This window comes from Planobispora rosea, assembly GCF_014648175.1.
In the GTDB taxonomy this organism is placed as follows: Bacteria; Actinomycetota; Actinomycetes; order Streptosporangiales; family Streptosporangiaceae; genus Planobispora; species Planobispora rosea.
The window spans coordinates 114,800-170,406 of the sequence record NZ_BMQP01000002.1 but is presented as its reverse complement, the minus strand read 5'-3'; the positions used below and the strand labels follow the sequence as shown (position 1 = coordinate 170,406).

Here is a 55,607-nt window from a genome sequence, read left to right as displayed (position 1 = left end):
GTTCTCCGCCAAGCCGTTCGACGCGGCCCTGTACAGCACCCTCTCACTCGCCATGGCGTTCAGCGGGCCGTGGTTCACCCCCGAGCAGCTGCGGCTGGCCAACAAGACCTCCCTGTGGGCGTTCGGCCTGGACTGGATCGTCGACTACGTGGCCACCTCGCGGGCCGAGGTGGAGGACGCCGCCCGGCGGTGCCGGGAGACGGCCGCGGGCGCCCCGCCCGTCCCCGGCGACGACCTCACCCGCATGCTCGCCGACATCCGCGACGAGCTGGCCTCCTCGCCCGCCTTCGCCGAGCTGGGACCGGTCTGGCGTGACGAGCTGGAGCGCATGCTGGACGGGATGCTCGCCGAGTGGGACTGGAAGAGCGAGAAGGTCGCCCCGTCCTTCGAGGAGTACCTCGGCAACGCCGACAACCTCGGGTTCTCCTTCGCCTTCGCCGCCCACTGGATCCACGTCACGGCCGGCGGCCCGGTCGCGGACGTCGGGCCGATGCGCGAGGCGAGCTGGGCCGTGCAGCGGGTCATCCGCCTCCTCAACGACCTGGGCACCTACGAGCGCGACCTCGCCTGGGGAGACCTCAACGCCCTGCTGCTCCTGGACCGGGCCGAGGTGGAGCGGCGGATCGCCGGGCTCGCGGCCCGGAGCCGGGAACTGCTCGCCCCGCTCCGGGAGGCCCACCCGGAGCTGGCCGGGTACATGGAGCGGCAGATGGACTTCTGCGCCGGGTTCTACCAGGCCGGCGACTACTGGGGGTCCCTGTGACGGCGGCCCCCGTGACGGCGACCCCGCCGGAGATCGACGTGGCGGCGGAGGCGGGTGAGCTGGTCGCCGGGATGCCGGCCCGGCCCTGGGGGCAGGTGTCCGCCTCGCCGTACGAGACCGGCCGGGTGGTGAGCCTGGCCCCCTGGCTGGCCGGGCACGCCGCGCGGGTGGACTTCCTGATCGCCACCCAGCGGGCGGACGGGGGCTGGGGCCCGCCCGGCGGCTACGCCCTGGTCCCCACGCTCAGCGCGGTCGAGGCGCTCCTGGCGGAGCTGCGGCGCGAGGCTCCCTGCGCCGCCCCCGGGCTGCTGGCCAAGGTGGCCGCCCGCGGGCTGGAGGCGGTGCGGGACCGCCCGCTCCCCGCCGCGTCGTTGCCGGACACGCCGGCGATCGAACTCATCGTGCCGTCCCTGCTCGCCCTGATCGGCGGCCATCTCGACGCGGGACCGCCGGACACGGGCGGCGAGCGCTCCGGTACGGCGAGGCCCGAGCCGCCCGCGGGCCTGAGCGATGCCAAGCTGACCGCGGTCCGGGCCTGGCTGGCGTCGGGCGCGGACGTCCCGCAGAAGCTGGTGCACGCGCTGGAGATCGCGGGACCGGAGGCGGTGGCCTCCTCCACGGTCGTTCCCACGCCGATGCCCGGCGGGATGGCGGCCGTCGGGGCCTCGCCCGCGGCGAGCGCCGCCTGGCTGGCCGCGAAGGGCGGACCGGTGACCGGCGGACCGGCGGCCGGCGGGCCCGGGGCCGGGAAGGCCGCGCCGTACGGCGGCGGCCGGCCCGCGGCGGAGGAGACGGCCGTGCGCCGGTACCTGGAGGCGGTCGTGGCCTCCACCGGGGGGCCGGTGCCGTGCGCGCTCCCGATCACCGTGTTCGAGCGCGGCTGGGTGCTGAGCTGGCTGCGGCGCGCGGGTGTTCCGGTGGACGTGCCGCCGGAGCTGGCGGCGAGCCTGCGGGACGGGCTCGGCCCTGACGGGATCGCCACCGGGCCGGGGCTGCCGGCCGACGCCGACACCACCTCCGTCGCGCTGTACGCGCTGGCCCTGCTCGGCGAGCCGCGGGAACCGGAGGGGCTGTGGCCCTTCGAGCTGGAGACCCACTTCTGCACCTGGCGCGGGGAGGAGGGCATGTCCCTGACCACCAACGCGCACGTGCTCGACGCCTTCGGCGCCTACGTGCGCGGGTGCGGCGGGCAGCCCCGCCACGCGGCCGTCGTGGCCCGGCTGGCGGCCTGGATCCGCGACCGCCAGGAGGCCGGCGGGGGCTGGCGGGACCGCTGGCACATCTCGCCGTACTACGCCACCGCCTGCTGCGCGATCGCGCTGCACGAGTTCGGCGGTGAGGAGTGCGCGGGCGCGGTGGACCGCGCCGTGGACTGGGTGCTCGGCGGCCAGCGGGCGGACGGGTCGTGGGGCCGCTGGGAGGGCACCGCGGAGGAGACCGCCTACGCGTTGCAGACCCTGCTGCTGACCGGCGCCGCGCGCCGGGGGCGGGGGCGGGGACGGCAGGCCGTGGAGCGCGGGTACCGGCGCCTGCTGGAGATCCGCGACCGTGACGCGCCGCCGCTCTGGGTCGACAAGGACCTGTACCTGCCGACGGTGATCGTCAGGGCGGCCGTACTCGGTGCCCTTCACCTGGCACAGGCCGAACTCCGATCCTTACCCGAGCCTGACTCGCGTTGAAAATCGGCCGTAGAATCACAAAAGGGACAGCTGGTCGTATTTAGTCGTTCTCGCCTTGAGTGTGTTTAGTGACATTGCTAGGGTTCGGCTGGTGTGACATGGGTTGCCCCTAGTCCTACGCTGCTGTGATCGTTCAGCGCATATGTAAGACATATGGGCTGACGCCGTAGAATATGACGTTTATTTATTTCTGCTTCCTTCGGGGTGGATGCCATGCGCTTGCGCAACGCGCGCTTGCGGACCAAGGTCACGGCACTGCTGGTGTCACTCACCGCACTCTGGATCTTCACGGCGTGGGTGACTGTCGGTGACGGCCTGAACATGCTCGGCGTGGCCACGCTCAACTCCGGCGTGGCGGAGCCGAGCGAGAAGCTCATCGTCGAGCTGCAGGCCGAGCGGCGGCTCACCGCGATCACGCTGGGCACCCCGGGCACGGAGCGCCAGCGCCGCGAGGCGCTGGCCGCCCAGCGTGCGCGCACCGACGCGGCGGGCACGCGCTTCCGCGAGCTCACCGGCGGGAACGGCGTGGCGTTCTTCGGGAGTGAGACGCTGGAACGCCGCATCGCCGAGATCCGCCGGCTGCTGGACGGCCTGGGCGCCGTGCGCAAGGCCGCCGACGAGGGCCGGACGGGCAGGACCGAGGCGATCGCGGCGTTCACCGGCGTCCTCGACGCCGTCTTCCACGCCTACGACGCGCTGGCCACCCTGGACGACGAGGAACTCGCCAAGGACACCCGCACGCTCATCGAGATGAACCGTGCCCGGGACATGCTGGCCCAGGAGGACGCCATGGTGATCGGCGCCCTGACGGCGGGCCGGTTCACCGAGGGCGAGCGCGTGCGGTTCATCCAGCTCAACGGGACACGGCGCTTCCTGCTCGCCCAGTCGGCCGCCGAGCTGCCCGCGGCCGACCAGGACGCCTACCGCCGGCTGACCGCCGACGAGCACGCCACCCGGCTGCGCGCCATGGAAGATCTGCTGATCAGGGACCCGAACGCGGTACCGGCCGGGCTGGTCGACGCCAGGCGGTGGAGCGAGGACGCGCAGCCCACGCAGGCCAAGCTGGCGGAGGTCGTGCTCACCGCCGGCAGCGGGGTGGTGGAGCGGGCCGGCCCGGTGGCCGCCGGTGTGATCGTACGGCTGGTGCTGGCCGGCGGCCTGGGCCTCATCGCGGTCGTCGCCTCGGTCGTGCTGTCCATCACCACCGCCCGCGCCCTGGTCCAGCAGCTGGAGAAGCTGCGCAACGCCGCCTGGGAACTGGCCAACAAGCGGCTGCCGGGTGTGGTGGAGCGCATCGGCCACGGTGAGAATGTGGACATCGCCGCCGAGGCGCCGCCCCTGGAGTTCGGCGACGACCAGATCGGCCAGGTCGGCAAGGCGTTCAACGTCGTCCAGCAGACCGCGATCGGAGTCGCGGCCGAGCAGGCCCAGCTCCGCCGGGACATCGCCGACATCCTGCGCAACCTCGCCCGCCGTACCCAGGGCCTGGTCCATCGCCAGCTGAGCGTGCTGGACGCCATGGAGCGGCGTGAGCAGGACCCGAACGAACTGCGGGACCTGTTCCGGCTCGACCACCTGGCGACCCGGATGCGGCGCTACGCCGAGAACCTCCTGGTCCTGTCCGGAGCGGCCCCGGGCCGCGCCTGGCGGGAGTCGGTGCCGATGCTCGACGTGGTGCGCGGAGCGCTGGCCGAGGTCGAGGACTACACGCGGGTGGACGTGCTGCCCATGGGGAACGTGGCGCTGGACGGCCGGGCCGTCGGTGACGTCATCCACCTGGTGGCCGAGCTGGTGGAGAACGCCGCCTCCTTCTCCCCGCCCTACACGACCGTGAAGGTCGGCGGGCACACCGTGGCGCACGGCTACGCGATCGAGATCGAGGACCGGGGCCTGGGCATGACCCCGGAGGACATCGCCGCGACCAACGAGCGCATCGCCAACCCGCCCGAGCTGAAACTGTCGGGCAACGCCCGCCTGGGCCTGTACGTGGTCAGCCGGCTGGCCGAGCGGCACGAGATCCGGGTGACGTTCAAGGCCTCGCCGTACGGCGGCACCACCGTCGTGGTGCTGATCCCGCAGGACCTGATCAGCGACCGTGCCGCGGCGCCGCAGGAGGCCGCCGTGCCGGCGGGGGTGAGCGCCATGGCCGGGACGGCCGTCCCGGCGGGCGCGGGCGCCTTCGAGAGCGCCTCCCCGATCCGTGCGGGTACGGCGGGCCCCGGCGGCTGGGACCCGCCGGCGCAGCCGGAGCCCCCGGGGACGGAGGTCGCGCCCGGTGGCGCAGCCCCGGCGACGGCCCCGCCCGCTCCGGCCTACCGGGAGACTCCCGTCCCCGTCTCCGGGGGATCGACGGATCCCGCGGGTCCAGGGCCGGATCCCGCCGGCCGGCCGGACCCCGCTCCCCGGCCCGCCGCCACCTCGACCATGCCGCCGCCCGACACCAGCCACACGCCGGGCGGACTGCCGCGCCGCGTCCCCCAGACCCACCTGGCCGCGCCGCTGCGCGAGGACGAGCCGCAGGCGGCGCGGCGGTCGCCGGAGCCGCCCGCCGGGGACGACGACCGCTCCCCGGAGGAGATCCGCGCCGCCTTCGCCTCCTACCAGGCGGGAACGCGCCGCGGCCGGTCCGAGGCCGCCCAGCTGCTCGGCGAGGGCGGTGAGGGCGGCGAGGGCGGCGGCTCCCCGGGGGGCGACCGGCCGCCCGCGTGACCCAGACGATCCGATTCGCGCACGCAGGCTCCGCCCCCCGGAGGGCCGGAGCCGAACGACGGCCGTAAGAAAGAGGACAACGAGTGGTGCAGGGAACAGGATCCGTCACCGATCTGGCCTGGTTGCTGGACGACCTGGTCACACGGGTGGCGGAGGCTCAGCACGGGATCGTTTTCTCCACCGACGGACTGCTCATGGCGTCCTCGGCGGGCCTGGAGCCGGCTGACGCGGAGCACCTGGCCGCCGTGGGATCGGCGATCCAGAGCCTGGGACGGGGGGTCAGCGACCGGGTCCGGGGCGGGGCGGTGCGCCAGACCATCATCGAGATGCGCTCGGCCTACCTGCTGGTGTCCACCGCCGGACAGGGCGCCTGCCTGGCGGTGCTCTGCACGAACGAGGCCGACGTCGGCCTCGTCGCCTACGAGATGGCCATGCTCGTCACCCGGGTCGGCCAGTACCTCACCTCACCCGCGCGGACGCCGGGCGCCTCCGACGGCGGTGATGCTCCGCGATGAACCCCCGCCAGGAGCATCCCGACACCCAGTGGATCGGCGAGGAGGCCGGGCCGATCGTCCGGCCGTACGTCCTCACCCGGGGCAGGACCGAGCCGGCGCGCGGCCGGTTCGACCTCATCACGATGGCGGTGACCGTCCGCCCCGTCCCGCCCGGCGAGATCGGGCTCGGCCCGGAGTGCCTGGCGATCGTGGGCCTGTGCCGGCAGCCGCAGTCCGTGGCGGAGATCGCGGCGCACGTCAACCTGCCCGCGGGCACCGTCCGCGTCCTGCTCAGCGACCTGCTCGACCAGGGGTACATCACCCTGCAAGAACCACATTCGGAGACGGATATGCACGACGAGAGGATGTACAGGGCGGTGCTCGATGGACTCCGTGCGCTCTGACCGCGACGCCGGGCGGGCGGTCCTGCCCAAGGCGATCAAGATCCTGGTCGCGGGCGGCTTCGGGGCGGGCAAGACCACTCTGGTCGGGGCCGTCTCCGAGATCGAGCCGCTGCGCACCGAGGAGACCCTGACCGACCGCAGCGTCGGGGTGGACGACCTGGCCGGCGTGGAGGGCAAGGCCACCACGACCGTCGCCATGGACTTCGGCCGCATCACCATCGGCGACGCCTACCGGCTCTACCTGTTCGGCACCCCGGGGCAGGAGCGGTTCTGGTTCCTCTGGGACGAGCTGGCCCTCGGCGCGCTGGGCGCGGTCGTGCTGGCCGACACGCGCAGGCTGGCCGACTGCTTCCCCGCGCTGGACTACTTCGAGCGGCGGGAGACGCCCTTCATCGTCGCGGTGAACTGCTTCGACGGCGCCCGCCGCTACGACCTGGAAGAGGTGCGCCTCGGACTGACCCTCCCCCCCGAGGTGCCGGTCGTGCTCTGCGACGCGCGCCGGCGGGGGTCCGGCAAGGAGGTCCTGATCACGCTGGTGGAGCACGCCATGAAGGTACGGCTCGGCCACTCGCTCTCCGCCGGTCCGGAGCGGCTGGAAACTATCCCGTAGTTACTTTTATCAATCCGAGTAGCGATAAACCCCACCACCGGGCGGGCGCGGCCCGTGTCGCCCGCGCTCGCCGTGTCACGATGACGGCGATCATGGAGGTTCTACACGGGGAGCTACTCATGTGCGACGATCCGGTTGTATCCCCCGCCATGGCGCGGGCGCTCGACGACTACCGGGCTCTGCTGGCCACCCACGGCGTCACCTGGGGCGAGGATCCGATCTTCTATGTGAAGTCGATGGTCACCGACGCCTACCTGATGGGCCCGCGCGACTTCTGGGGCACCTGCTACCGCAAGGTCGCCGAGCGCCACCCGGGCGCCGGTGCCGAGGAACTGGAGGACCATCTCCTCGAACTGGACATGGCCGAGGTGGTGCGCGACGTCCTCGCCGGAGACCTGACCGACAACCTCGCCGCGCTCCGCCTCACCGGGGGCGGGGCCACGCTGGAGGCGCGGGCGCAGGCCGTTCTCGGCGGCCGGGTCGTGCGCACGACGCTGCTGGTCGACTCCGCCCGGGACGAACCGGCGACCGTACTGGTGGACGGGGAGGCCCACGAGGTCGGCCCGCACGGCGCACTGCTGATCCCGATCACCGGCGGGAGCCGGGTCGCCGCGGACGGCGCGGAGATCGACCTGGCGCCGCTGGCCCGCCCGGCCGCCGCCGCCCGCCTGCGGGTGCGCGCCGGGATGCCGTGCCGGTGGAGCGTGTCCGGCGCGCACGGCCAGGGCTGGTACCCCGAGGGCGCCCCGCACCGGCGCGACGCCCTGGTGCGGCCCTACTTCCACGGTGACGACCTCGTGCTCGACGTCCCGGCCGAGCCGCTGGCCGTCCGCGTCTGGCGCGGGATGGAGTACGGCTCCGCCCAGGTGACCGTCACCCCCGCCGCGGGGGAGGAGACGCTGGTGGAGCTCGTCCCCCCGCGCCTGTACGACGCCGCGGCCCGGGGCTGGTACGGCGGGGACATGCACGTCCACCTCAACTGGGCCGGGGACATGGTCGGCACCCCCGCGCTCGCCGCCGCCATGCAGCACGGTGAGGACCTGCACGTGCTCAACCTGGTCGCCGGGAACGTCTCCTCCGAGCGGGTCTACGACGCCGAGGCGCTGGAGCACTGGGCCGGCAAGGACCTGCCCTGGTCCGACGCCACGCACCTGGCCCGGATCGGCGTCGAGTACCGCAACGACCTGCTCGGCCACTTCTACGCCTTCGCGCCCGAAGCCCCGCCCTCCCGCTTCCACACCGGCTTCCTCGGCACCGCCGACTGGCCGCCCAACAGCGAGGCCTGCGAGGAACTGCGGGCCCTGGGCGCGGTCACCGGCTACAGCCACCCCTTCCACGTGCCCTTCTCCGAGCAGGACGGCCCGCGGGCGGCGCTGCTGTGGCGGCGCAACTGCTCGGCCCGGGAGATCGTCGCCGACGCGGCACTCGGTCTGATCGACAGCCTCGACGTGCTCAACCACTCCTCGATCGAGGCGACCGCGCTCGTCTACCGGCGGCTGATCGGGGCCGGCAACCGGCTCGCGGTCACCGCCGGGACCGACAGCATGGTCTCCTTCGCCCGCCGGGGCAACCAGTCCAGCCCGCCCGGCTGGGAGCGGGTCTACGCCCGGGTGGACGGGCCGCTGAGCGCGGCCGCGTTCGCCGAGGCGATCCGGCGGGGCCGTACCTTCGCCACCACCGGTCCCTGGCTGGAGCTGTCGGTGAGCGGCAGCGGGCCGGGGGACACCCTGCACCTGTCACCCGGGGACCGGGTCACGATCACCGCCCGCTCGGTCGGCCCGGAGGTGGAGCGGCTGGAGATCCGCACCGCCGCCGGGGTGCACGCCGAGGGGAAGGGCGGCCACCTGACCGTCGAGCTGGCCGCGGACCGGCCGGACTACGTGGTCGCGATCGCCTCCGGCGGGCCGCACGAGCGCAGCTTCCACGCCGGCGGCGCCTACGCCTGCACCAGCCCGGTCTACCTCGACGTGGCCGGCCGCCACGTGGCCCGTCCCGAGGACGTGCGCTGGTGCCTGGAGTGGCTGGACGCGCTGGAGGCGATGGTCCGCGGGGAGGGCAGGTTCGAGAGCCCGGGACAGCTCGACGACCATCTGGCGCTGTACGAGCGGGCCCGCGGGGTCTACCGGAGCCGCCTGATCTGACCCGCCCCGCGGGGGGACGGCACCTCCCGCGGAACCGGCGGGCCCGCTCGGTAGCCTTTCCGGGTGAAATACCGAACGGGGATCGCCGCCCTGGCGCTGGCGTCGGCGGGGCTGGTCGCGGGCTGCGGCCCGGAGTCGGCCGTGTCCGACTACGGGAAGGTCGTCGCCGGGGGGATCAACCGGACCAGCGAGGTCCGCGTCACCCCCGGCCAGCGTTTCTCCCTCGCGGTGGAGGAGAACGCCTCGGTCGGCGACAGCTGGCGGATGGGCGCGCTGCCGGACCCGAAGGTGGCCTCCTTCATCAGCGCGGAGTACGAGAGCGAGTCGTCCGATCCCGAGGTCACCGGCGGGGGCGGGGTGCGCTACTTCGTCTTCAACGCCAAGCAGCGCGGCACGGCCGTGGTCACCGTCACCAACTGCTGGCGCTGCGGCGCCGACCGGGTCCCCGCCGACCAGCAGAGCAGGAACAGCTCGGGCGACGCGACCTTCCGGATCACGGTGGAGTAGGCCGGGACTGCCCGACGACCCGGGAATCGGGGATGCTGGTGGGCATGAACCGACTGGCTGAGACCGACCTGTCCGTCAAACTGCCGAAGAAGCAGGCGAACGAGCGGCTCGACGCCGCCCTCCAGCGGCTGCTCCGGCTGCGCCTGATGCTCGGCGGGCAGATCGGTGACAAACGCATCGGCCCCCCGCTGTGCGTGGTCTTCGAGGGCTGGGACGCCTCCGGCAAGGGCGGCGCGATCAAACGGCTGGTCCGCCCGCTCGACCCCCGGCATGTCCGCGTCGCCCAGTTCGCGGCGCCCACCTACGACGAGAAGCGCCACCACTTCCTGTGGCGCTTCTGGCCGGTGCTGCCCGGCTGGGGCGGCATGGCCGTGCTCGACCGCTCCTGGTACGGGCGGGTGCTGGTGGAACGGGTGGAGGGCTTCGCCACCGAGGAGCAGTGGTCCCGTGCCTACGACGAGATCGTCGAGTTCGAGCGGACCCTCGTCGCCGAGGGAATGATCATGGTCAAGTTCTGGATGCACGTCTCGGAGGAGGAGCAGCTGCGCCGCTTCGAGGACCGCGCAGCCGACCCGCTGCGGGTCTGGAAGCTCACCGACGAGGACTGGCGCAACCGGGACAAGCGCCCGCAGTACGAGCTCGCCGTGGAGGACATGCTGGAGCGCACCGACCACGCGGCCGCCCCCTGGCACGTGATCGCCGGGGACGACAAGCGGTACGCCCGGGTCGCGGTGGTGGAGACGGTGTGCGCGGCGGTGGAGGCGGAGCTGACGGCCCGGGGCCACGACCTGTCCGACCCCGCCCCCGGCGTGACCTACGAGGACTGAGCCCGGCGGGGCCTGTCCTTTCGATGCCCGCCGCCGTGACTCCGCCGCGGGCCGCGCGGCTCGCGGAGACGCGGCGGGGGTTTGCGCGGACGGTGAGGGGGCAGCGTCCCGGGCATGGGAGTCCCGGGCATGGAAAAGGACGGCGGCGAGCGGCCGGCCGGGCTCTGGCGGGCGCGGGCGCACGGGGCGTTCAACGTGGCGTCGGGAGTCTGGCCGCTGATGCACCTGCCCAGCTTCGAGAAGGTCTTCGGGCCCAAGGAGGACGACTGGCTCGTCCGTACGGTGGCCGGCCTGCTGCTCGGGGTGGGCTGGACCCAGCTGCGGGCCGGGTCCACCCCCGAGGGGATGCGCAACGCCCGGCGGATCGGGGTCGCCACCGCGGCGACCCTGCTCGCCATCGACCTGGTCTACGTGCCGCGCGGGCGGATCCGGGCCACCTACCTGCTCGACGCGGCGGCCGAGATCGCGTGGCTCGCCGTCTGGCTCCGCCGCCCCGGTGTTCCTGGTGTCTCCGGTGGTCAGGCCCGTTCCACGGAACCCTCGTAGAGGGAGTCCAGGACGTCCCGGTGGCGCTCCTCCACCTCGCGGCGGCGGACCTTCATGCTGGGGGTCAGCTCGCCGCTCTCCACGGTGAAGTCGCCCGGCAGGATCGCGAAATCCTTCACGGTCTCGTAGCCGGCCAGGCCGGCGTTGACGGCGTCGACCGCCCGCCGCACCTCCTCACGCATCCTCGGGTGCGAGCACAGCTCGGCCGGGTCGGACGGCAGGCCCTCGGCCCGCGCCCAGGGGGCGACCACGTCGGCGTCCAGCGTCACCAGCGCCGTGCAGTAGTTGCGCCGGTCGCCGTGCACGACGACGTGCGACAGGAACGGGCAGGCGGCCTTGATCCGGCCCTCCAGGTGCTGCGGCGCCACGTACTTGCCGCCGGAGGTCTTGATCAGCTCCTTCTTCCGGTCGGTGATGCGCAGCCGCCCGGCCTCGTCGAGCTCGCCGATGTCACCGGTGTGCAGCCAGCCGTCCCGGAGCGCCTCGGCGGTCTCGTCGGGCAGGCCGTGGTAGCCGCGCATGATCCCGTGCCCGCCGATCAGGATCTCCCCGTCCTCGGCGATCCGCACGGTGACGCCGGGCAGCGGCGGGCCGACCGTGCCGAACCTCACGTCCTGCGGCCGGTTGACGAAGCTGCCGGCCGACGACTCGGTCAGGCCGTACCCCTCCAGGATCGTCAGCCCGGCCGCGTCGAAGAACTCGGCCATGTCCGGCGAGAGCGGCGCCGAGCCGGAGATGAAGTAGCGCACCCGCCCGCCGAACCTGGCGCGGAGCTTGGCGAAGACCAGCCGGTCGGCGATCGCGTGGCGGGCCCGCAGACCGGGGGAGAGGGGGCGGCCCTCCTGCCGGGCACGCACGGCCTCGATGCCGACGGCCCGCGCCCAGCGGAACAGCCGCAGCTTGATCCCGCCCTCGCGCCGCACGGTCGCCGTCACGGTGTTGTGGATCTTCTCGAAGATCCGGGGCGCGGCGGCCATGACGGTGGGCCGGACCTCGCCGAGGTTGGCGGCGATGCGGTCCAGGCGGCCGTCGATCACGGTCGGGGTGCCCACCGCGATCACCGCCACCTCCAGCAGCTTGCCGAACGAGTGGGACATCGGCAGCCAGAGGAAGTGCAGGTCGTCAGGGGTGAGCAGGCCGATCTCCGCGACGGCGCGGGCGGTGCCCAGCCAGTTGCCGTGGGTCAGCTCCACGCCCTTGGGCCGGCCGGTCGTCCCCGAGGTGTAGATCAGGGTGGCGAGGTCGTCCTCGGTGACGGCGTCCACCATCCGGTCGTAGGCGGCCTCGTCCGTGGTCTCCCCGTCCCTGCGGCCGGCGACGTTCCCGTCCACCCGGGCGACCTGGTCGAGGGTGAGCACCCAGCCCTCCTCGTCCGCCTCGCCGTCGACGACGATCACGTGCTTGACGGCGGGGATCTCGCTCCTGACGGAGCGGAGCTTGGCCACCTGCGCGTCGTTCTCCGCGACGACCAGCACACTGCCGGAGTCGGAGAGGATGAACGCGCACTCCGCGGCGGTGTTGGAGGGGTAGATCGTGGTGGTCGCCGCGCCGGTGGACAGGATCGCGAGATCTGCGAGGATCCACTCGACCCGGGTCCCGCAGAGCACCGCCACCCGGGTGCCGGGCTCGGCGCCGAGCGCGTGCAGGCCCAGCGCCAGCGCGCGGACCCGCTCGCCGACCTCCGCCCAGGTGAGCGAGTCCCACCGGTCCTCGGACGGATGGCGGAACGCCTCCGTGTACGGTGTCGCTCGGATTCGGCTCCGCAACAGCGCGGGCAGGGAACCGGCGGATTCGACGCTCATGACGCACCTCGGTTGGAGTGGCACTCTAGAGCGTTACTCTAACAATCGGGGGTGGAACTGTGGCAAGCGGCGCCACGCGTGAGGCGATCTTGAATGCGGCGCTGAAGATCGTGGCCCAGGGCGGGCTGGAGGCGATGACGGTCAGCCGCCTCGCCGAGGTCTCCGGGGCCTCGAACGGGAGCATCTACCATCACTTCGGCAGCCGCGGCGGGATCGTCGGCGCGCTGTACCGGGAGAGCTTCGCCGAACTCGTCGGCGCGATGCTCCCCGCGCTCGACGAGCGCCCGGCGCGGACCGTCGTGCCCGAGCTGGCCGGTCGCTTCCTCGACTGGGTCGTGGCCCGGCCGACCCGGGCGGAGTTCGTCTACCGGGCCTCGGTCGCCGGGCTGATCGAGGAGGACGGCAAGGCCGCGTTCAAGGCGCGGACCATGGCCCCGCTGGTGGAGTGGTTCGACAAGCGTACGGCCTGCGGGGAACTGCGCCCGGTCCCGGCCTGGGCGCTGGACGCGGTGGTCATGGCCCCGGTCCACGAGTGCGCCCGGCGCTATCTGGCCGAGCCGGGGGCGTTCGACCTGAAGGCGGTCCGGCCGGAGGTCGAGCACGCGGTCTGGGCGATCGTCCGGCCGTGACCCCGGCCGGGATGAAGATCGGGAAATTTCCGAAAAACCCTTGACGTGACATCAAATGCATAAGTAGCTTCTTCGATGTCTTATCGCCGTCCCCCGGGAGCGTCCGTTGGAGATCTGAGGTTCCGGACACCACGCCATGCGAGCCGTTGTGACGGCCCGGCGCGCACCCGACCTCAGCGGACCCGTCCCGCCCGTTCCGGCGACGGCCTCCCCCGCGCGGCTCTTCTCTCCTTCCGCGCGGATTCCCTCTGAAGGCGTGCGTGCCTGCGGTGTCCCTGTGTCCCGATACATCGTTTTCCGATAAATCACGACACATTCTGGGAGCCGCCCCGTGTCTATTCCGTCTTTCTCGATCGTCTGCGACAACCTCTCCTACGCCTGGCCGGACGGCACGATCGTCCTGGAGGATCTCGACGTCGCGCTCCCGCCCGGCCGTACCGGCCTGATCGGGGTCAACGGCTCGGGCAAGTCCACCCTCCTGCGGCTGATCGCCGGTGAGCTGACCCCCCTGGCGGGATCCGTCGCGGTCACCGGCGAGATCGGCTACCTGCCGCAGAACCTCCCGCTGGGCACCGCCCGCACCGTCTCCGACCTGCTGGGCATCGCCGAGCGGCGGGCCGCGCTGCTGGCCATCGAGCGCGGCGACGTCTCCGCGGAGAACTTCGCCGTGGTCGGCGACGACTGGGACGTCGAGGAGCGCGCCCGCGCCGAGCTCGACCGGCTCGGCCTGGATCACGTCGGCCTCGACCGGACGGTGGCGACGCTGTCCGGCGGCGAGACCGTCATGGTCGGGCTCGCCGCGCTGTTCCTGCGCAGGCCGGACGTGCTGCTGCTGGACGAGCCGACCAACAACCTCGACCTCGACGCCCGCCGCCGGCTCTACGCCGCGGTGGAATCGTGGAGCGGGGTACTGGTGGTGGTCAGTCACGACCGCGCCCTGCTGGAACGGGTCGACGCCATCGCCGACCTGACCGGCGGCGCGATCCGGATGTACGGCGGGAACCTCCCGGCCTACGAGGAGATGCTCGCGGCCGAACAGGAGGCCGCCGAGCGCATGGTCCGGGTCGCCGGGGCCGACGTGCGCCGCCAGAAGCGCGAATGGGAGCAGGCCCAGGTGAAGCTGGCCCGCCGGGTCCGCTACGGCAACAAGATGTACGAGCAGAAACGGGAACCGAAGGTCATCATGCAGGAGCGCAAGCGGCAGGCGCAGGTGGCGGCGGGCAAGCACCGCAACATGCACGCCGCCAAGCTCGCCGAGGCCCGCGAGCGGCTCGGTGAGGCGGAGGCGGCCGTACGCGACGACGCCGCGATCCGCATCGCGCTGCCCGAGACGGCCGTGCCCGCGGGCAAGACCGTGCTGACCCTCACCCGCGTGCGGACGGTGAGCGGGACGACGGTGCAGGAACTGGTCGTACGGGGCCCCGAGCGGATCGCGCTGCTCGGCCCGAACGGGTCCGGCAAGACCACGCTGCTGCGCACGATCGCCGGGGAACTGGATCCGGCGGCGGGCGCGGTCGAGGTGGGCGTACCCGGCGTGGGGTACCTGCCGCAGCGGCTGGACCTGCTGGACGACACGCTGAGCGTGGTGGACAACGTGCGCCGGTTCGCGCCGTCGGCCCCGGTCAACGCGCTGCGGGCCCGGCTCGCCCGCTTCCTGTTCCGCGGCGGGCGGGCCGACCTGCCCGCCGGGGCGCTCTCGGGCGGCGAGCGCTTCCGCGCGGTGCTGGCGGCGCTGCTCTCGGCGGAGCCGCCGCCGTGGCTCCTGCTGCTGGACGAGCCGACCAACAACCTCGACCTGGCCAGCGTCCGCCGGCTCGCGCAGGCGCTGGAGGCGTACCGGGGCGCGCTCATCGTGGCCAGCCACGACCTGCCGTTCCTGGAGGCCGCGGGGATCACCCGCCGGCTGGTCCTCGACCGGGAGGGGACGCTCTCGGAACGGTCGACTGAGCGGTCGGAGCGGTCGGAGCGGTCGGAGCGGCCGGCGGAACTCACGGAGCAAGTGAAGGAGTGAGATCGGCGGAGTGAGATCAATGGGGTTTGACGCATAAGGATCGATCCAGCGATAGTGGGGAAAATGAGTATCCCCCCGGCTGCTCGCCGTCTGCTTCCCTGCGCCGTGGTCACCGTAGCCGCTCTGACCGCGTGTTCCGCCCTCACCCCCGAGCGCGAGCCTGTACGCGGGCAGGCCACCGCGGGCGGGGTCGTGGGCTCGCCCGGCGGGACGGACGTCCCGGCCGGGAACCCGTCCACCGGTGCCTCCCCGGCCGTCACGCCCTCCCCGGCGGCGCTGACGGCCGAGGCCTACCGGGCCGAGCTGGAGCAGGCCGGCGAGCCGGTCCGGGACGCGCTGCGGAAACTGGCCGGCACCCGCGGGCTCAAGGACCTCGACCGCCGGGTCGAGAGCACCACCGGTGCGGTGAACGAGGCCGTCGCCCGGCTGTCGGTGCTGACCCCGCCGCCGGAGGTGGCGGCGCAGCACGGCAACTACCTCGGCGCGCTGCGCGAGCTGGGCACCGCCGTCGGCGACGTCCGCTGGGACGTGGAGTCGCAGCAGGTGTGCACCGGGTCCGCGGTCCTGGCCGACCTGGAGGGCGGAGGTGACCTGACGCGGCTGAAGAGCGCAGCCGAGGGGCTGGCGGGATACCCGGCGGACGTGATCCCGGTGAAGTTCTCCGAGCCCAAGAACCGCCGCCTGTCCAACGGGAAGATCATCAGCTCCGAGAGCCGCACCGGCAGGGGCTCGCTGAAGGTCGACAACGGCGGCTCGCGCGACGCCGTCGTCGTGGTGACACGCGGCGGCAAGCGGGTGCTCTCCTTCTACGTGCGGAAGAAGTCCAAGACGACGATACGCGGCATGCGCGACGGCACGTACAGGGTCTTCTACACCACGGGCAGCGACTGGGACGGCAAGGCCCGCACGTTCAGCAGGTCGTGCGAGTTCACCGAGTTCGGCAAGAAGGTGCCCTTCAAGACCACCTACTCCGGTGCGTACATCCGCTGGAACAACTGGACGCTCACCCTGCACTCCGTCAAGGGCGGCACCGTCCAGTCCAAGCCGGTCAAGCCGGACAAGTTCCCCAAGTAGTCCCGCCTCCTCCCGCTGTCCCGCCGGGAAACACGAAGACCGCGATCTCGTGAAGATCGCGGTCTCGTCGCCATCCCGGGCGGAGGACGCCTCCCTGAGTGGAGGTCGCCCTCCCGGATGGATCAGGTGGAGAAGAGCATGCCCACCCAGCTGCGCTGACGGTGGTGGCCGTAGTGGCCGCCGTAGTGCGGGGCCGGAGCGCCCCAGCCGGGAGCGCCGTGGGCGGGCGGCGGAGGCGGAGGCGGAGGAGCGGCGTGCTGCTGGGACCACTGGCTCTCCATGCGGGTCAGCGTCTCAAGCTCGCCGTAGTCCAGGAAGATCCCGCGACAGCCGTCGCACTGGTCGATATGGACACCATTGCGCTCATAAGTGCGCATGTTGCCGCGACACTTCGGGCACTGCATTGGTCGATCTCCTTGCCTGGGCATCGGGTCGTACCCACAACTTACTGCGTCGCCACACTATGACAGGCGCTACGGAACTTAACAATCCTGTGGCAGGTATCGATCAACATCGTCTCTACCTCGTCCAATTCCCGCTCCTGCCGCGCCGCGGTCGCCACCGCGGCCGCCGCGAGCTGTACCGTCAGCGCCTGGGCCGGAACCTCCAGCCGCTCCCACGGATCGCCGTCCGGAGGGACCGCGCACCCGCCCTCGGCGCGGTAGGCCCCCAGGAAGCGGTGCCAGGCCTCCGGCTCCAGCAGCCCGGCCGCGAACCAGGCCGCCGGCCTGGCCAGGTCCCAGGCGGGATCCCCGACACCCATGTCGTCGGCGTCGATGAGGATCCACTCGCCCCGGTGGCGGACCATCTGCCCCATGTGCCAGTCGCCGTGCGCCAGCAGCCGCCGGCCGTCCCCGGACGCGGGAGCCTGTCCGGGCGCGAGCGTCTGTCCGGGCTCGCCGCCGAGGCCGGGCAGGCAGTCGAAGGCGCGGCGCACGACGCGTTCGGCCGCCGAGTCGCCCCGGAGCCGGGCGACGACCTGCTCCACCCGAGGGGGCCCGCCCGAGGCCGGCAGCGGGGGGAGGGCGTCGGGCGGTACGGCGTGCATCCTGGCCAGCAGCCGGGCGCCCGCCTCCCAGGGGGCGGCCTGCGGGGCGTCGTGGTCCACCGGGACGCCGGTCGGCCAGACGGTGACCAGCCTGCCGTGGACCTCCATGACCTCCTCGGTCACCGGCTCCAGCAGGATCCCGCGCAGCGCCGGGTGCCGGGCGGCGCGCATCCGCAGTGCCAGCGGCTCCCCGGCGGCGCCGGGGGCGTGCGCCTTGACCACGACGGACCCGGCCCGCACGATGATCACGTCCGGCCGGGTCGGCAGCACCTCGGGGGGCGCGTCGCCGTACCGGAGGCCGATCCGGCCCAGTTCACCGATGAGATCGTCGCTCTCGCTCACCCGGCAAGTGAATCACAGGGCGGGACCGTTCCAAGAAAGAATCTACAACGTAAAGGAGAGGGGGTGTGTTCACGAAACTCGGGCAGAAGGGGAATCCGTGGAGTGGAGCGACGACGAGACGCGCGGATGCGGTGGGAGGCGTGAAAGGGGGCCCGGATTCTCGCATATATACCAAGCGTTTGGTTGGATATGGGTCATGAAACCACAGGAGATCGCGGACCGTCTGGAGATCGGCGACGTGCTGGCCCGCTACACCCACGCCATCGACGCCGGGGACTGGGCCCGGCTCGACCTGGTGTTCACCCCCGACGCGGTGATCGACTACACGGCGGCCGGCGGGATCAGGGGCACCCGGGACGAGGTGCGCCAGTGGCTGGCCGAGGTGCTCTCCCAGTGGCCGGGCCGGCAGCACCTGATCGGGACGACGTCCGTCCGCTTCGAGGGCGACGAGGCCGTGGTCACGGCCTCCTTCACCGACACGCTGGCGCCGTCCAGGGAGATGGTCGCCGCCGACACGACCGGTCTCATCCGGGGCGGCGGCTGGTACCACCACCGCATGATCCGCACCATGTACGGCTGGCGGAGCAAGGAGCTCGTCGAGGAGCAGGCCTGGCGCACCGTGCAGTGACCCCGCCCGGTGGCACCGTGCAGTGACCCCGCCCGGTGGCACCGTGCAGTGACCCCGCCCGGTGGCGCGGCGCGGTGACCCCGGGCGGCGGACCCGGGCGGTGGCGCGGTCCGGTCATCGCCGTGTACCTGTCATCCTGGTTTCCTGCTTATCAGGACTATTGGGATGAACACGGGGGAATGGTGGACGAGCGCAAGCCGATCGAGTGCTGGCTGTCGGACATGGACGGCGTCCTCGTCCATGAGGGTCATCCGGTGCCCGGGGCCGACGAGTTCATCCGCCGTCTGCGCGACAGCGGCAAGCGGTTCATGGTGCTCACCAACAACTCCATCTACACCCCGCGCGACCTGGCCGTACGGCTGCGCGCCGCCGGTCTCGAGGTGCCTGCGGAGTCGATCTGGACCTCGGCCCTGGCCACCGCCAAGTTCCTCGACGACCAGCGTCCCGGCGGTTCGGCGTACGCGGTGGGCGAGGCCGGGCTGACCACCGCTCTGCACGAGATCGGTTACGTCCTGACCGACATCGACCCCGACTACGTGGTCCTCGGGGAGACCCGCACCTACAGCTTCACCCAGATAACGCGGGCGATCCGGCTGATCGAGGGCGGGGCCCGGTTCATCGCCACCAACCCCGACCCGGTCGGTCCCTCGAACGAGGGCTCGCTGCCGGCCTGCGGGGCGGTCGCGGCGCTGATCACCAAGGCGACCGGCGTGGAGCCGTACTTCGTGGGCAAGCCCAACCCGATGATGATGCGCAGCGCGCTGCGGGCCATCGACGGGCACAGCGAGAGCACCGCGATGATCGGCGACCGGATGGACACCGACATCGTCTCCGGCATGGAGGCGGGGCTGCACACGATCCTGGTGCTCACCGGGGTGATGGCCAAGGAGCAGGTGGACCGCTACCCGTTCCGCCCGTCCCAGGTGGTCGACTCGGTCGCCGACCTCATCGACATGGTCGATTGAGTCCCTGCGGGCACCTGCCGACCGGCGAGGATGATCGCCCGGGTGCGGCCCGCCGCGTAGGGTTCCCGCATGAGAATCGGATTCGCGGTGCCGGTGTCGGGGTCGTGGGCGACGCCCGCCAACATGGTCCGGGTCGCCCGCAGGGCCGAGGAGCTCGGCTATCACGAGGTGTGGACCTTCCAGCGGCTGCTGTACCCGCAGGGGCACGCGATGGGGCCCGTCTACCGCAGTGTGCACGACCCGGTGGTCACGCTGGCCTACGTGGCGGGGGTGACCAGCCGGATCCGGCTGGGGGTGGCGGTCCTGAACATGCCGTTCTTCTCGCCCGCGCTGCTGGCCAAGCAGCTCGCGAGCCTTCAGGCGGTCTCCGGCGGCAGGCTGGACGCCGGGCTCGGGCTGGGCTGGCAGCCGGAGGAGTTCACCGCCTCGGGGGTGCCGATGGAACGGCGCGGCAGGCGGGCGGAGGAGTTCCTCCAGGTGCTGAGGAGACTCTGGACGCAGGAGACCGTGCAGCACGAGGGCGAGTTCTACCGGCTGCCGCCGGTGCACCAGGACCCCCGGCCGGCCGCGCCTCCGCCGATCCTGCTGGGCGGGGGCGCGGAGGCGGCCCTGCGGCGCGCGGGACGGCTGGCGGACGGCTGGGTGAGCGCGAGCCGCGAGGACCCGGCCGGACTCGGCGAGAAGATCTCCATCGTCAAGGAGGCGGCCCAGGCCGCCGGGCGGGATCCCGGGTCGCTGCGCTTCGTCACCCGGGCGGTCACCCTGGTCCGGCCCTCGGGCGCCCCCGGCCGCAAGCCGCTCAGCGGCTCGTTCGAGGAGATCCGCGGGGATCTGGCCGCTCTGGCGGCGCAGGGCGTGACCGACGTCTTCCACGACCTCAACTTCGATCCGGAGATCGGCTCGCCCCACGCCGATCCCGGGGAGTCGATGCGCCGGGCCGAGGCGGCGCTGGAGGCCCTCGCGCCCTGACCCGTTCCCCGCCGGCGAGCGGGGCCGGCCGATCGGACGGAGCCGATCAGACGGAGCCGATCAGGGCGGGCAGGCGGGTGACGGTGGTGGCGAGATAGTCGCCCAGCTCCGGGGGGATGAGGTTGATGGCGGTGATCTCGGCGGGGTCGAGCGGGAGCCGTACCACCTCGTAGAGGCCCTTGGCCGGGTCGCTGAACTCCGGGCCGCTGCGCAGGGCGAGGTCCATGGAGACCAGGCGGCAGCCGTACACGTGCTGGAGCTTGACGCCCCCCTCGCGCGGGCAGCTGAGCGTGGTCAGCGGGGTGACGGCGGTGACGGTGGCGCCCAGTTCCTCCAGCAGCTCGCGGTGGAGGGTGTGCTCCAGGGAGGCGTCCTCGGGCTCGACATGCCCGCCCGGAGCCGACCAGTAGAGCTCCCTGCCGGGCACGGTGCGGCGGAACAGCACGAGACGGTCGCCGTCGAGGAGGACGGCGCGGACGCTGGGGACCGGTGACATCTCCAGAATTCTCGCATTCCGCCCTTTCCTCTCTTGACGCCGCCCCCGGCCGGGACTTAGACAACAGAACAAGATCCGGCCGCCAGGGAGCCCTCGTGACGAGAGCCGTCGTCCCGGGTCGCCTCGGCGCGGTCACCGCCGGGGCACCCGCCTTCCCGCTCGCCCTGCTGTTCGGGCTGAACTTCGTCGACGAGATCGACCGGCTGGCCTTCGCCACGCTCTCCCCGGAGATCCGCGACGCGTTCGGGCTCAGCGACACCGCCATCGGCGCGATCGGGTCGATCGTCAGCGTGTTCATCCTGCTGGCGGCGGTCCCGCTGGGCTACGTCGCCGACCGGGTCAACCGGGTGTGGCTGGTGGCCGGGGCGGCCCTGCTGTGGGGCACGATGAGCGCGCTGACCGGGGTGGTGGCCACGGTGGCGCTGCTGTTCGCGGTGCGGCTGCTGGCCGGGCTGGGCCGGGTGAGCAACGAGGTGGTGCACCCCAGCCTGCTCACCGACTACTACCCGCCGCAGGTCCACCCCCGCGTCTTCCAGCTCCACCGGCTGGCGGGCCCGCTCAGCCAGGTCTCCGCCATCGCCGCGGGCGCGCTGGCCGCCGCCTGCGGCTGGCGGTGGGCGTTCATCCTGCTGTCGATCCCGACCTTCCTGCTGCTGGTGTTCGTGGTACGGCTCCGCGACCCCGGCCGCACGCGATCCCGGCAGGCCCGGGACGCCGCGGGCAGGGACGCCGGGGGAGGGCGGGGCCTGCCGTTCGCCGCGGGCACCCGGCTGCTGCTGCGGATCAGGACGCTGCGGCGGCTGTGGCTGGCGGCGCTGCTGTCGGGAACGGCGCTGGTCGCGCTGCCGCAGATGTTGTCGCTGTTCCTCAGCGACGTCTTCGAGCTTGAGGCGGCGGCCCGGGGCGCGGCGCTGACCACGGCCGGGGCCGGGCAGGTGGCGGGCCTTTTCATCGGCGGACGCCAGGCGACCCGGGCCTCCTCGCGGGACGACTGGTACGGCGTGGCGACGGTCGCGGGCCGTTCGGCGCTGCTGTTCGCCTCGGGGGTGGTGGTCCTGGGCTGGTCGCCGTCGCCGGCGACGGCCTTCGTGGTGATGTTCGTGATGGGGGTGGGGGGCGGCGCCTTCCTGCCGCCCTACCTGTCGCTGGTGGGCCGGGTCTCTCCGGGGGAGGTGCGTTCGCAGGCGTACGCGTGGGCGGTGTTCTGCCTCGGGGTGGGCACGCTGGCCTCGATACCGCTGTACGCGCTGGGCGAGGCGTCCGGGTTCCGGATCGCGATGACGGTCTTCGGGCTGATCGTCATGGCCGGGGCGGTGACGGTGGCCACCGCCCGGCGTTTCGCCGCGGCCGACGCCGCGGCGCTCAGATCTCGCGACGGAGACGCTTGAGGTCGGAGCGGTGCTTCTTGGCGGCGATCCGGCGCTCGACGGCGCCCCTGCTGGGCTTGGTGGGGCGGCGCTTCTTCGGAGGCGGGGCGACGGCCTCGCGCAGCAGCTGGGCCAGGCGCATCTCGGCGGCCTCGCGGTTGCGGAGCTGGGAACGGAACTCGGAGGCGGCGATGGTGATGACGCCCCCGGTCAGGCGGGTGGCGAGACGCTCCATGGCGCGGGTCTTGAGCAGGGGAGGCAGGGACTCGGTGGACGCCAGGTCGAAGCTGAGCTCGGCCCGGCTGTCGATGGTGTTGACCCCCTGGCCGCCGGGTCCCGAGGAACGCGAGAACCGCCAGTTGAGCTCGGCCTCGGGGATGGAGACCGAGCCGCTGATCTGAAGCGGACCGGGCATGGCGGACGACTCCTCACGGGGTGGGGGCGGAGCGGATGGGGGCTGAGCAGAAACGGAGCGGGTTAGGAACGGACGTTCAGCGTAACGGCGGTTGATACCCCCTTTTCAAGCGATTTAAGCCCTAGCAGGGGATTTCAAGGACGATACCCATCATGGGCGGCTTGTGGCCTTCGGATTCTTCCGTCACCCTGACTCCTCGGGGGGCGGGTTTCAGGGGCGAGGTCGTACGTACCGGCGAGGGAAGGCGGGGGCGTGTGAATGCGATCGTAGGCGTGCACGGAATAGGCAAGTACCGCTACTACCGTGACGCGGGGAACTCGGCGGCCGGGGCGGCGGCCGCGATGCGCGACAAGTGGGACCGCTACCTGCACAGCGGGCTGACCGGCGGCGCGCCGCACACCGGGCAGCGGTACGTCACCGAGGTCGCGTACTACGCCCACCTGCTGGGCGAGTCCGGCAAGGACGACGAGCCCCGCACGGTGAAGCGCATGAGCGCCCCGGAGCAGGAGGTCTTCGTCGCCTGGGCCCGGCAGTTCTCCGAGGTGGGGGAGGGGCTGACCGGCGCGCTGCACCGGCTGACCGGCTGGCTGCTGGAGCGCCTGGCGGGCAACGCCGCCGAGTTCGCGCGCCTCTTCGCCCCCGAGGTCGCCGCCTACCTCACCGCGGACGGCCGGTCGCGGACCGCCGCGCGGACGGCCGTGGCCGAGGTGATCCGCCGCAACCGGCCCAAGGTGGTGATCGCGCACTCGCTCGGCAGCGTGGTGACCTACGAGACGCTCTGGGCCAACCCGGATCTGGAGGTGGAACTGCTGATCACCCTCGGCAGCCCGCTCGGCATGCGCAACGTCATCTTCGAGCGCCTGCTGCCCGCTCCGGTCAACGGCTGGGGCGAGCGGCCCCGCCAGGTGCGGCGGTGGGTGAACATCGCCGACAAGGACGACATCGCGGCCATCCCACCGAGCCTGCGGGCGTGCTTCACCGGGGTGGACCAGGAGTTCATGGTCAACCTCGACTGGATCGACTTCCACACCGTGGAGAAGTACCTGGGCTGCGGGGCGCTCAACGACCACCTGAAGCCGTACCTGTCCTGACGTCGTGATCGCCGGGTGGGAGGCGCGCGGCCGGAGGACCCGTCACCTGCCCGTCATCCGGCGCTCCTCACGTTCTCCTGACGGGAGAACTTCACCGGGTCGCAGGAAAGACGTCACTTGCGGTCCGGATCGCATTCAATCACGGTGGGTAACTCACTCGCCTGTGCGGCGACTGTTCACCCGCCCTTGAATCGCAGGCCACTGAGGCGACAGGTGGAGCGTCTGCACTGGATGGGTGGAGCAGAGCCTGTCACGCAGAGTGTTCATGTCCGTCGCCGCCGCGGGTGCGAGCGGCCTGCTGCTCAACGGGACGGGGCAGGCCCCCGCCGTGGCCGGGGCCATGCGGTCCCGGACCCTCGCCCGGGACCCGTTCGCCCTGGGGGTCGCCTCCGGTGACCCGGCCCAGGACGGCTTCGTGTTGTGGACCCGGCTCGCGCTCGACCCGTTCGGCCTGAACGGCCGCGGCGGCATGCCGGCCCGGGACGTGGAGGTGCGCTGGCAGCTCGCGGCCGACGAGCGGTTCACGAAGGTCGTGCGCTCCGGCGCCGCGACCGCGCGCTGGCGGCAGGCGCACAGCGTCCACGTCGAACTGGAGGGACTGGAGCCCGGCAGGGAGTACTTCTACCGCTTCCGTGCCGAGGGCCATCTGTCCCCTCCGGGCCGTACCCGCACCGCCCCGGCGGCGGGAGCGGAGCCGTCCCCGCTGACGTTCGCCGTGGCGGCGTGCGCCCACTACGAGCACGGTTACTACACGGCCTACCGGCGGCTGGCCGAGCAGGAGCCGGATCTGGTGGTGCACCTGGGCGACTACATGTACGAGTACGCGCCGCAGGGGTACGTCGCGATCGGCGGCGCCGTACGGCAGCACACTCCCGGCAAGTGCGAGACCCTGGCCGACTACCGGATGCGGCACGCGCAGTACAAGAGCGATCCCGACCTGCAGGCCGCGCACGCGGCCGCGCCCTGGCTGGTCGCCTTCGACGACCACGAGATCGAGAACAACTGGGCGGCCGGGGTCTCCAGCACCGGCGCCCCGGCCTTCGCGCGGCGCCGGGCCAACGCCTTCCGGGCCTACTACGAGAACATGCCGCTGCGGCGCTCCAGCGTGCCCGGCGGGGCGTCGATGCGGGTGCACCGGCGGGTGGACTGGGGGCCGCTGGCCCGCTTCCACCTGCTCGACACCCGCCAGTTCCGCGACGACCAGGCCTGCGAGGACGGCGTCAGGGCGGGCTGCGACGACCGGCTGGCGCCGGAGCGGACCCTGCTGGGCGAGGACCAGCGGCGCTGGCTGCTCGACGGGCTCGCGGGCTCCGAGGCGCGCTGGAACCTGGTCGGCCAGCAGATCCTCATGGCCCAGCGCGACCACCGGGTGGGGCCGGGCACCGAGGTGAACCTGGACTCCTGGGACGGCTACGCCGCCGAGCGCACCCGCCTGCTGACCGGTTTCCGCGACTCCGGCGCCGCCAACCCGGTGGTGCTGACCGGGGACGCGCACATGCACCACGCGGCCGACCTCAAGCTCGACTTCGACGACCCGGACTCGCCCCGCGTGGCGGTGGAGCTGGTGACCTCGTCCATCGCCAGCGACGGCGACGGCTACCGGGACGAGAGCCGGGTCGGCGCGCTGACGGCCGAGAACCGGCACATCTCCTACCTCGACCAGCGGCGGGGCTACATCGTCTGCCGCCTGACGGCCGAGGAACTCCAGGCCGACTTCCGGGTCCTGGACTACATCAGCCGCCGCGGGGCCCCCGCCAGGACCGGCGCCCGGTTCACCGTGCCGTCGGGCGAGAGTGCCCTCGACCCCCGCTGATCGCGTGGGGGTCCGAATCCTATTGGCGAAATGTCGGTTGTGTACGGAATGATCTGCCGCATGAGTCACTTCGCCACGCGGCTCACCGCCGCGGCCGCCGCCGTCGTGCTGGGCGGCGCACTCCTCGCGCAGAGCCCGGCCGCGGCGGCCGCCACCGCCCCCGCGGTCGTCGCCCCCGCCGCCGCCACGGCCGCCCCCCAGTTCAAGGCCGTGGTCTATTACCAGAAGCACATCCGCCGGGGCGGCTACACGACCTACAAGATCAAGGTCACCAACAAGGGCTACGAGGGCCAGGCGTACGCCCTGCTCGCGGGGTCCTTCCCGGCCGGGACACGCAAGATCAAGGTGATCAGCAAGCCGCGGAGCATCACCTGCGGCGTCGAGGACCGCGCCTTCGGCTGCTGGATCGCCTCCCTGGACAACGGCGACACCACCACGATGACGGTCCGCGCCTGGCTCTCGCCGTCCAAGCGCGGCACCTACACCGCGCAGTTCGGTGTGTCCTACGCCGACAGTCCGGACGCGGATGTGGACGAGCTGATCGACGAGATGCGCTTCACGAAGTTCAAGAGCAAGGTCGTGTGACGCCCGGCCCGGGCCGCGACCGACCCGGACGAGGGACGCCCCACCCGGGTCACGACCCGGCCCGGGTGATGGCGTAGCCGAAGAGCGTGTCCCCGGCGGCGGTGGCGAAGGTTCTCGCCGTCGCCGGGCGCAGGCCGGGATGGGCGCCCTTGCGCAGGCTCCCGCGCAGCAGGGTCAGCCTGCCCAAGCCCGGCGCCGCGACGACCAGGTCCCGCCCGGGGACGGCGGCCAGAGCGGAGCCGAAGTCCCCGCCGCGACCGGTGATCAGCAGGTTGTTCCTCTTCGTCAGCCCGCCCGACCGGGTGCCGGCGAGCACCTGGACGGCGTTCTCGCCCGGAACCCCGATCGCCAGCTCGTCGTCGCCGTCGCCGTTGAAGTCACCGGCGGCCAGCGCCGCGCCGAACCGGTCGGCGTAGTGCGGGCGCCCCTTCAGCCCCCGCTGCGACCAGGCCTCGGAGGAGGCGGTCCGCAGGCCCCCGCGAGCACCGTAGACGACGACCACGGTGCCGTCGCCGTAGTCCATCGCCCGCTGATTGGCGGTCAGCCCCTCGCCGGGCACCCCGATCGCCAGGTCCGCGCGGCCGTCGGCGTTGAAGTCCCCGGCGGCCAGGGCGGCGCCGAAGAGGTCCCACGCCTCGGCCCGGCCGGTGATCCACGGGCTGTCCTGGGTGAGCTGCACGGCCTTGCGCCGCCGGACGTCGAGTACGGTGACCGACCCCTGGCCGTTCTTCAGGACCGTGTCGGCGGGCGCGCCCACCGCGATCTCGGCCCGGCCGTCGCCGTCGAAGTCCCCGGTCGCGACGACCGCTCCGAACTGGTCGGTCTTCCGCTCGGGCTGGTCCACCCAGCCGCTGTCCTGCGTGATCACATACGGTGCGCGTCCCCGGTATCCGTAGATCCCGACGCCGCCCCCGCCCAGCCCGGGAACCCCGATCACCAGCTCGTCGTCACCGTTCCCGTCCAGATCCCCGGCGGCCAGCGCGGCCCCGAACCGGTCCGGGCCGCGCCCGCGCTCCAGATCTCCGGCGTCGATCATCTTGCCGGGGCGCAGGCCGTCCGGCGAGCCCCGGAAGAGCTGCACGACCCCCTTGCCGTCGGCCCCGGGGCCCGGCCGATCCTCCTCGGAGACGCCCACCGCCAGGTCGGCGCAGTCGTCGCCGTCGAAGTCCCCGGTCGCCACCGCCGCGCCGAACGCGTCCCCGGCCTCGGCCTCACCGGGCACGCCGGGGCTGTCCTGGGTGAGCCGCCGCTCGGCGCGCATGCCGTACAGGACCGTGACGGAGCCGGCCCGCGCGTGACCGCTCACCGTCGCGTACGGCGCGGCGATGGCGAGGTCGGCGCGGCCGTCTCCGTCGAAGTCGGAGGGCACGCCGGAGCAGGCCCGCCCGGAGACGGCCGGGGCGGTGAGGGCGGCCGGGGCGGCGGCAGCGGGAATGACGGCAGCGGGGGTGATGACAGCGGAGGTGATGACGACAGGGGTGGCGAGGACGGCGGGGGTGATGACGACAGGGGTGGCGAGGACGGCGGAGGCGAGGAGCGCGGCTCTCATATCCCGGATGGTTCCCGGCGTGGCGGACACGCGACCCACCGGGACATGAAATCCACGTAACCGGGGCGAGTAGAGCACGTGCCGGAAGCAGTGGAGGGCCCGTGCCAGGATGGGGGCATGGACATCGACCTGGCGGATCTCGGATTCTGGCGGCGCCCGCTCGCGGAGCGGTACGAGGCGTTCGCCCGGCTGAGACGCCTGGACCGGCCGGTGTTCTTCGAGGAGAAGCGGGTGCCGCTGCTCCGCTCCGGCAAGGGGTTCTACGCGCTGGTCCGCCACGCCGACGTGGTCGAGGCCAGCCGCAACGCCAAGGTGTTCTCCAGCGAGCCCGCGGTGACCAACCCCGAGCCGCCGGGCTGGGTCAAGCACGTCTTCGGCGAGTCGATGGTCAACATGGACGACCCCCGGCACGCCCGGCTGCGCCGCATCGTCTCCCGCGCGTTCAGCCCGAAGATGCTCTCGAACCTGCAGGGCGACATCGAGAAGGCGTGCGCGCGGATCGTCGACGACGTGGTGGCGGCCGGTCCCGGCGGCGACTTCGTCAGCCAGGTGGCCGCCCGGCTGCCCATCCACGTCATCTGCGACATGATGGGCGTCCCCGACGCCATGCGGGAGAAGGTCCACCGGCACGTCGACATCTCCACCGCCTACACCGGGGTTCGGCCCAGCCTGCCGCAGACTCTCCGGATGGCCGGGCAGAACATGCTCGCCCTGCTCGCCCTGCAGCGCATGGTGATCGAGCTGGGCCGGGAGCGCGCCCGCGAGCCCCGGGGCGACCTGGTCTCGGCGCTGGTCACCGCGAACGTCGACGGGGAGAGGCTGACCGACCGCGAGCTGGGCTCGTTCTTCGCCCTGCTGCTCGTCGCGGGCAACGAGACCGCCCGCAACACCATGGCGCACGGCATCAAGCTGTTCACCGACAACCCGGACCAGCGTGAGCTGCTGCTGGAGGACTTCGACGGGCGCATCGGCGGCGCGATCGAGGAGATGGTCCGCCACGTCTCGCCCATCATGCAGTTCCGCCGCACCGTCACCCAGGACTACCGCCTGCGCGGCCTGGACCTGAAGCCCGGCGAGAAGGTCGTGCTCTTCTACGGCTCGGCCAACCGGGACGAGGAGGTCTTCCCGGACCCCGACCGCTTCGACATCACCCGCGACGCCAAGCCCCACGTCGGCTTCGGCGGCCCCGGCCCGCACTTCTGCCTGGGCGCCAACCTGGCCCGCCAGGAGATCCGCACCATGTTCCGGGAGCTGTTCACCCGCCTTCCCGGGATCCGCTCGGTGGGCGAGCCGGAGCTGCTGCTGTCCAACTTCGACAACAGCGTCCGCAGCCAGCGCTTCACCTTCTGACCCCGCCCGAGTGAGCGCGGCGCAGGTGAGGAGCACCTGGTCGTCGTGTCCCCGGGTGCGTCGGGCAAGAGGCTCACGTTGAAACCGTGAGAGGGCTGGAGCGCACGCCGTACGGTCCGGACCGGCGTTTTCCCCGGCCGCGGCCTCGGCGGCCTCGGGGAAGATCGATGCCGGGAGGGACGATGGTCAGGGGCGGGCCGGAGGGGGTGATCCCGTTCCGCGGGACGTGCCGGCGGGGGTGGCCGGCGGGGGCGCCTCGATCGGGCAGCTCATGCAGGGCTCGGAGGCGGCCAGGACGTTCTCCCGGATGGTGAGGAAGGTGAGCAGCGCGGAGGCCGCCATCATCGCCGCGGCGATCAGCAGCGTCGCGCGGAACCCCGGGGTGAACGCGCTCGCGGAGGCGAAGGCGTCGCCGGTCAGGCCCACCAGGGGCGGGATCGCGGCCACCGCGAGCAGCCCGCCCGTGCGGGCCACCGCGTTGTTGACGCCGCTGGCCACCCCGGCGTACCGGTCCTCGGCGGTGGCGAGCACGGTCGAGGTGAGCGGCGCCACCGCCGCCGCCAGGCCCAGGCCGAACAACGACGCCGGAAGCAGCACGTCCGTCACGTAGCCGGAGCCCTCCCCGATCCGGGACATCCACAGCAGCGCGGCGGCGCAGAGCAGGATCCCCGCGGTCATCGGGAGCCGCGGCCCGATCCGCTTGGCCAGCTCGCCCGCCCGGGCCGACAACAGCAGCATCAGGACCGTGATCGGGATCATCGAGGACCCGGCGGCCAGCGGCGAGAAGCCCGAGGAGACCTGGAGCTGGACGACCAGCAGGAAGAACACCACGCCCATCGCGGCGTACATGACGAACGTGACCGCGTTGACGGCGGTGAACACGCGGGAGGAGAACACTCCGACCGGCACCAGCGCCCGCGGCGAGCGCCGGATCTGCAGCCAGACGAACGCCACGCCCAGGACCGCGCCCGCCGCGAGGGGGAGCGCCGACAGGTCGATGAGCCCGTAGGTGATCCCGGCCAGGGCCAGGGCGGCCAGGGCCGCGCCGAGCACGTCGAAGCGCCCGGTGGCCTCGGTGTCCCTGCTCTCCGGCACGTGCCGTACGGTCACCGCCACGACGAGCGCGGCCAGCGGGAGGTCCAGCAGGAACACCCACCGCCAGCCGGCCGTGGCCACCAGCCACCCGCCGAGCAGCGGCCCGACCGCGGCCGCCGTCCCGCCCAATCCCGACCAGGCGCCGATGGCCCGGGGCCGGTCCTCGCGGTCGAAGGACGCTTGGATGATCGCCAGGGAGCCCGGGGTCAGCAGCGCCCCGCCCACGCCCTGCAGCGCCCGGGCCGCGATCAGCATCTCCACGTTGAGCGCCAGGCCGCACAGGGCCGAGGCGAGCGCGAACCAGACGACGCCGACGAGGAAGACCTTGCGCCTGCCGTACCGGTCGCCGAGCGAGCCGCCGAGCAGGATCAGGCCCGCCAGCGTGAGCGTGTAGGCGTTGACCGTCCACTGGAGGCCGGCCATGTCGGTGTGGAGCTCCGCGCCGAGTGTGGGCAGCGCCACGCTGACGACCGTGCCGTCCAGCATGGCGATCCCCGAGCCGAGCACGGTGGCGAGCAGGATCCACCGCCCGGCGGGCGAGGCGAACCGGATACGGCCGTTGTCCATGGCGCCCGTCCTTTCCGATGTCCGCGTGCGATCGCCCGCGGCCTCCGGTGATCCATCGTGGGTGATCCATCGTGGCAGGAGATTCGGAACGACGGTGCCTGTCTTCTGATTCCCGATCACCGGCGCCCCCGTGCCGGGCCGGAGCCTCCGGCGCGCCCGCAGGACGGGGGTGGAGGGGGAGTGTCGGCGATCTCTGATAGGACATGGGGCGTCCCCCTCCAGCCAGTGAAGGAACGCAGCAGATGACCGACGAGAACCTGACAGGGCCGACGGAGCCGACGGAGCCGACAGGGGGCGTCAGCTGGCGCCTGGCCGGCGACCCCTTCGGACACGTGCGGGACAAGGGACAGGAGGGGCCTGCGATCCAGCGGGCGTTCGAGGCGTTCATGGCCACCCGTGACCCCGGCCGCGTGCGCGAGATCGTCGTGGGCTGGTGGGGGGCCGGATACGAGGGGCACACCTCCGAGCTGCCGGTCAGGCTGCTGAGCGAGGCGGCCGACCGGCTGAGGAACGTGCGCTCGATCTTCCTCGGCGACATCGAGCAGGAGGAGGCGGAGATCTCCTGGATCGAGCACGGCGACGTCACCCCGCTGCTGGAGGCGTTCCCGAAGCTGGAGTACCTGCACATCCGAGGGGGCAGCGGCCTGCGGCTGCGGCCGGTCCGGCACGAGGCGCTGCGGACGTTGTGGTTCGAGAGCGGCGGCCTGCCCGCCGGGGTCGTCCGGGCGGTCGGCGCATCGGAGTTCCCCGCGTTGCAGGACCTGGACATGTGGCTCGGTGTCGAGGAGTACGGCGGCGACGCCACGGTGGCCGATCTGGAGCCGATCCTGTCCGGGGAGCGGCTGCCCGCGCTGCGCCACCTGGGCCTGCAGGACAGCGAGATCCAGGACGAGATCGCGGAGGCGGTGGCGTCCGCGCCGGTGGTGGCCCGGTTGGAGGCGCTGAGCCTGGCCATGGGCACGCTGACCGACACGGGCGCCGAGGCGCTGCTGTCGGGTCAGCCGCTGACCCACCTCAAGCGCCTGGACCTGAGCCACCACTACCTGAGCGACGCCATGATGGAGCGGGTCCGCGCGGCGTTCCCGGGGGTCGCGGTCGACCTGTCCGACCGTCAGGAGATCGACGAGGACGACGAGGACGACTGGCGCTACGTCGCGGTCTCCGAGTGAACGGCGCCCGTCATGTCCTGGAGTGTCGCTGATCTCTGGTAGGACATGGCCCGTCGTTTTCTCACCCTTCCAGGAGCCATGAATGGACTACTCCGAGTTCAACGACCACGTCGGGAACCTCTCCGAGGGAACCTACGCGGGCCTGCCGATCACGCCGGTGCCCGGTGAGGACGATGCGGAGATCCCGGCCGTGGGCGAGGCGGCCTGGCGGATCTCGGTGAAGTCCTACAGAAAGGAGACCTTCGAGGGGACCTTCACCCGTCTCCTGGAGAAGGTGGACGCCGCCGGGATCAGGGCGCTCATCATCGGCCGGTGGGGGGACGGCTCCGAGGACAACTCCGAGGTGATCAGGCTCCTCGCGGACCACGCGGCCCGGCTCCCGGCGCTGCGCTCACTCTTCGTCGGCGCGGTGAACTGGGAGGAGTGGGAGATCTCCTGGATCCTGCAGAGTGACGTCACCCCGCTGCTGGAGGCGTTCCCGCTGCTGGAGCGGCTGGAGGTGCGCGGGGGCAGCGGCCTGGAGCTGCGGCCGGTCCGGCACGAGAACCTGAAGGTCCTGCGGTTCGAGACGGGCGGTCTGCCCGCCGCGGTGGTGCGCGCGGTGGGTGAGTGCGACCTGCCCGCGCTGGAGTACCTGGAGCTGTGGCTGGGGAGCGACTGGTACGGCGGTGACGCCACGGTGGCCGATCTGGAGCCGATCCTGTCCGGGGAGCGGCTGCCCGCGCTGCGCCACCTGGGCCTGCAGGACAGCGAGATCCAGGACGAGATCGCGGAGGCGGTGGCGTCCGCGCCGGTGGTGGCCCGGCTGGAGTCGCTGGCCCTGTCGATGGGCACGCTGGGCGACGAGGGCGCCGAGGGCGCCGAGGCGCTGCTGTCGGGCCAGCCGCTGACCCACCTCAAGCGCCTGGACCTGCACAGGCACTACCTGAGTGACGCGATGATGGAACGCGTCGCGAGCGCTCTTCCCAGCGCGGACCTGTCAGGGCAGGCCGACCTCACCATGACCGACGGTGAGCGCTACGTCGCCGTGTCGGAGTGATCCCGTACGGACCCGCCCGAGGCGGACGGGACGCCGGGCATCAGGAGTGTCGCTGATCTCTGGTAGGACATGGTCCGCCGTTTTCTCACCCTTCCAGGAGCCACGGATGGACTACTCCGAGTTCAACGACCACGTCGGGAACCTCTCCGAGGGAACCTACGCGGGCCTGCCGATCGCGTCCGCTCCCGAGGAGGGGGACGAGGAGATCCCCGCCCCGGACCGGGTGGCGTGGCGGCTCTCGGTGGCGGTCTACGAGGAGGACGAGACCTTCGAAGAGGGTTTCACCCGGTTCATGGAGAAGGTGGACACCACCGCGGTGAAGGCGGTCATCATCGGCGAGTGGCCGGAGGCCAACGACGGCAACGACGTGGTCGTCCGTTCGCTCGTGGACAACGCGGCCCGGTTCCCGGCGCTGCGCTCGCTCTTCGTCGGCGCGATGAGCCGGGAGGAGTGCGAGATCTCCTGGATCGAGCAGGGGGACGTCACCCCGCTGCTGGAGGCGTTCCCGAAGCTGGAGCGGCTGGAGATCAGGGGCGGCAGGGGGCTGGAGCTGCGGCCGGTGCGGCACGAGAGCCTGAAGGTCCTGCGGTTCGAGACGGGCGGGTTCCCCGCCCGGGTCGCGCGCGCGGTGGGTGAGTGCGACCTGCCCGCGCTGGAGTACCTGGAGCTGTGGCTCGGCGTCTCCTGGTACGGCGGTGACACCACGGTGGCGGACCTGGAGGGCATCCTGTCCGGGGAGCGGTTGCCCGCGCTGCGCCATCTGGGCCTGCAGGACAGCGAGATCCAGGACGGGATCGCGGAGGCGGTGGCCGCGGCCCCGATCGTCGCGCGGCTGGAGTCGCTCTCGTTGTCCATGGGGGCGCTGGGTGACGCGGGCGCCGAGGCGCTGCTGTCGGGTCAGCCGCTGACCCACCTCAAGCGCCTGGACCTGCACCACCACTTCCTGAGCACGGCCATGGTGGACCGCGTCCGCGACGCCCTGCCCGGGGTCGGGATCGACTTGTCCGGTGAGGAGGGCGGTCAGGACGGCGGCCGGGAGGACCGGCGCTACGTCGCGGTGTCGGAGTGATCCGCGTGGATGCGTCCGCGGATGGACCTGAGGCGTCCGGGATGTCAGGAGTGTCGGTGATTTCTGGTAGGACAGGGGTCACTGTTTCCGCCGCTCAGGAGCCATGGATGGACCACACCGAGTTCAACGACAGCGTCGGCAACCTCTCCGAGGGGGTCTACGCCGGTCTGCCGATCGCGCCGGTGCCGGACGAGGAGGACGCGGAGATCCCGGCCGCGGGCGGGACGGCGTGGCGGCTCTCGGTGGAGACCTATGACGCCGAGGAGACCTTCGAGGAGCAGTTCACCCGGTTCATGGAGAAGGTGGACACCACCGCCGTCAAGGCGATCATCATCGGTGAGTGGGAGGACGCCTACGAGGAGAGCAGCGCGAGGATCATCCGGCTGCTCGCGGACAACGCGGCCCGGTTCCCGGAGTTGCGCTCACTCTTCCTGGGCGCGATGGCGGGGGAGGAGTGCGAGATCTCCTGGATCCAGCAGGGTGACGTCACGCCGCTGCTGGAGGCGTTCCCGAAGCTGGAGCGGCTGGAGGTGCGCGGGGGCAGCGGCCTGGAGCTGCGGCCGGTCCGGCACGAGAACCTGAAGGTCCTGCGGTTCGAGTCCGGAGGGCTGCCCGCCGGGGTGGCGCGGGCGGCGGGCGAGTCGGACCTGCCCGCGCTGGAGTACCTGGAGATCTGGCTCGGCGTCGAGCAGTACGGCGGTGACACCACGGTGGCGGACCTGCAGGGGCTCCTGTCCGGAGAGAGGCTCCCCGCGCTGCGCCACCTGGGCCTGCAGGACAGCGAGGCCCAGGACGAGATCGCGGCGGCGGTGGCCGGGGCGCCGGTGGTGGCCCGGCTGGAGTCGCTGGCGTTGTCGATGGGCATGCTGACCGACACCGGGGCCGAGGCGCTGCTGTCGGGCCAGCCGCTGACCCACCTCAAGCGCCTGGACCTGCACCATCACTACCTGAGCGACGCCATGGTCGAGCGGGTCCGCGAGGCCCTGCCGGGGGTGGAGATCGATCTGTCGGACCAGGAGGACATCGAGAACGACTGGCGCTACGTCGCGGTGTCGGAGTGAGCGGGACGCCCCCGGTCCTGGCGGTCGTCGGGACGCCCGGGGACCGGCGGGTGACGATGTTCGCCGGCGCCTGCGCCCGGTACGGGCTGCCCGCGCCGCGCGTGATCCCGTGGACCTCCGTGCTCCGGGGTGAGGAGATCGCGCTGGAGCCCGGGACGCTCGTGCGGATCGACTCGCCCGGCGAGGACGCCGAGACCGACACGCTGCTGCGCGGTCCCGGCGAGCCGTCCCGCGTCGGCGGGGGCGCGCGCTGGCACGCCGCGTTCACCGCCGGGACGGAACGGATCCTCCGGGCCGTGGAGCACACGCCCGGGGCGGCGCTGCTCGGCGACGTCGGCGAGATCGCCGTCATGTTCGACAAGCGGCTCTGCCACGCGCGGCTGTCGGCGGCCGGGGTTCCGGTGCCGCCCGCGCTGCCCGGGCCGGTGGAGGGCTACCGCTCGCTGCGCGAGCGGATGGACCGGGCGGGGTGGGGGCGGGTCTTCGTCAAGCCCGCGCACGGTTCGTCGGCCTCCGGGGTGATCGCCCTGCACGCCGCCGGGAGCAGGGTCATGGCGGTGACGTCGGCGGAGCTGTCCCCGGGCGGGCTGCACAACTCACTGCGGGTACGCCGCTACGAGGACGAGGCCGACCTCGCGGTGATCGTCGACCGGCTGGCCGGGGACGGGCTCCACGTCGAGCGCTGGTTCCCCAAGGCGGGCATGGACGGCCTCACGTTCGACCTGCGGGTGGTCGTCGTGGACGGAAGACCCACGCACGCGGTGGTCCGCGCCAGCCGTGCCCCCATGACCAACCTGCACCTGGGCGGGGCGCGCGGCGATCTCGGCGCGGTCCGGGAGCGGCTGGGGGAGCCGGGGTGGGAGAGGGCGCTGGACGCCTGCGCGCGGGCGGCGGCCTGCTTCCCGGGGAGCCCGGCCGTCGGGGTCGACCTGATGATCGGCATCGACTGGAGATCGGTCGCGGTGGCCGAGGTCAACGCCTTCGGCGACCTGCTGCCCGGCCTGACCGGTTTCCCCGGCAGCGGAGCCGAGGGCCTGGACACCTACGACGCCCAGGTCCGGGCGGTCCTGACGCGCCGTACGGCGGCGCCGGAGGCCGCCGTCCATCCCCTCGCCGTACCGGTGCCGGGTGTGGACGAAGCATCCGGAGTGAGAGGGGCCGGGATGCCGGGTGCGGATGAAACATCCGGAGTGAGAGCGGCCGGGATGCCGGATGTGAACGAAGCAGCGGGGGCGGGGAGATGAGCGGGACGCGGGACATGAACATGATCGTGGGAAGCCACGATCTGCTGCTGGTGACCCTCGACACGCTCCGTTACGACGTGGCCGACGAGCTGGTCCGGGCGGGGCGGTTGCCGAACCTGGCGCGGGCGCTGCCCGGCGGGCGGTGGGAGCGGCGGCACAGCCCGGGGAGCTTCACCTACGCCGCGCACGCCGCGCTCCTCGCCGGGTTCCTGCCGACGCCGGCCGCGCCCGGTCCGCATCCCCGGCTGTTCGCCGCCACGTTCCCCGGCAGTGAGACCACGGCGGCGGGGACCTGGGTGTTCGACGCACCCGACCTGCCCGCGGGCCTGGCCGCGGCGGGCTACCACACGATCTGCGTCGGCGGCGTGGGCTTCTTCAACAAGCTGACCCCGCTCGGGTCGGCGCTGCCCGGGATGTTCGCCGAGAGCCACTGGGAGCCGGGGTACGGCGTCGCCTCGCCGACCTCGTTCGAGCAGCAGATCGCGTGTGCGGAGCGGGCGGTCGCGCGGGCGAGGGCGCGGACGGGCGGGCCGGTGTTCCTGTTCGTCAACGTCTCGGCGCTGCACCAGCCGAACTGGTTCCACCTGCCCGGGGCGACCCGCGAGCACGGGGACGGCAGGGAGAGCCACGCCGCCGCGCTGGAGTACGTGGACCGGCACATCGGCAGGTTGTTCGCGCTGGTGAGCCGGGAGAGGCCGGGTTTCGTGATCGTCTGCTCCGATCACGGTACGGCTTATGGCGAAAACGGATATGTCGGGCATCGGATCGGCCACGAGGTGGTCTGGACGGTGCCGTACGGAGAGTTCGTGGTGAAGCAGGGAGAGTGGCGATGACACCGGGACCCGCCGGGTGGGCGCGGGAGACGGCGGAGGGGGGCTCTCCGTCGGGTCTCTCCCCGGGATCCGGCCCCTACCAGGGATATGTGTACGCCTACCCGCACAAGACGGCCTACCGGCCGCTGGAACCGCGTCCGGCGCTGCGCGAGGTGTGGGCGGGCGAGCCGATGGACGCCCTCTTCCTCTACCTGCACATCCCGTTCTGCGAGATGCGCTGCGGGTTCTGCAACCTGTTCACCAGGACGGGCGCGCCCGAGGAGCTCGTCGCCGCCTACCTGGACGCGCTGGAACGGCAGGCGCGCGCCGTACGGGACGCCCTGGACGGCCCCCGGTTCGTCACCGCCGCGATCGGCGGCGGCACGCCCACCTACCTCAGCGCGGACGAGCTCACCCGGATGTTCGACCTCACCGAGCGGATCATGGGCGTGGACCTGCGCGCCGTACCGCTGTCGGTGGAGACCTCGCCCGCCACCGCCACGGCCGACCGGCTCGCGGTCCTGGCCGGGCGGGGCACGACCCGGATCTCCATCGGCGTGCAGAGCTTCATCGACGCCGAGGCGCGGGCCGCGGTCCGGCCGCAGCGGCGGGCCGAGGTCGAGACGGCGCTCGGCCGGATCAGGGAGACCGGGTTCGAGGCGCTCAACATCGACCTGATCTACGGCATCGACGGGCAGACCGAGGCGTCCTGGCGGTACTCACTGGACGCCGCGCTGGAGTGGAAGCCCGAGGAGATCTACCTCTACCCGCTGTACGTCCGACCGCTCACCGGCCTCGGCCGCCGGGCGCGCGACTGGGACGACCACCGGCTCCGCCTCTACCGGTACGGCCGCGACCACCTGCTGGCCGCCGGATACGAGCAGGTGTCGATGCGGATGTTCCGGCTGCCGGGGACGGGGAGCGCCACCGAGTACTGCTGCCAGAGCGACGGCATGGTCGGCCTCGGCTGCGGGGCCCGCTCCTACACCTCCGGCCTGCACTACTCCTACGAGTACGCGGTCGGCGCGGGCCAGGTGCGCGCGATCATCGACGACTACGTACGGCTCGCGCCGGAGGAGTTCGCGGTCGCCAACGTCGGCTTCCGCCTCGACCCCGGTGAACGCCGCCGCCGCCACCTGATCCAGTCGCTGCTGCAGGCCGGAGGGCTCGACACGGCCGCCTACCGGGAGCGTTTCGGCACCGGCGTCACCGACGACTTCGGCGCGGAACTGGAGCGCCTGGCGGACCGGGGCTGGCTGGAACCGCTCACCGCCGCCGGGCTCCGGCTGACCCCCGAGGGGCTGGCGCACTCCGACGCGATCGGCCCGGCGCTGTTCTCCGGCCGGGTCCGTGAGCTGATGACCGCTTATGAAGCCCGCTGAGCCGGCTGCGCCCGGCGGGGCGGCGGACGACGCCGGGCACCTGATGATCCTCTACCGGGGACCGCTGTCGAGCTGCGACTACGACTGCTCCTACTGCCCGTTCGCCAAGCGGCGCGACGACCCGGAGCGGCTGCGGGCCGACCGGATCGCGCTGGAGCGGTTCACCGGGTGGGTGGCCGGGCGGGATCATCCGGTCTCGGTGCTGTTCACGCCGTGGGGCGAGGGGCTCGTCCGGTCCTGGTACCGCCGGGCGATGGTGGAGCTCAGTCACCTGCCGCACGTCCGGAGGGTGGCCATCCAGAGCAATTTCAGCTGCCGCCCGGACTGGCTGGCCGAGGCGGACCTCGGCACGCTCGCCCTCTGGGTCACCTACCACCCCAGCCAGATCACCTATGAGCGGTTCAGGGAGAAATGCCGCGATCTGGTGAGCAGGGGAGTGCGGTTCAGCGTCGGGATCGTCGGCCTGCCCGAGCATCTGGAGTACGCCCGCAGGCTCCGGGCCGACCTTCCGGACCGGGTGTACCTGTGGGTGAACGCCGCCGAGGGCCGCCTCTACACCGATGCCGAGGCGGCCGAGTGGACGGCGGTCGATCCGCTGTTCCGCTACAGCCGTACCCCGCACCGCAGCGCCGGGCGGGCGTGCCGTACCGGTGACAGCGTCATCTCCGTGGACGGCGACGGCACCGTACGGCGCTGCCACTTCGTCCCCGCCGTGCTCGGCAACCTCTACGACGGGACGTTCCGCCCCCGGACCCGGCCCTGCCCGCTGGCGGTGTGCGACTGCCACATCGGTTACGTGCACCTGGAGCCGACCGGCCTGTACGACGTCTTCGCCGGCGGCATCCTGGAGCGCATCCCGCGCGACCGCTGACCCGGTCCCCCGCCTGATCCGGTCCCCGCCTGATCCGGTCCCCGCCGCGTCCGCCCGGACGGGGCGCGGCGCGGACGCGCGGGACCGGGATGCGGAAGGGCCCGGGACCGGCATGCGGAAGGCGGCCTCACGGCCGTCTGCGTGGCCGCGAAGCCGCCTCCCGCCCGAGATCAGTTTTCGATGATGCCGAGGAACGCGAAGTCGAAGAGATCGTTCAGGACCTCGTTGTGGTTGCTGTCGTCGATGTAGACGTAGCCCCCGTGGCCCCCGTGACCGCGGTCCCACCAGTCGTCGTCGGCTGCGGCGGGGGCGGCGAAGGCGAGGCTGGCGAAGCCCGCGATGGCTGCACCGGCGAAAATACGACGGATCATGATTTTTCCTCCAGGGAATCAGAGAATCATCGATGACTTTCGCGACGGACCGCTGTCGGTCGATCGCTCGCCGTACTCAATAGTCCCACTTGTCCCAGAAGTCGCTCTAGGGGTCTTTCATTACATTTGACCGCATACTTGCAATATCTTCTGATGATTATCATTTCCTCCTGCTCTGTGCTGCTTTTGAGCGGAGAGTAACTCGAGGTGTATCGCGTCCGGGCGCTTCTGCTTCCGATCCGAGGACCTCACGGGTGGGACGTCGCCGCGGGAAACGAAAAGTCGGCTCCGCGACCGGAGGTCCGGTCGCGGAGCCGACTTTGTCGATATTTTAAATTGCCAGAAGTGTCCCCCGAAGAGGGAACGTATCGCAGAAGGAATGTCTTCTCCCGGTCTGCAGGAGAATTCCCGGTGGTCTATCGGCCGGGGCGGGCTCCTGAGGCGGACCGCCCCGAACGGAGGCGCCCGGCATGAGGTGCCGGGCGCCCGGGACCTTCCGGGAAGGTCAGTTCTCGATGATGCCGAGGACGGCGATGTCGATGAGGTCGTTCAGGACCTCGTTGTGGTTGCTGTCGTCGATGTAGACGTAGCTGCCACCGTGGCCCCTGTCCCAGTCGCAGCCGGCGGAGGCGGGGCCGGCGAAGACCAGGCCCGCGAAGCCTGCGATGGCCGCACCAGCGAGAAAGCGGCGAATCATGGTTTTTTCCTCCATGGAAGAGAGAATCATGGATGATTTCCGCGACAGACCACATTCGGCCGATCGCTCATCGCCATGAATAATCTCACTTGTCTTGGAGGTCGCTCCAGCTGCCTTCTGTCGTATTCGACCAAAAGCGGGTGAGGGTTTTTTGGTGATTGATAATGTTTCACCTTCGGCCTCCGCCCGGAGGCCGCTGACCGATGGAGGCGTATGTCACGGGATACGGAGCCGTCATGGCGTACGGAGCCGTCATGGCATACGGAGCCGCGGAGACGCGACGGCGTCCGGAGCCGCGGGGATCAGGTCTCCCGCTCCGGACGGTAGTCGGCCTCGGACATGCCGAAGGTCCAGGCCACGCCCGCGCGGGCGGTGCGGGTGCCGGGCGGGACGCGCAGCCAGTACTTCCGGAAGGTGCCGTCGGGCTCGGCGGTGGAGTTGACCACCTCGACCATCACCACCGGCTCGTCGTCGGGCAGGTCGATCCGCCACAGGATGCCCGTCTCGTCCTGGTGTAGCGGGGTCGCCCCGGACTCGGCGAGGTAGCGGTCGTAGCCGAAGTGCTCCAGCATGACCCGGCGCAGCTCGGCGTTGTCCTCGGCGCGGATGCGCTCCGGCGTCAGCGCCGCCATGGAGGCGGCGAAGTCGGCGGGGACCGGCATGCCGCCCCAGGCGTGCACCGCGAACCCGTCGGGGAAGAGCAGCGCCGGGCCGTCCGCGCGGTGCAGGCGCGACAGCTCGTCGCGGTGCAGCTCGGCGGGGCGCTCACAGACGATGGCGACCCTCTCGAACGGCCACCACCAGCCCGCCGACCCCGCCACCTGGGCCAGCCCTTCCATCTCCGGCCGGTCCAGCGCGTCGAACAGCGACAACCACGGCGCGTCCTGCTGGCCCAGCACGGCGTCCAGCGTCGAGGCGCGCAGCGCCGCGCCGTCGGCCTCCGACTCCTCCAGCGCGGCGACGGCCTGGCGGATGCGGGTGACCAGGCCGTTCACCGGGGCCCAGAGCCGCCCACCGGTCAACGCCCAGGCAAGGGGCCAGCCCACCGGCCCGAGCGCGGCGTGCGCCTCGGCCCGGACCCGCTCCCACGGCCGGGTCCGCACCTCGTCACGGACCGACCTCCCGGCGCCCAGCGTGGCGATGGCCCGCGCGCCCGCGGCGGGAGAGTCGACCCAGATGATCTTCTCGGGTTCGGCCAGCCCGGCGGCCCGGTAGGCCAGCCGTACCCCCGCCTCGGCCCGGGGCCGGTCGGCGGGACCGGTCCGGAAGGCCACGTCCTCCCAGCGCCGGGCCGCCGCGGTCAGCACGTCGGCGAGTTCCATGGTGACGGTCATACAGCGGGCTCCTGTCGTGAAGGAACGTCATAGGGGACGGGGGAGGGGACACCGGGGGAGCGGCGGGGAGGGATCAGTCGGCGACGACGCGGAAGGCGCCGGGGACGTACTCGCGCTGGCGCTGCACGCGGTACCAGCCCTTGGGCAGGGAGATCGCGGCGTGCTCCTCGTGGACCACCCGGCCTCCGGAGGGGACGTGCAGGTAGGCGGGATCCATCGGGCGCAGGGAACGGACCAGGGTCCCGGGGCCGACCACGGCGTGGGCGTGGCCGGTGGCCTCGCCCAGGGCCAGCACCAGGCGGCCGCGGGCGTCGCGCGGGGCGGAGGGGGCGTCCTGGACGGAGAGGGGGACGGCGTCGACGGGGACGGGCACGATCAGGATGTCACCCTGGCGGTACATGGGTCGCTGGCTCCTCGTTCTCGGGGTCGATCGGAAAACTAGCCCGCGCCACCGACATTTCCGGCCCCTCCCCGGCGGGGAGCTCCCGCGGGGAAATCTCCGCCCGGCGGAACCGGATACGCCCGATCCCGCGATAGATCAGAACGTGTACCGATTCCTCGCCAGACGCCGGGAGCCGCCTCCCGTCACCCCCGACAGCGGCGACGCCGACCTCTTGCTGGCCGTCGCCGCGGAACGGGTCGAGGCGCTGAAGATCCTGCACCGGCGGCACGCCCCCTGGCTCCGGGTGCGGCTGGCCCGCCGCTGCGCCGACCCCGACGTGGTGGACGACGCCATCCAGGACGCCTTCGTCGCCGTCTGGCGGGGCGCGCACCGCTACCGCGCCTCCGAGGGCGACGCGGCGGCCTGGATCTGGACCATCGCCATCCGCAGGCTGATCTCCCTCATGCGCCGCTCCGGGAGCGCGCCGCGGACCACCTCGCTCGACGACGCCCAGGCGCCGGACGCCCGCCGCACCGCGTACCCGCCGTACCCGGTCACCGAGTCCGCCGAGGACGCGGTCCTGGTCGGCGTGGAGCACGGCGACCTGGGGACCGCGCTGGCCCGGCTCTCCCCGGACCTGCGCGCCGCCATCCAGGCCACCGTCCTGGACGGCCTCACCGTGCGCGAGGCCGCCCATCTCCTCGGGGTGCCCGAAGGCACCGTCAAGACCCGCGTCATGCGGGCGAAAGCTCAGCTCAGGGGGTTTCTCGCATGAGTACGACCTGGCATCTTCCCGACGAGCTGACCCAGCGGTACGCGGCCGGCCGCCTGGCACCCGCCCAGGTCATGTCGGTGGAGGCCCATCTCGCCCGGTGCGGGCGCTGCCGGGCGGCGGTGCCGTACGAGCAGGAGTGGCTGGCGGAGAGCTGGGAGCGGGTGGCGGACGTCGTGGACCGGCCCGCACTCCGGCTCTCCGAACGGATCCTGCACCGGCTCGGCGTGCCCGAGCACGTGGCGCGGCTGCTGTCGGCCACGCCCTCCCTCAGCCGGGCCTGGCTGGCGGCCCTGACCGCGGTGCTGGCCTTCGCGGTGGTCTCCGCCCGGCTCGCCCCCGGCCAGGAGGACGTCCTGCTGGCCTTCCTGCTGGTGGCGCCGGTGCTGCCGGTGGCGGGCGTCGCGGCGGCCTACGGCCGCCACGTCGATCCGGTGCACGAGACCCAGGCCGCCACCCCGATGTCCGGCCCGCGCCTGTTCCTGCTGCGCGCGGTCACGGTGCTCGCCGTCGCGCTGGGACTGACCGGCGGGGCGACGCTGCTGTTCCCCGGCCCGCTCGGGCTGAGCGCGGCCTGGCTGCTGCCCGCGCTGGCGCTCGGCCTCGGCCTGCTGGCCCTGTCCGGCCGCCTGTCCCCGCTGCTGGCCGGGGCCGTCCTGGTCACCGGCTGGTTCGGCGCGGCGCTGGTCTGCCACGCCGTCCTGCACGACCGGTTCCTGCCGTTCCACCCCGCGGCGCAGGCCCTGTACGGCGCCGCCACGCTCGCCCTGCTCCCCCTCGTCTACCTGCGGCGCCGCCGCCTGGCCCCCGGAGAACCCCGTTGGACACGACTGTAGAGAACACGACCGTGGCCGTCCGGGCGCTGACCAAGCGCTACGGCCGGGCCACCGTGCTCGACCGCGCCGACCTCGATCTCGGCCCCGGAGTGACCGGCCTGCTCGGCCCGAACGGCGCGGGCAAGACCACCCTGCTGCGCTGCCTGGCCACCACCCTGGCCCCCGACGACGGCGAGATCAGGGCGCTCGGCCTGGACCCCGCCCGCCGCGAGCAGCGCACCGCGCTCCGCCGCCGCCTCGGCTACCTGCCGCAGGACCCCGGCTTCTACCCGCACTTCACGGTCTTCGAACTGGCCGACTACGTGGCGATCCTGAAGGAGGTGACCGACCGCGCCGAGCGGCACCGGGAGGTGCGCCGGGTACTGGCCGAGGTGGACCTGGCCGACCGGGCCCGCACGAAGGTCCGCAAGCTCTCCGGCGGTATGAGGCAGCGGCTCGCGCTGGCCCAGGCCCTGCTCGCCGACCCCGAGCTGCTCATCCTCGACGAGCCCACGGTCGGCCTCGACCCCGAGCAGCGCATGCGCTTCCGGGCCCTGGTCTCGCGGCTCGGCGAGAGCCGTACCGTGCTGCTGTCCACCCACCAGACCGAGGACGTCGCGGCCCTGTGCGAGCGGGTGGTCGTGATGAACGGCGGGCGCGTCGTGTTCGAGGGCACGCCCGGCGGGCTGGCCGCTGTCGCCGCCGGACGGGTGTGGATCTCGGACGCGCCGCCCTCCGGTTCCGAGCTGTTCTGGCGGACGGCCGACGGACGCTACCGGACCCTGGGGGAGAGACCTCCGGGGGGAGCGCCCGCCGTACCGGCGATCGAGGACGGCTACCTGCTGCTGCTCGGCGCACCCGTGGAGGCGGCGGCATGAGCCTCGTGACCGCTGCCCGCCCGAGGACCGCCGGGACGGAGCCGCCGGAGGGCTTCCGGGCGCTGTTCCGCTTCGAGGCCCGCAGACTGCTGCGCAGCCCGCTGCTGTGGGGCGCCGCCGCGCTCTGCCTGGGGCTACGGCTCTACACGGCCTGGGAGTGGCTGCCCGACCTGAGCACCGACCCGGTGAGCATGTCGGGGAGCATGCTGCTGCTCGCCGCGGCGGCGATGCTCGCGGCCAACCTCGCCGTCTCCCGGGACAGGCGCGGCGGCATGCCCGAGGCGCTGGGCGCGCTGCCCGGCCGGGCGGCGCGCCGGACCGGGGCCGCGACCGGCGCGGCCGTCACCGCCGGGACCGGGATCGCCGCGCTGGTGATGGCCGCCTACCTGGCGGTCCGGCTGGCCACCGGCCCGGCGGCGGGGGTGTTCGACCCCTACGAGGCGCTGGCCGGGGTGCTGGCCGTACCGTTCGCCGCGGCGCTCGGCGCGCTGCTGGGCCGGTGGGCGCCGGCGCTGGCCGCGGTGCCCGTGACGGCGTTCCTGCTGGCCTTCCTCACCTTCTTGAACACCCACCAGAGCGGGTACGGGGACTGGTTCCTGCCGGTGGTGCTCTTCCACGGGCCGGACTGGCCCGCCCGGCCCTCGGGGCTGCACGTGGTCTACCTCGTGGCGGCGGTCGCGCTGTTCGCCGCGGTGGCGCTGCTGCGGCACGGAGCCCGGCCGGTCCGGGTGGTCGCCGCCCTGGCCGCCGCGGCGGTCGCGGTGCCCGCGGGGGCCGTCGCGTCCGCCCGGGCCCCCGGCGCCGAGATCCAGGAGTGGAGGACCGTCGTGTCCGGGAGGGTGATCTCCTCCGCGAACGCGCCCGCCTGGGTCCGCGAGCACTACGTGGGGCCGCACACCCGCACGTGCGAGAAGCACGGGAGCCTGACCTACTGCGCCTTCCCGGGCTACGAGCCCTGGATCCCGCTCTGGTCGGCCGCGGTCGGCCCGGTGGCCGAGGCGCTGCCCCCGGCGGAGCGGACCGGCCTGCCGACCGTCCGGCAGTACACCGACTCCTGGACGATGCACGAGGAGCACGACGAGCGGTCCATCGGGACCTTCATGGCGTGGGGCCGGGCACGGGACGCCCACCGCGGCGTCCTCGCCTCCCACCTCGTCGACCGGGTGACGGGCCTGCGCCCGCCGGGACCGGAAGGATGCGACGCCCGCGGTCAGGCCAGGACGGTCGTGGCGCTCTGGCTGCTCGGCCAGACCGTCCCGCCGGAACCGGCGCGGGAGCGGGAGATCCTGCTCGGCGACTCCCACCTCACGCGTCAGCTGTCTCCGCTGGGCATGGTCCGGTACGGCGCCGCCGAGCTGGGCTACGCCCGCAGGCTGCTGGCCTCGCCGCAGGCCCGGGAGCGGATCTGGGCCCACTGGGACGCGCTGCTCAAGCCCGGAACGACGGTCGAGCAGGCCCTGCCCCTGCTCGGCCTGCGCCCCGAGTTCCCCGCCGAACCGGTGGAGGGACAGCCGTGCTCGTGATCCGGCTCCTGCGGCCGGTCGCGCGGGCGGTCGACTGGACCCCGCTCGCGGCCGCCGGCGTCCTCGTCGTCCTGCTGGTCTCGCTGATCGGCACGGGGTCCGCGCTGGACCCGGAGATCTCCCTCATGCTGCTCAGGATGGCGGGGGTGCTGCTGGGCACCGCCGCCGGGTTCGCGGTGGTCGACGCGATGGACGCGAGCACGGCCGCGGCCCCGGCGCCGCGCGGGCTCCGCCACCGGATCCGCTGCGCCCTCGGCGGGCTGACCGCCGCGGCGTTCTGGGCGGTCGCCTGCGCGGTCGCGGTGGCACGGCTCCCGCAGGGCGGCACGTTCCCCGTCCCGGGCGCGGCGGTGGAGGCGGCGGCCTGCGTGGCGGCCGGACTGCTGGCGGCCTCCGTCGCCGGGCGCGTGCACCAGGGGAAGGCCGCGGCCCTGGCCGGGACGGGCGGCCTGCTCGGGGTGGTCGCGGTCAGCCTGGCGCTGCGCGGGCCGTACCGGCCGTGGATCTACCCGGACGAGGACACCTGGGGCGTCGTGCACCGCGGCTGGCTGGCCGCGCTGGCGCTCCTGCTCCTCGCGCTGGACCTGACCGGCCGGGGACCGCGCCGGACACGGTGACGGTCCCCGGGCCGCCTCGCAGGCGGTGGCTCCACCGGCGCGGCCGAGGGTGACGTATGTCATATCCGCTCATGTCACATCGCGCCGCGCCGTCCCGTCGTAGAGGTGCGACCACCGACAACGGCAGAGGAGCCCACCATGGACGCTCGTTTGAACCTCTTCGGCAGTCCCGTCGCGGGCAGGTTCCTCAAGCACCTCGTCTCGGCGAGCAAGGGGATCTCGGACGCGACGCTGCCGGCCGCGACGCAGGAGCTGGTGAAGCTCCGCGCGAGCCAGATCAACGGGTGCGGTTTCTGCACCGACATGCACACCAAGGACGCCCTCGCCGCCGGTGAGTCGCCGGTGCGCCTCAGCCTGGTCGCGGCCTGGCGGGAGGCCACGGTCTTCACCGAGGCCGAGCGCGCCGCGCTGGAGCTGGCGGAGCAGGGCACCCGCATCGCGGACGCGGCCGGCGGGGTCACCGACGAGGCCTGGGCGAATGCCGCCGAGCACTACGACGAGGAGCAGCTCGCCGCCCTGGTGTCCCTGATCGCCCTCATCAACGCCTTCAACCGCGTGAACGTCATCGTCCAGCTGCCCGCGGGCGACTACCAGCCCGGCCAGTTCGGGTGACCGGGAGGACCCGGCACCCGGCCGAGGGCCGGGACGGCGGCCGGGTGGTGATGTCAGGCGGCCGCGTTCAGGTGCTCCTCCTCGGGCCCCTGCGTCAGCGGCAGGGTGACCACGAAGCAGGCGCCGGGGCCCGAGGAGGAGTCGTACCAGGCCCGGCCGCCGTGCGCCTCCGCGAGTGAGGCCACGATCGACAGGCCCAGCCCGACCCCGGCCGTACTGCGGACGCGGTCGTCGTCGGCCCGGCTGAACCGGTCGAACAGCCGGGGGACGAACTCCGGGGGCACTCCCGTGCCGTGGTCGCGGACGCGGATGTCCACCGCGTCCGCGCCGAAGCGGGCCTCCAGCACCACCGGCGGCCTGCCGTACTTGAGGGCGTTGCGCACGTAGTTGCCGACGATCTGCTGCAACCGCAGCGGGTCCACCCGCGCCGGGGGGCCGTCCGGGCAGTCGACCGTGATCGACGCCTCCGGGAACAGGACGGCGCACTCCGTCAGCGCCTCACGCAGGTTCACCGGGACCGGGTTCACCGGCAGCTGACCGGCTTCCAGTCCCGGCGTGGTCAGCAGATCCTCGGTGAGCATCGTCAGGCGGGCGAGCAGGATCTGCGAGCGGGCGATCATCTGCCGGGCGCGCTCGGGCGGAAGGCCGGGATTCTCGTCGATGATCTCCAGGAAGCCCCGGACGGCGGTCAGCGGCGAGCGCAGCTCGTGCGAGACCACGGCGACGAGATGGTCGCGCAGCGCGTTGGCCCGCCGCAGCTCCTCGTTGTGCAGGCCCAGCACGTCGGCGTGGCGGCGTACGCGCCGGTAGAGCGTGGTGATCTCGCGCAGCAGCGAGGTGAGGACCACCAGCGCGGCCACCAGGGCCAGCAGCCGGGCGCCGTACCAGCCGAAGGTGAAGCGCGCCCCGGCGAACAGAGTGAGGAGCACGTCGCCGCAGGAGGCGATCACGGCGACCGCCGCCCACGCCTCCAGACCCCGTACGGCGCCGCGGAACCGGGTGGCGGCGAGCGCCAGGGCCACGACGTTCACCGCGATGATGGCTGTGCCGAACCGCTCGGTCAGCACGCGGTAGTCGCCGTTGACCATGATCACGGGGATGTGCTCGGCCTGGGCCGTCACCAGCCAGGCGGCCGCGGCGGCCCCGGCCAGCATCGAGCCGGTCGCGGCCGCGGCCATCGGCCTCCGGCGCCCGGCGGGAGCGGGCTCGCGCTCCAGCCGCCGCGGCCACGGCCCCAGTGCGATACCGATCAGCAGAGGGAAGCCGGTGTGCCAGGCCGTCCACAACCACGGCGCGCTGCTCGGCGTCGCGCCCAGCAGCCCGGTGGGCGAGAACAGGCCGGAGAAGACCAGCGCGTGCGGCACGATCACCGCCGCCGACCACAGGTAGGCGCAGGACAGGGCCAGCAGCCGGCGGTCGCCGCCCGCCAGGAACTGGGTGATCAGCAGGAACGCGGTGAGCAGGTCGCTGGCCCACACGACCGCCAGGAACGCGGGCAGGAAGGCGGGCACCGGTCCCAGCACGCGGTCCGCGCCCATGAAGATCAGAGCGGTGACCACCGGGACGATGGCGGCGGCCAGGAGAGGCGCACGGCTCACCCTGGCGGACAGGGGAGTGTCAAGGACTGGGCTGAGGGTCACCCGGCCCGGATCGGCCGCGGGCCGTCCGGGCTGAGGACTTCGTGGTGTGATCCGCATCCCACCGGGGACGGTCCGGGCGGAGAGCCTCCCCCAGCCGCGGAGGCGCAGGCCGTACCGGATGAAAGGAGGCACGCCCGGGGTCTCCCCGGGAGGGGATCAGGCGGTCAGGGCGCGCAGGACGAAGCCGGAGACGGTCTCCTCGGCCTCGTCCACCGTCACCGTGCCGCCGAGCAGGGGCAGCCGCTCGGCGCCGATGACGGCCATGATGATCCGCGCGGTGGCCGGCACGTCGGGGGCGTGGAAGACGCCCGCGTCCACGCCGCCGCTGATGATGCCGGTCAGGATGCGCTGCATCGGCGCGACGTGCTCGGCCAGGCGCTGGTAGGCGTCGGGGCCCAGGGCGGCCGACAGGTCGGCGGGGCCGGGGTGGGGATGGGCGAGCAGCCCGGCGAGCTGGAGCCGGACGAACACCCGCAGCCGTTCGGCGGGGGAGGCGTTCTCCGGCAGCTCCCGCTCGTAGGCCTCGATGAAGTAGTGCGTCACCCGCTCGGTGAAGGCCAGCAGCAGCGCGGCCTTGTCGGGGAAGTAGTTGTAGAGCACGGTTCGGGTGATCCCCGCCTCGACGGCCACGTCGGTCATCGAGATGGCGTCGATGCCCTGGTGCCGGGAGAGCCGCGAGACCGCCTGCAGGATACGGTCCCGGGTCTGGGCGCGGTGCTCGCCGATCGTCGCGGCCGAAATCCGGGGCATGCCCCCATGGTGACACAGGCCCGGAGACGGCAGCCTGCCGATCCATCCGGTCCGTCATCCATCGCGGAAGCAATCTTTCCGCGATGGATGGCATCGTTCTTACCGGCGGCACCCGGATCCCGGCACCGCCGGTGGAGGTATCCCCCCGGAAGACGGAGGGATCCGCCGGAACACGGAGGGATCCGCCGGAACACGGAGGGCACACATGACGGTTCTCGGCTCCCGGGCGCTCAACCGCGCCACCCTCGCCAGGCAGCTCCTGCTGCGTCGTTCGGAGCTGACGGTGCCGCAGGCGCTGGAGCACCTGGCCGGGCTCCAGGCCCAGACCCCGCACACCTGGTACGTCGGGCTGTGGTCCCGGCTCGCGGACTACACGCCGGAGGGTACGGCGCGGCTGCTGCGCGAGCGGGGCGCGGTGCGCATGGCCCTGATGCGCTCGACCATCCACTTGGTGACCGCCGCCGACTGCCTGTGGTTACGCCCCCTGGTGGAGCCCGTCATCGAGCGTATGACGATGAGCAACTTCCGCCGCGGCCTGACCGGGCTGGACCTGGCGGAACTGGTGGCGGCGGGCCGCGAGCTGCTGGCCGGCGGGCCGCTGACGTTCAGCGGACTGGGCCGCGCGCTGGCCGAGCGGTGGCCGGAGAACGACCCGGCCTCGATGGCCCAGGCGATCCGCGCGTACGTGCCGCTGGTGCAGGTGCCGCCGCGCGGCCTGTGGGGGGAGAGCGGGCCCGCCGCCCACCAGGCGGTCGAGACGTGGCTCGGACGTCCGGTGGACACCGACGCCTCGCCGGAGAGGCTGGTCCTGCGCTACCTGGCCGCGTTCGGTCCGGCGACGGTCCGCGACGTACAGCACTGGTGCGGGCTGACCCGGCTCGCCGAGGTCGTCGAGCGGCTCCGGCCGCAGCTGCTGGTCTTTCCGCGACGAGCGGGGACGTGAGCTGTTCGACCTGCCCGGCGCGCCCCGCCCGGACCCGGACACGCCGGCGCCCGTGCGGTTCGTCTACGACTACGACAACCTGCTGCGCTCGCACGCCGACGTGAGCCGCCTCGTCACCGTGGACTACGCCGCCCAGGGGTTCGGTGAGATGAGCGGGGAGGAGCCGAGCACCGTCCTGGTGGACGGCTTCGCCGCGGCGACCTGGAGGATCGTCAAGCGGCGCGGGACGGCGACGCTGACGGTACGCCCGTTCCGGAAGCTGACCGGCGCCGAGGAGGCCGAGGTCGGTGCCGAGGGCGCCGCCCTGCTGGCCTTCGCGGCGGCCGGGGCGAAGGCCCACGAGATCGTGTTCGCGCCGCCGCAGCCGGGCTGACGGGGGCCGCGCTCCTGCGGGCGGCAGGCGGCGACGGCCGGGTGACGGCGGTCAAGTGCCGGGTGACGGCGGTCAGGTGCCGGGCGCCGCCGGTGTCAGGCGGCGACCTCGGCCCGCGCCACCCGGCCGAGGTCGCCCAGGACCTCGGTGTTGAGCTGGTAGGCGAGCTTGGTCTCGCGGATGATGCGCCGCTTCTCGGCCTCGTCCACGGGCAGGGCGTCCAGCCGGGCGCGGTACTCCTGCTTGAAGCGGGGGAGGCTGCCGACCGCGTCGAAGCGGTAGAAGTCGACGCCCCCGCCCGCCCGGTAGCCGTAGATCTTCTCCAGCTCCATCCGGATGAACTGCCCGCCGGACAGGTCGCCCATGTAGCGGGTGTAGTGGTGGGCGATGTAGCCGCCGGGCCAGGCGGCGACCTGGTTGATCCGGGCGACCAGGGTCCGGGTGGGCAGGGAGGGCTCGATCCGGTCCGCCCAACCGGCCCCGTAGATCGTCTCCAGGTCGCGGACCAGCGCCTCCTCTCGGTAGAGCTCGGGGAAGACGAAAGGCGCCGCGATCGGGTCGTCGGCGAGGGCACGGGAGGCGGCGTCGAGGGCGGCATAGGCGAAGTAGTGCTGGGCGACCATCTCGCCGTAGGCCTCGCTGCTGAGCCGTCCCGCCATCAGGGCCTTGAGATAGCCCTCGTCCTCGGCCGACTCGTGGTCGCTCCAGGTGGCGTTCCTGAGCACTTCGGAGAACGGCTGGTCGGTCATGATCGCTCCATGTCGCGGGGGCCTTTCATGACACAGTGTCACAAACATTCGGAGGACACGTCAAGTTGATCGCGACACCCTGTCATTTAACCGTCTCGTCACCGTCCACGCCAGGGCCAGCAGCGCCGCGAAGACCGGCAGCCAGACCAGGCGGTCCGGCAGCCAGCCGAGCCGGGCGGGCGGGGTGAGCAGCCCCGGGACGGCACCGAAACGGAGCGCGGCCAGGGCGGTCACGGCCGCCGCCGTCAGGTGCCAGAGGAAGATCGTCATCGCGGACAGGTTGACCAGCGCCACCACCGCCCACAGCCGGGGCCGGCGCATCAGCCGCTCCAGCGGCCCGCGCACCAGCAGCGCCAGCCCCACCTGGGCGGTCCCGAAGGCGACGGCGGCGAGCGTGGGCGGGCTGAGGTTCGACACCTCCGCCCCCGGCACGCCCACCATGCTCGCGGGATAGCCGAACCCGGCCACCAGGACCGCCGTACCGGCCAGTCCTCCGGCCAGCAGCGCGACCGCCGTCCGCCGGGAGGCGAACCCGCCCTCCGCCCAGCCCAGCCCCAGCATGTACGGCACCAGCCACCCGGCGGCGAGGTTCACCCACCCCAGCCAGGCCGGCCCGTCCAGGCCGAACCTGATCGCGTCCACAATGAGCACCACCGCGGCCGCCGAGGCGGCCGTGACGCCCGGCCGCAGTCTCAGCAGCAGGGGAGCGGCGGCGGTGAGCGCCGCGAAGACCGCCAGGAACCAGATCGGTCCGAGCGCCGGGAGCGCCAGCGCCCTGATCGTGGTGTACGGCGCGCCGTGCAGGGCCAGCCCCGCCGCGATCCCCGCCCAGACCAGCACGAGCGGGACGACCGGCCGCAGCAGCCGCCCCATCCTGGCCCGCACCCACGCCGGACCCACCGCCCGCGCCGGGCCGTCCGTTCTCGCCCGCGCCGGGCCCGCTGCCCGCGCCCGCGCCGGATCGCCCGCCGCCCGCAGGCTCCGCGCCGCGGCGTATCCGCCCACGAAGAAGAACACCGCCAGGGTCTGCAGCACCCACGACAGCGGCGCGAGCTCCGGCATGAACGCGAGCGGGCTGGAGACGGAGACCGTCCCTCCGGGCCCGGGTACCCACGCCGTGACGAGCCAGTGCCCCAGCACCACCCCGGCGATCGCCAGGGCCCGCAGCGCGTCCACCCCCCGGTCCCGCCCCGGCGGCGTCATCGCCTCGATCCGCGCCACGGTGCGGCGCCCGGCCAGGTCAAGCATGGGACACCTCGGAGGTCCGTCCGAGGGCGATCAGGGTGAGGTTGCGCAGGGATTCGCTGCCGGGAGCGAGATAGTCGCTGTGCCCGGCCGCGCCCGCCGCGAACACCCGGGAGCCGTAGCCGGGCTCGGCGGGGTCGCGGCCGAAGCCCAGCGGGCCGATCTTGATCTTGGGTATGTCGCGTGCCCAGTCCTCCGTGCCGCTGCCCGCCCAGAGCGGGACCCCGCCCAGTTCGGCCGCCGAGGAGACGCCGAGGCCGGGGCTGCCGAACACGGCCAGGTTGTCCGCCCGGATCCCCGGCGCGGCCTTGGCGCACACCACCGACCCGTAGCTGTGGCACAGCAGGCTGACCCGCTTGCCGCGGAGCGTCTCGTTCACATAGCGCTGCAGCGCCGGGGCGCCCTTCTCCGCGGTCCAGCCGGTCGCCGTCCCCAGGCTGACGGTCGCCGGGCTGTCGTACCCGAGCCAGGCGACCACGGCCAGCCGGGCTCCCGGGTCCAGCTCCCGGGCCTGCGCGAGCACCGCCCGCGCCCCGCCTCCCGGGGTGCTGTGCGGCTTGGCCCGCCCGCCGTCGAAGGTGGCGGAGGTGGTGTCGGCGCCGGGGACGATGACGGCCACGTGCTCCGCCGTACTGAGATCGCCGTAGACCCGGATGATCCGGTCGCCCTGCGGCGAGGGGACGACCAGGTAGGTGAGTGCCGCGGCGGTGGCGACGGCGAGCGAGGAGCGGAGCACGGGGGCCTCCTGTCCGATTCGGGGGAACGGGACAGGACGCTACGGAGCAAGATCGGTAGCCCGCGTCACGCCGGAGTGCTCACCTCCGTGTCACCCCGGAGGGGGACGCGGAGCGGGGCGCGGTCTCACTCGCCGGGGCGGACCAGACCGGACTCGTAGGCGTACACGATCGCCTGGGCCCGGTCGCGCAGGTTCAGCTTGGCCAGGATCCGGCCGACGTGCGTCTTGACCGTCTGCTCCGAGAGCACGAGCTCCCGGGCGATCTCCTGGTTGGAGCGGCCCCTGGCGATGAGGACGAGCACCTCGGTCTCGCGCTCGGTGATGCCGTCGGGCCGGACGCGCGGGCGGTCCGGCCCGACGCGGGCGAACTCCGCGATGAGCCGCCGGGTCACCGAGGGCGCCAGCAGCGCCTCGCCGGCCGCGACCACCCGGACGGCCTCGGCCAGCTGGTGCGCGGAGGCGTCCTTGAGCAGGAACCCGCTGGCCCCGGCCCGCAGCGCCTCGTAGACGTAGTCGTCGAGGTCGAACGTGGTCAGGATCAGGATCTTCGGCAGGTGTCCGTCGTCCTCGCCGGAACCGGCCCGCTCCCCGCGCGGGCCGGGGGAGAGGATCTCCCGGGTCGCGGTCAGTCCGTCCATGACCGGCATGCGCACGTCCATCAGCACCACGTCCGGCCGCAGCTCGGCCACCCGGGCCACGGCCTCCTGCCCGTTCACCGCCTCGCCCACCACCTCGATGTCGGGCTGGGCGTCCAGGAACACGGTGAAGCCGGTCCTGACCATGCCCTGGTCGTCGGCGATGAGCACCCGGATCGTCATGCTTCCTCCATGATCGGCAGTATGGCGGTGACCGCGAAGCCCTTGCCGACCGGCCCCGCCCATACGCTCCCGCCGAGCATGGCAGCCCGTTCCCGCATCCCGATCAGGCCGTGTCCCGTGTGCTTCCCGCGCCCCGCCTTCGCCGCCTCCGCGGCGGCGCGGTCCCCTCCATCGTCCTCCACATGGATGTTCAGCTCGTCACCGGAGCGGGAGATCTTCACCGTGACGGCCGAGCCGGGCGCGTGCCGCATGGCGTTGCTGAGTGACTCCTGCACGATCCGGTAGGCGGACAGGCTCACCGCGGTGGGAAGGTCGAGCAGGTCGCCGCCCAGCCTGAGCGTCACGGTGAGCCCGGCGGAGCGCGCGGTGGCGGCGAGTTCCTCCAGGCGGCCCAGGCCCGGCTGCGGTGCGGTGTCCGTACGTCCGTCCCCGTCGCGCAGCACCCCCAGCACGCGGCGCATCTCGGTCATGGCGGCCAGCGACAGCGTGCGGATCTCACCGAGCCCCTCCTCCAGCGACCGCGCGTCACCCCGCGCCTTCAGCGGTACGGCCTCCGCCTGGATGGCGATCACCGACATGTGGTGCGCCACCACGTCGTGCAGTTCCCGGGCGATCCTGGCCCGCTCCTCCAGCACGGCCTGACCGGCCAGGGCCCGCTCGCTGCGCCGCTCCTCCTCGGCCAGGCGTCCGGCGGCCGTCCTCCTGGCCTGGATGTTGTAGCCGAGCAGGACGGTGACGGTCACCATGGCGATGCCGATGAACGTCACGCCGGGCAGGTTGGGGCCGGATTGGATGCCGAGGACCCACAGGGCGGCAACCGAGATCATCCACACGCCGATGGTGATGTGCCGCTCACAGCGGACCGCGACCGCGTAGACCACCAGCAGGTACATGATCACGGCGTCGGCGGAGAAGACCGCCTCCAGGTCCTGGCCACGGGTGGCGATCCCCCAGGGAATCAGCACCGCCGCGAGCCGCCAGGCCATGAGCGGCCAGCGGTCGCGCAGCGCCAGCGGCAGCGAGGAGGCCGCGGCGATGAATACGATCTCTCCCTCGTCCAGAGGTGTCGCCAGATGCGCCGTATCGCTGCTCAGGAGTGCCTGCACGGCGCGGAACAGGACGAAGGCCAGCACGAGATCGGCGATGAGGACCAAGTCGATCGTGCGGAACGGCAGCAGGCTCAGGAAACCCGGCGTGCGGGGGGCCAGCCATCGGGGGCGGGGATGCGG

55 protein-coding genes (2 of these 55 running past the window's edge) are annotated in these 55,607 nt (G+C 72.8%); 37 read left to right on the top strand and 18 right to left on the bottom strand.

Features of this window, described 5'->3' with window-relative positions; all coding sequences use genetic code 11:
- From IEZ08_RS02625 to IEZ08_RS02580, 10 genes are all read left to right on the top strand, one after another.
- Nucleotides 1-763: the 3' portion of a terpene synthase family protein gene (locus IEZ08_RS02625; protein WP_068922905.1), read on the top strand. 119 nt of this gene lie to the left of the window's left edge; the window shows 763 of its 882 coding nt (coding positions 120-882); its start codon lies off the left edge, out of view; its stop codon occupies nt 761-763.
- An 11-nt stretch (nt 764-774) separates the two neighbouring features.
- Complete coding sequence (locus tag IEZ08_RS02620; protein WP_229802870.1) at nt 775-2,442, top strand: prenyltransferase/squalene oxidase repeat-containing protein; 1,668 nt, start codon at nt 775-777, stop codon at nt 2,440-2,442.
- Nucleotides 2,443-2,655: 213 nt separating this feature from the next.
- Nucleotides 2,656-5,151: a sensor histidine kinase gene (locus tag IEZ08_RS02615; RefSeq protein WP_189241575.1), complete on the top strand. Its 2,496-nt coding sequence runs from the start codon at nt 2,656-2,658 to the stop codon at nt 5,149-5,151.
- A gap of 83 nt (nt 5,152-5,234) precedes the next feature.
- Nucleotides 5,235-5,666 carry a roadblock/LC7 domain-containing protein gene (locus IEZ08_RS02610; protein ID WP_068922907.1) on the top strand — a complete coding sequence of 144 codons (432 nt, stop codon included), beginning with the start codon at nt 5,235-5,237 and terminating at the stop codon, nt 5,664-5,666.
- Nucleotides 5,663-6,049, top strand: coding sequence for a DUF742 domain-containing protein (locus tag IEZ08_RS02605; RefSeq protein ID WP_068922908.1), 387 nt, complete (start codon nt 5,663-5,665; stop codon nt 6,047-6,049). Before IEZ08_RS02610 ends, IEZ08_RS02605 begins: the two co-directional genes overlap by 4 nt.
- Entirely contained in the window at nt 6,030-6,659 is a 630-nt protein-coding gene (locus tag IEZ08_RS02600; RefSeq protein ID WP_068922909.1) for a GTP-binding protein, read from the top strand. The genes IEZ08_RS02605 and IEZ08_RS02600 overlap by 20 nt, the downstream gene beginning before the upstream one ends.
- 149 nt (nt 6,660-6,808) lie before the next feature.
- Complete coding sequence (locus tag IEZ08_RS02595; RefSeq protein WP_229802869.1) at nt 6,809-8,800, top strand: CehA/McbA family metallohydrolase; 1,992 nt, start codon at nt 6,809-6,811, stop codon at nt 8,798-8,800.
- Between the two features lie 63 nt (nt 8,801-8,863).
- Nucleotides 8,864-9,307: a protease inhibitor I42 family protein gene (locus tag IEZ08_RS02590; RefSeq protein WP_068922911.1), complete on the top strand. Its 444-nt coding sequence runs from the start codon at nt 8,864-8,866 to the stop codon at nt 9,305-9,307.
- A 44-nt stretch (nt 9,308-9,351) separates the two neighbouring features.
- A complete protein-coding gene (locus IEZ08_RS02585) occupies nt 9,352-10,134 on the top strand; it encodes a polyphosphate kinase 2 family protein (RefSeq protein WP_068928678.1) in 783 nt (260 codons plus the stop codon).
- Between the two features lie 129 nt (nt 10,135-10,263).
- Nucleotides 10,264-10,680 carry a hypothetical protein gene (locus IEZ08_RS02580; RefSeq protein ID WP_189241574.1) on the top strand — a complete coding sequence of 139 codons (417 nt, stop codon included), beginning with the start codon at nt 10,264-10,266 and terminating at the stop codon, nt 10,678-10,680.
- Here IEZ08_RS02580 and IEZ08_RS02575 read toward each other — a convergent pair.
- On the bottom strand, nt 10,653-12,482 hold the full coding sequence (locus IEZ08_RS02575) for an AMP-dependent synthetase/ligase (RefSeq protein WP_189241573.1): 1,830 nt from the start codon (nt 12,480-12,482) through the stop codon (nt 10,653-10,655). The two genes, IEZ08_RS02580 and IEZ08_RS02575, sit on opposite strands and share 28 nt — an antisense overlap.
- A 59-nt stretch (nt 12,483-12,541) precedes the next feature.
- Between IEZ08_RS02575 and IEZ08_RS02570 the strand changes: the two genes are divergently transcribed.
- The 3 genes from IEZ08_RS02570 to IEZ08_RS02560 all read left to right on the top strand — a co-directional run bounded on the left by IEZ08_RS02570 (nt 12,542) and on the right by IEZ08_RS02560 (nt 16,196).
- Nucleotides 12,542-13,111, top strand: a complete 570-nt coding sequence (locus IEZ08_RS02570; RefSeq protein ID WP_084779981.1) for a TetR/AcrR family transcriptional regulator — start codon at nt 12,542-12,544, stop codon at nt 13,109-13,111.
- A 331-nt stretch (nt 13,112-13,442) separates the two neighbouring features.
- Nucleotides 13,443-15,122: an ABC-F family ATP-binding cassette domain-containing protein gene (locus IEZ08_RS02565; RefSeq protein WP_275424733.1), complete on the top strand. Its 1,680-nt coding sequence runs from the start codon at nt 13,443-13,445 to the stop codon at nt 15,120-15,122.
- Nucleotides 15,123-15,185: 63 nt separating this feature from the next.
- Complete coding sequence (locus tag IEZ08_RS02560; protein ID WP_141703857.1) at nt 15,186-16,196, top strand: hypothetical protein; 1,011 nt, start codon at nt 15,186-15,188, stop codon at nt 16,194-16,196.
- A gap of 122 nt (nt 16,197-16,318) precedes the next feature.
- Here the strand turns inward: IEZ08_RS02560 and IEZ08_RS02555 are convergent, their stop codons facing one another.
- Together IEZ08_RS02555 and IEZ08_RS02550 are read right to left on the bottom strand one after the other, a co-directional pair.
- Nucleotides 16,319-16,600: a TFIIB-type zinc ribbon-containing protein gene (locus IEZ08_RS02555; protein WP_068922916.1), complete on the bottom strand. Its 282-nt coding sequence runs from the start codon at nt 16,598-16,600 to the stop codon at nt 16,319-16,321.
- A gap of 41 nt (nt 16,601-16,641) precedes the next feature.
- Nucleotides 16,642-17,586, bottom strand: a complete 945-nt coding sequence (locus tag IEZ08_RS02550) for a phosphotransferase (RefSeq protein ID WP_141703859.1) — start codon at nt 17,584-17,586, stop codon at nt 16,642-16,644.
- 196 nt (nt 17,587-17,782) lie between these two features.
- On the opposite strand from IEZ08_RS02550, the gene IEZ08_RS02545 reads away from it, so the two are divergent.
- The 3 genes from IEZ08_RS02545 (at nt 17,783) to IEZ08_RS02535 (ending at nt 20,148) form a co-directional block, all read left to right on the top strand.
- Nucleotides 17,783-18,214, top strand: a complete 432-nt coding sequence (locus IEZ08_RS02545) for a nuclear transport factor 2 family protein (protein ID WP_068922917.1) — start codon at nt 17,783-17,785, stop codon at nt 18,212-18,214.
- A 179-nt stretch (nt 18,215-18,393) separates the two neighbouring features.
- Complete coding sequence (locus IEZ08_RS02540) at nt 18,394-19,179, top strand: HAD-IIA family hydrolase (protein WP_203863283.1); 786 nt, start codon at nt 18,394-18,396, stop codon at nt 19,177-19,179.
- Nucleotides 19,180-19,248: 69 nt separating this feature from the next.
- Nucleotides 19,249-20,148: a TIGR03619 family F420-dependent LLM class oxidoreductase gene (locus IEZ08_RS02535; RefSeq protein ID WP_189241572.1), complete on the top strand. Its 900-nt coding sequence runs from the start codon at nt 19,249-19,251 to the stop codon at nt 20,146-20,148.
- A 46-nt stretch (nt 20,149-20,194) separates the two neighbouring features.
- Here IEZ08_RS02535 and IEZ08_RS02530 read toward each other — a convergent pair whose 3' ends face one another.
- Complete coding sequence (locus IEZ08_RS02530) at nt 20,195-20,644, bottom strand: NUDIX hydrolase (protein WP_189241571.1); 450 nt, start codon at nt 20,642-20,644, stop codon at nt 20,195-20,197.
- A 95-nt stretch (nt 20,645-20,739) separates the two neighbouring features.
- Here IEZ08_RS02530 and IEZ08_RS02525 point away from each other — a divergent pair, with 95 nt between their 5' ends.
- Entirely contained in the window at nt 20,740-22,032 is a 1,293-nt protein-coding gene (locus IEZ08_RS02525) for an MFS transporter (RefSeq protein WP_189241570.1), read from the top strand.
- On the opposite strand, the gene arfB is transcribed toward IEZ08_RS02525, so the two are convergent.
- Nucleotides 22,007-22,426 carry an alternative ribosome rescue aminoacyl-tRNA hydrolase ArfB gene (arfB, locus tag IEZ08_RS02520; protein WP_189241569.1) on the bottom strand — a complete coding sequence of 140 codons (420 nt, stop codon included), beginning with the start codon at nt 22,424-22,426 and terminating at the stop codon, nt 22,007-22,009. The genes IEZ08_RS02525 and arfB overlap by 26 nt on opposite strands.
- Before the next feature lie 254 nt (nt 22,427-22,680).
- Here arfB and IEZ08_RS02515 point away from each other — a divergent pair, with 254 nt between their 5' ends.
- From IEZ08_RS02515 to IEZ08_RS02505, 3 genes are all read left to right on the top strand, one after another.
- Nucleotides 22,681-23,517, top strand: a complete 837-nt coding sequence (locus tag IEZ08_RS02515; protein ID WP_068922922.1) for an alpha/beta hydrolase — start codon at nt 22,681-22,683, stop codon at nt 23,515-23,517.
- A gap of 235 nt (nt 23,518-23,752) precedes the next feature.
- On the top strand, nt 23,753-25,330 hold the full coding sequence (locus IEZ08_RS02510) for an alkaline phosphatase D family protein (protein WP_203863282.1): 1,578 nt from the start codon (nt 23,753-23,755) through the stop codon (nt 25,328-25,330).
- Nucleotides 25,331-25,390: 60 nt separating this feature from the next.
- Nucleotides 25,391-25,915 (top strand): DUF11 domain-containing protein, encoded by a 525-nt coding sequence (locus IEZ08_RS02505; RefSeq protein ID WP_068922923.1) that lies wholly within the window; start codon nt 25,391-25,393, stop codon nt 25,913-25,915.
- A gap of 49 nt (nt 25,916-25,964) precedes the next feature.
- Here IEZ08_RS02505 and IEZ08_RS02500 read toward each other — a convergent pair whose 3' ends face one another.
- Nucleotides 25,965-27,464, bottom strand: a complete 1,500-nt coding sequence (locus IEZ08_RS02500; protein ID WP_189241568.1) for an FG-GAP repeat protein — start codon at nt 27,462-27,464, stop codon at nt 25,965-25,967.
- A 117-nt stretch (nt 27,465-27,581) separates the two neighbouring features.
- On the opposite strand from IEZ08_RS02500, the gene IEZ08_RS02495 reads away from it, so the two are divergent.
- Entirely contained in the window at nt 27,582-28,814 is a 1,233-nt protein-coding gene (locus IEZ08_RS02495; protein ID WP_068922924.1) for a cytochrome P450, read from the top strand.
- Nucleotides 28,815-29,000: 186 nt separating this feature from the next.
- On the opposite strand, the gene IEZ08_RS02490 is transcribed toward IEZ08_RS02495, so the two are convergent.
- A complete protein-coding gene (locus IEZ08_RS02490) occupies nt 29,001-30,476 on the bottom strand; it encodes an MFS transporter (RefSeq protein ID WP_189241567.1) in 1,476 nt (491 codons plus the stop codon).
- Between the two features lie 242 nt (nt 30,477-30,718).
- On the opposite strand from IEZ08_RS02490, the gene IEZ08_RS02485 reads away from it, so the two are divergent.
- The 8 genes from IEZ08_RS02485 (at nt 30,719) to IEZ08_RS02450 (ending at nt 39,123) form a co-directional block, all read left to right on the top strand.
- On the top strand, nt 30,719-31,645 hold the full coding sequence (locus tag IEZ08_RS02485; protein ID WP_189241566.1) for an STM4015 family protein: 927 nt from the start codon (nt 30,719-30,721) through the stop codon (nt 31,643-31,645).
- Between the two features lie 82 nt (nt 31,646-31,727).
- Complete coding sequence (locus IEZ08_RS02480; protein ID WP_189241565.1) at nt 31,728-32,684, top strand: STM4015 family protein; 957 nt, start codon at nt 31,728-31,730, stop codon at nt 32,682-32,684.
- Between the two features lie 106 nt (nt 32,685-32,790).
- On the top strand, nt 32,791-33,753 hold the full coding sequence (locus IEZ08_RS02475; protein WP_189241564.1) for an STM4015 family protein: 963 nt from the start codon (nt 32,791-32,793) through the stop codon (nt 33,751-33,753).
- A 107-nt stretch (nt 33,754-33,860) separates the two neighbouring features.
- Nucleotides 33,861-34,814: an STM4015 family protein gene (locus IEZ08_RS02470; RefSeq protein WP_068922928.1), complete on the top strand. Its 954-nt coding sequence runs from the start codon at nt 33,861-33,863 to the stop codon at nt 34,812-34,814.
- Nucleotides 34,811-36,058 (top strand): STM4014 family protein, encoded by a 1,248-nt coding sequence (locus IEZ08_RS02465; RefSeq protein WP_268249308.1) that lies wholly within the window; start codon nt 34,811-34,813, stop codon nt 36,056-36,058. The genes IEZ08_RS02470 and IEZ08_RS02465 overlap by 4 nt, the downstream gene beginning before the upstream one ends.
- The gene (locus tag IEZ08_RS02460) at nt 36,055-36,891 is read left to right on the top strand and encodes an STM4013/SEN3800 family hydrolase (RefSeq protein WP_203863281.1); all 837 of its coding nucleotides are present in this window, start codon (nt 36,055-36,057) and stop codon (nt 36,889-36,891) included. The genes IEZ08_RS02465 and IEZ08_RS02460 overlap by 4 nt, the downstream gene beginning before the upstream one ends.
- Nucleotides 36,888-38,252: an STM4012 family radical SAM protein gene (locus IEZ08_RS02455; RefSeq protein ID WP_068922930.1), complete on the top strand. Its 1,365-nt coding sequence runs from the start codon at nt 36,888-36,890 to the stop codon at nt 38,250-38,252. Before IEZ08_RS02460 ends, IEZ08_RS02455 begins: the two co-directional genes overlap by 4 nt.
- Nucleotides 38,239-39,123 (top strand): STM4011 family radical SAM protein, encoded by an 885-nt coding sequence (locus IEZ08_RS02450; RefSeq protein WP_068922931.1) that lies wholly within the window; start codon nt 38,239-38,241, stop codon nt 39,121-39,123. Before IEZ08_RS02455 ends, IEZ08_RS02450 begins: the two co-directional genes overlap by 14 nt.
- A 170-nt stretch (nt 39,124-39,293) precedes the next feature.
- On the opposite strand, the gene IEZ08_RS02445 is transcribed toward IEZ08_RS02450, so the two are convergent.
- The 4 genes from IEZ08_RS02445 to IEZ08_RS02430 all read right to left on the bottom strand — a co-directional run bounded on the left by IEZ08_RS02445 (nt 39,294) and on the right by IEZ08_RS02430 (nt 41,925).
- Nucleotides 39,294-39,494 (bottom strand): hypothetical protein, encoded by a 201-nt coding sequence (locus tag IEZ08_RS02445; protein ID WP_068922932.1) that lies wholly within the window; start codon nt 39,492-39,494, stop codon nt 39,294-39,296.
- 505 nt (nt 39,495-39,999) lie between these two features.
- The gene (locus tag IEZ08_RS02440) at nt 40,000-40,191 is read right to left on the bottom strand and encodes a hypothetical protein (RefSeq protein ID WP_068922933.1); all 192 of its coding nucleotides are present in this window, start codon (nt 40,189-40,191) and stop codon (nt 40,000-40,002) included.
- A gap of 302 nt (nt 40,192-40,493) precedes the next feature.
- Nucleotides 40,494-41,525: a DUF6745 domain-containing protein gene (locus IEZ08_RS02435; protein WP_189241563.1), complete on the bottom strand. Its 1,032-nt coding sequence runs from the start codon at nt 41,523-41,525 to the stop codon at nt 40,494-40,496.
- 73 nt (nt 41,526-41,598) lie between these two features.
- On the bottom strand, nt 41,599-41,925 hold the full coding sequence (locus IEZ08_RS02430) for a DUF8820 family protein (protein WP_068922934.1): 327 nt from the start codon (nt 41,923-41,925) through the stop codon (nt 41,599-41,601).
- Nucleotides 41,926-42,070: 145 nt separating this feature from the next.
- On the opposite strand from IEZ08_RS02430, the gene IEZ08_RS02425 reads away from it, so the two are divergent.
- The 6 genes from IEZ08_RS02425 (at nt 42,071) to IEZ08_RS02400 (ending at nt 47,124) form a co-directional block, all read left to right on the top strand.
- Nucleotides 42,071-42,682, top strand: a complete 612-nt coding sequence (locus tag IEZ08_RS02425; RefSeq protein ID WP_229802868.1) for an RNA polymerase sigma factor — start codon at nt 42,071-42,073, stop codon at nt 42,680-42,682.
- Nucleotides 42,679-43,515 (top strand): zf-HC2 domain-containing protein, encoded by an 837-nt coding sequence (locus IEZ08_RS02420; protein WP_068922936.1) that lies wholly within the window; start codon nt 42,679-42,681, stop codon nt 43,513-43,515. Before IEZ08_RS02425 ends, IEZ08_RS02420 begins: the two co-directional genes overlap by 4 nt.
- On the top strand, nt 43,500-44,372 hold the full coding sequence (locus tag IEZ08_RS02415) for an ATP-binding cassette domain-containing protein (protein ID WP_068922937.1): 873 nt from the start codon (nt 43,500-43,502) through the stop codon (nt 44,370-44,372). The genes IEZ08_RS02420 and IEZ08_RS02415 overlap by 16 nt, the downstream gene beginning before the upstream one ends.
- Nucleotides 44,369-45,895 (top strand): hypothetical protein, encoded by a 1,527-nt coding sequence (locus IEZ08_RS02410; protein WP_068922938.1) that lies wholly within the window; start codon nt 44,369-44,371, stop codon nt 45,893-45,895. Before IEZ08_RS02415 ends, IEZ08_RS02410 begins: the two co-directional genes overlap by 4 nt.
- Nucleotides 45,886-46,512 (top strand): hypothetical protein, encoded by a 627-nt coding sequence (locus IEZ08_RS02405; RefSeq protein WP_068922939.1) that lies wholly within the window; start codon nt 45,886-45,888, stop codon nt 46,510-46,512. The genes IEZ08_RS02410 and IEZ08_RS02405 overlap by 10 nt, the downstream gene beginning before the upstream one ends.
- Nucleotides 46,513-46,650: 138 nt before the next feature.
- Entirely contained in the window at nt 46,651-47,124 is a 474-nt protein-coding gene (locus IEZ08_RS02400; RefSeq protein ID WP_068922940.1) for a carboxymuconolactone decarboxylase family protein, read from the top strand.
- A 53-nt stretch (nt 47,125-47,177) separates the two neighbouring features.
- Here IEZ08_RS02400 and IEZ08_RS02395 read toward each other — a convergent pair whose 3' ends face one another.
- Both IEZ08_RS02395 and IEZ08_RS02390 read right to left on the bottom strand, forming a co-directional pair.
- The gene (locus IEZ08_RS02395) at nt 47,178-48,722 is read right to left on the bottom strand and encodes a sensor histidine kinase (RefSeq protein ID WP_068922941.1); all 1,545 of its coding nucleotides are present in this window, start codon (nt 48,720-48,722) and stop codon (nt 47,178-47,180) included.
- A gap of 198 nt (nt 48,723-48,920) precedes the next feature.
- The gene (locus tag IEZ08_RS02390; RefSeq protein WP_068922942.1) at nt 48,921-49,514 is read right to left on the bottom strand and encodes a TetR/AcrR family transcriptional regulator; all 594 of its coding nucleotides are present in this window, start codon (nt 49,512-49,514) and stop codon (nt 48,921-48,923) included.
- 205 nt (nt 49,515-49,719) lie between these two features.
- Between IEZ08_RS02390 and IEZ08_RS02385 the strand changes: the two genes are divergently transcribed.
- Both IEZ08_RS02385 and IEZ08_RS40480 read left to right on the top strand, forming a co-directional pair.
- On the top strand, nt 49,720-50,457 hold the full coding sequence (locus tag IEZ08_RS02385) for a winged helix DNA-binding domain-containing protein (RefSeq protein WP_307815321.1): 738 nt from the start codon (nt 49,720-49,722) through the stop codon (nt 50,455-50,457).
- Nucleotide 50,458: 1 nt separating this feature from the next.
- Nucleotides 50,459-50,830 (top strand): DNA glycosylase AlkZ-like family protein, encoded by a 372-nt coding sequence (locus tag IEZ08_RS40480; protein ID WP_307815322.1) that lies wholly within the window; start codon nt 50,459-50,461, stop codon nt 50,828-50,830.
- Nucleotides 50,831-50,925: 95 nt separating this feature from the next.
- On the opposite strand, the gene IEZ08_RS02380 is transcribed toward IEZ08_RS40480, so the two are convergent.
- The 5 genes from IEZ08_RS02380 to IEZ08_RS02360 all read right to left on the bottom strand — a co-directional run.
- Complete coding sequence (locus IEZ08_RS02380; RefSeq protein WP_068922944.1) at nt 50,926-51,579, bottom strand: biliverdin-producing heme oxygenase; 654 nt, start codon at nt 51,577-51,579, stop codon at nt 50,926-50,928.
- Nucleotides 51,580-51,639: 60 nt separating this feature from the next.
- Nucleotides 51,640-52,827, bottom strand: a complete 1,188-nt coding sequence (locus IEZ08_RS02375; protein ID WP_189241561.1) for an acyltransferase family protein — start codon at nt 52,825-52,827, stop codon at nt 51,640-51,642.
- Entirely contained in the window at nt 52,820-53,560 is a 741-nt protein-coding gene (locus tag IEZ08_RS02370) for an alpha/beta hydrolase (protein WP_189241560.1), read from the bottom strand. The genes IEZ08_RS02375 and IEZ08_RS02370 overlap by 8 nt, the downstream gene beginning before the upstream one ends.
- Nucleotides 53,561-53,685: 125 nt before the next feature.
- Nucleotides 53,686-54,378, bottom strand: a complete 693-nt coding sequence (locus tag IEZ08_RS02365; RefSeq protein WP_068922947.1) for a response regulator — start codon at nt 54,376-54,378, stop codon at nt 53,686-53,688.
- Nucleotides 54,375-55,607 carry the 3' portion of a sensor histidine kinase gene (locus IEZ08_RS02360; protein ID WP_068922948.1) on the bottom strand. It continues 96 nt past the right edge of the window, so only the last 1,233 of its 1,329 coding nucleotides appear in the window; its start codon lies off the right edge, out of view; it ends in the stop codon at nt 54,375-54,377. Before IEZ08_RS02360 ends, IEZ08_RS02365 begins: the two co-directional genes overlap by 4 nt.

Excerpts from the sequence above, each read along its gene's own strand:
- IEZ08_RS02500 (WP_189241568.1), bottom strand. The coding sequence starts at position 27,464 with ATGAGAGCCGCGCTCCTCGCCTCCGCCGTCCTCGCCACCCCTGTCGTC.
- IEZ08_RS02470 (WP_068922928.1), top strand. The coding sequence starts at position 33,861 with ATGGACCACACCGAGTTCAACGACAGCGTCGGCAACCTCTCCGAGGGG.
- IEZ08_RS02580 (WP_189241574.1), top strand. The coding sequence starts at position 10,264 with ATGGAAAAGGACGGCGGCGAGCGGCCGGCCGGGCTCTGGCGGGCGCGG.
- IEZ08_RS02490 (WP_189241567.1), bottom strand. The coding sequence starts at position 30,476 with ATGGACAACGGCCGTATCCGGTTCGCCTCGCCCGCCGGGCGGTGGATC.
- IEZ08_RS02595 (WP_229802869.1), top strand. The coding sequence starts at position 6,809 with ATGGCGCGGGCGCTCGACGACTACCGGGCTCTGCTGGCCACCCACGGC.
- IEZ08_RS02575 (WP_189241573.1), bottom strand. The coding sequence starts at position 12,482 with ATGAGCGTCGAATCCGCCGGTTCCCTGCCCGCGCTGTTGCGGAGCCGA.
- IEZ08_RS02560 (WP_141703857.1), top strand. The coding sequence starts at position 15,186 with ATGAGTATCCCCCCGGCTGCTCGCCGTCTGCTTCCCTGCGCCGTGGTC.
- IEZ08_RS02495 (WP_068922924.1), top strand. The coding sequence starts at position 27,582 with ATGGACATCGACCTGGCGGATCTCGGATTCTGGCGGCGCCCGCTCGCG.
- IEZ08_RS02475 (WP_189241564.1), top strand. The coding sequence starts at position 32,791 with ATGGACTACTCCGAGTTCAACGACCACGTCGGGAACCTCTCCGAGGGA.
- IEZ08_RS02385 (WP_307815321.1), top strand. The coding sequence starts at position 49,720 with ATGACGGTTCTCGGCTCCCGGGCGCTCAACCGCGCCACCCTCGCCAGG.
- arfB (WP_189241569.1), bottom strand. The coding sequence starts at position 22,426 with ATGCCCGGTCCGCTTCAGATCAGCGGCTCGGTCTCCATCCCCGAGGCC.
- IEZ08_RS02615 (WP_189241575.1), top strand. The coding sequence starts at position 2,656 with ATGCGCTTGCGCAACGCGCGCTTGCGGACCAAGGTCACGGCACTGCTG.
- IEZ08_RS02540 (WP_203863283.1), top strand. The coding sequence starts at position 18,394 with ATGGTGGACGAGCGCAAGCCGATCGAGTGCTGGCTGTCGGACATGGAC.
- IEZ08_RS02435 (WP_189241563.1), bottom strand. The coding sequence starts at position 41,525 with ATGACCGTCACCATGGAACTCGCCGACGTGCTGACCGCGGCGGCCCGG.
- IEZ08_RS02505 (WP_068922923.1), top strand. The coding sequence starts at position 25,391 with ATGAGTCACTTCGCCACGCGGCTCACCGCCGCGGCCGCCGCCGTCGTG.
- IEZ08_RS02400 (WP_068922940.1), top strand. The coding sequence starts at position 46,651 with ATGGACGCTCGTTTGAACCTCTTCGGCAGTCCCGTCGCGGGCAGGTTC.
- IEZ08_RS02585 (WP_068928678.1), top strand. The coding sequence starts at position 9,352 with ATGAACCGACTGGCTGAGACCGACCTGTCCGTCAAACTGCCGAAGAAG.
- IEZ08_RS02460 (WP_203863281.1), top strand. The coding sequence starts at position 36,055 with ATGAGCGGGACGCGGGACATGAACATGATCGTGGGAAGCCACGATCTG.
- IEZ08_RS02445 (WP_068922932.1), bottom strand. The coding sequence starts at position 39,494 with ATGATCCGTCGTATTTTCGCCGGTGCAGCCATCGCGGGCTTCGCCAGC.
- IEZ08_RS02440 (WP_068922933.1), bottom strand. The coding sequence starts at position 40,191 with ATGATTCGCCGCTTTCTCGCTGGTGCGGCCATCGCAGGCTTCGCGGGC.
- IEZ08_RS02480 (WP_189241565.1), top strand. The coding sequence starts at position 31,728 with ATGGACTACTCCGAGTTCAACGACCACGTCGGGAACCTCTCCGAGGGA.
- IEZ08_RS02455 (WP_068922930.1), top strand. The coding sequence starts at position 36,888 with ATGACACCGGGACCCGCCGGGTGGGCGCGGGAGACGGCGGAGGGGGGC.
- IEZ08_RS02390 (WP_068922942.1), bottom strand. The coding sequence starts at position 49,514 with ATGCCCCGGATTTCGGCCGCGACGATCGGCGAGCACCGCGCCCAGACC.
- IEZ08_RS02375 (WP_189241561.1), bottom strand. The coding sequence starts at position 52,827 with ATGCTTGACCTGGCCGGGCGCCGCACCGTGGCGCGGATCGAGGCGATG.
- IEZ08_RS02545 (WP_068922917.1), top strand. The coding sequence starts at position 17,783 with ATGAAACCACAGGAGATCGCGGACCGTCTGGAGATCGGCGACGTGCTG.
- IEZ08_RS02530 (WP_189241571.1), bottom strand. The coding sequence starts at position 20,644 with ATGTCACCGGTCCCCAGCGTCCGCGCCGTCCTCCTCGACGGCGACCGT.
- IEZ08_RS02605 (WP_068922908.1), top strand. The coding sequence starts at position 5,663 with ATGAACCCCCGCCAGGAGCATCCCGACACCCAGTGGATCGGCGAGGAG.
- IEZ08_RS02485 (WP_189241566.1), top strand. The coding sequence starts at position 30,719 with ATGACCGACGAGAACCTGACAGGGCCGACGGAGCCGACGGAGCCGACA.
- IEZ08_RS02365 (WP_068922947.1), bottom strand. The coding sequence starts at position 54,378 with ATGACGATCCGGGTGCTCATCGCCGACGACCAGGGCATGGTCAGGACC.
- IEZ08_RS02410 (WP_068922938.1), top strand. The coding sequence starts at position 44,369 with ATGAGCCTCGTGACCGCTGCCCGCCCGAGGACCGCCGGGACGGAGCCG.
- IEZ08_RS02380 (WP_068922944.1), bottom strand. The coding sequence starts at position 51,579 with ATGACCGACCAGCCGTTCTCCGAAGTGCTCAGGAACGCCACCTGGAGC.
- IEZ08_RS02430 (WP_068922934.1), bottom strand. The coding sequence starts at position 41,925 with ATGTACCGCCAGGGTGACATCCTGATCGTGCCCGTCCCCGTCGACGCC.
- IEZ08_RS02555 (WP_068922916.1), bottom strand. The coding sequence starts at position 16,600 with ATGCAGTGCCCGAAGTGTCGCGGCAACATGCGCACTTATGAGCGCAAT.
- IEZ08_RS02420 (WP_068922936.1), top strand. The coding sequence starts at position 42,679 with ATGAGTACGACCTGGCATCTTCCCGACGAGCTGACCCAGCGGTACGCG.
- IEZ08_RS02535 (WP_189241572.1), top strand. The coding sequence starts at position 19,249 with ATGAGAATCGGATTCGCGGTGCCGGTGTCGGGGTCGTGGGCGACGCCC.
- IEZ08_RS02450 (WP_068922931.1), top strand. The coding sequence starts at position 38,239 with ATGAAGCCCGCTGAGCCGGCTGCGCCCGGCGGGGCGGCGGACGACGCC.
- IEZ08_RS02600 (WP_068922909.1), top strand. The coding sequence starts at position 6,030 with ATGGACTCCGTGCGCTCTGACCGCGACGCCGGGCGGGCGGTCCTGCCC.